The organism is Comamonas sp. CMM02 (assembly GCF_014851485.1).
GTDB lineage: Bacteria > Pseudomonadota > Gammaproteobacteria > Burkholderiales > Burkholderiaceae_C > Comamonas > Comamonas avium.
In genome coordinates this window covers 171,405-228,485 of the sequence record NZ_JACUZW010000004.1, presented here as the reverse complement: position 1 = coordinate 228,485, position 57,081 = coordinate 171,405, and the positions used below count along the sequence as shown (strand labels likewise).

Annotated in this window: 51 protein-coding genes (2 of these 51 running past the window's edge); 22 read left to right on the top strand and 29 right to left on the bottom strand. The window is 58.3% G+C overall.

Annotation, left to right across the window (positions count from 1 at the left end; all coding sequences use genetic code 11):
* On the top strand, positions 1–1,012 hold the 3' portion of the coding sequence (locus tag IB213_RS14620; RefSeq protein ID WP_191721997.1) for an acetyl-CoA hydrolase/transferase family protein. It extends 503 nt beyond the left edge of the window; 1,012 of the gene's 1,515 nt are visible here — the last part of the coding sequence; the start codon falls outside the window, past its left edge; it ends in the stop codon at positions 1,010–1,012.
* A gap of 138 nt (positions 1,013–1,150) precedes the next feature.
* On the opposite strand, the gene IB213_RS14615 is transcribed toward IB213_RS14620, so the two are convergent.
* The 4 genes from IB213_RS14615 to recQ form a co-directional block, all read right to left on the bottom strand.
* On the bottom strand, positions 1,151–1,294 hold the full coding sequence (locus tag IB213_RS14615; RefSeq protein WP_191721996.1) for a hypothetical protein: 144 nt from the start codon (positions 1,292–1,294) through the stop codon (positions 1,151–1,153).
* 166 nt (positions 1,295–1,460) lie between these two features.
* Positions 1,461–2,660 (bottom strand): threonine ammonia-lyase, encoded by a 1,200-nt coding sequence (locus tag IB213_RS14610; RefSeq protein ID WP_192407449.1) that lies wholly within the window; start codon positions 2,658–2,660, stop codon positions 1,461–1,463.
* Positions 2,661–2,805: 145 nt separating this feature from the next.
* Complete coding sequence (locus IB213_RS14605) at positions 2,806–4,476, bottom strand: isovaleryl-CoA dehydrogenase (protein ID WP_192407447.1); 1,671 nt, start codon at positions 4,474–4,476, stop codon at positions 2,806–2,808.
* A gap of 74 nt (positions 4,477–4,550) precedes the next feature.
* Entirely contained in the window at positions 4,551–6,416 is a 1,866-nt protein-coding gene (recQ, locus tag IB213_RS14600) for a DNA helicase RecQ (protein WP_191721993.1), read from the bottom strand.
* 233 nt (positions 6,417–6,649) lie between these two features.
* Here recQ and IB213_RS14595 point away from each other — a divergent pair, with 233 nt between their 5' ends.
* Both IB213_RS14595 and IB213_RS14590 read left to right on the top strand, forming a co-directional pair.
* Positions 6,650–7,198: an acyloxyacyl hydrolase gene (locus IB213_RS14595; RefSeq protein WP_225213973.1), complete on the top strand. Its 549-nt coding sequence runs from the start codon at positions 6,650–6,652 to the stop codon at positions 7,196–7,198.
* Between the two features lie 77 nt (positions 7,199–7,275).
* On the top strand, positions 7,276–7,701 hold the full coding sequence (locus IB213_RS14590) for a hotdog fold thioesterase (RefSeq protein WP_191721992.1): 426 nt from the start codon (positions 7,276–7,278) through the stop codon (positions 7,699–7,701).
* A gap of 74 nt (positions 7,702–7,775) precedes the next feature.
* Here the strand turns inward: IB213_RS14590 and IB213_RS14585 are convergent, their stop codons facing one another.
* Complete coding sequence (locus IB213_RS14585) at positions 7,776–8,528, bottom strand: aspartate/glutamate racemase family protein (protein ID WP_192407445.1); 753 nt, start codon at positions 8,526–8,528, stop codon at positions 7,776–7,778.
* Positions 8,529–8,530: 2 nt separating this feature from the next.
* Positions 8,531–9,412 carry an amino acid ABC transporter substrate-binding protein gene (locus IB213_RS14580; RefSeq protein ID WP_192407443.1) on the bottom strand — a complete coding sequence of 294 codons (882 nt, stop codon included), beginning with the start codon at positions 9,410–9,412 and terminating at the stop codon, positions 8,531–8,533.
* Between the two features lie 292 nt (positions 9,413–9,704).
* On the opposite strand from IB213_RS14580, the gene IB213_RS14575 reads away from it, so the two are divergent.
* Complete coding sequence (locus tag IB213_RS14575; RefSeq protein WP_192407441.1) at positions 9,705–10,925, top strand: D-amino acid dehydrogenase; 1,221 nt, start codon at positions 9,705–9,707, stop codon at positions 10,923–10,925.
* 17 nt (positions 10,926–10,942) lie between these two features.
* On the opposite strand, the gene IB213_RS14570 is transcribed toward IB213_RS14575, so the two are convergent.
* Together IB213_RS14570 and IB213_RS14565 are read right to left on the bottom strand one after the other, a co-directional pair.
* Complete coding sequence (locus IB213_RS14570) at positions 10,943–11,848, bottom strand: LysR substrate-binding domain-containing protein (protein WP_191721988.1); 906 nt, start codon at positions 11,846–11,848, stop codon at positions 10,943–10,945.
* Positions 11,849–12,040: 192 nt separating this feature from the next.
* Positions 12,041–12,610 (bottom strand): cob(I)yrinic acid a,c-diamide adenosyltransferase, encoded by a 570-nt coding sequence (locus IB213_RS14565; RefSeq protein ID WP_192407439.1) that lies wholly within the window; start codon positions 12,608–12,610, stop codon positions 12,041–12,043.
* 163 nt (positions 12,611–12,773) lie between these two features.
* Between IB213_RS14565 and IB213_RS14560 the strand changes: the two genes are divergently transcribed.
* Entirely contained in the window at positions 12,774–13,118 is a 345-nt protein-coding gene (locus IB213_RS14560; protein ID WP_191721986.1) for an EF-hand domain-containing protein, read from the top strand.
* Positions 13,119–13,247: 129 nt separating this feature from the next.
* Positions 13,248–14,660 carry an FAD-binding oxidoreductase gene (locus IB213_RS14555; RefSeq protein ID WP_192407437.1) on the top strand — a complete coding sequence of 471 codons (1,413 nt, stop codon included), beginning with the start codon at positions 13,248–13,250 and terminating at the stop codon, positions 14,658–14,660.
* Positions 14,661–14,812: 152 nt separating this feature from the next.
* On the opposite strand, the gene IB213_RS14550 is transcribed toward IB213_RS14555, so the two are convergent.
* Complete coding sequence (locus tag IB213_RS14550) at positions 14,813–16,084, bottom strand: MFS transporter (protein WP_192407630.1); 1,272 nt, start codon at positions 16,082–16,084, stop codon at positions 14,813–14,815.
* Between the two features lie 73 nt (positions 16,085–16,157).
* Here IB213_RS14550 and IB213_RS14545 point away from each other — a divergent pair, with 73 nt between their 5' ends.
* The gene (locus tag IB213_RS14545) at positions 16,158–17,069 is read left to right on the top strand and encodes a helix-turn-helix domain-containing protein (protein ID WP_192407435.1); all 912 of its coding nucleotides are present in this window, start codon (positions 16,158–16,160) and stop codon (positions 17,067–17,069) included.
* Here IB213_RS14545 and IB213_RS14540 read toward each other — a convergent pair.
* The gene (locus IB213_RS14540; protein WP_192407433.1) at positions 17,066–17,932 is read right to left on the bottom strand and encodes a class I SAM-dependent methyltransferase; all 867 of its coding nucleotides are present in this window, start codon (positions 17,930–17,932) and stop codon (positions 17,066–17,068) included. The genes IB213_RS14545 and IB213_RS14540 overlap by 4 nt on opposite strands.
* A 226-nt stretch (positions 17,933–18,158) precedes the next feature.
* Here IB213_RS14540 and IB213_RS14535 point away from each other — a divergent pair, with 226 nt between their 5' ends.
* Together IB213_RS14535 and IB213_RS14530 are read left to right on the top strand one after the other, a co-directional pair.
* On the top strand, positions 18,159–18,758 hold the full coding sequence (locus tag IB213_RS14535) for a tetratricopeptide repeat protein (RefSeq protein WP_192407431.1): 600 nt from the start codon (positions 18,159–18,161) through the stop codon (positions 18,756–18,758).
* Between the two features lie 56 nt (positions 18,759–18,814).
* Positions 18,815–19,639 carry a hypothetical protein gene (locus IB213_RS14530; RefSeq protein ID WP_191721980.1) on the top strand — a complete coding sequence of 275 codons (825 nt, stop codon included), beginning with the start codon at positions 18,815–18,817 and terminating at the stop codon, positions 19,637–19,639.
* 63 nt (positions 19,640–19,702) lie between these two features.
* Here the strand turns inward: IB213_RS14530 and IB213_RS14525 are convergent, their stop codons facing one another.
* The 5 genes from IB213_RS14525 to mnmG form a co-directional block, all read right to left on the bottom strand.
* Positions 19,703–20,617 (bottom strand): ParB/RepB/Spo0J family partition protein, encoded by a 915-nt coding sequence (locus tag IB213_RS14525; protein ID WP_192407429.1) that lies wholly within the window; start codon positions 20,615–20,617, stop codon positions 19,703–19,705.
* 4 nt (positions 20,618–20,621) lie between these two features.
* Positions 20,622–21,164 (bottom strand): alpha/beta hydrolase, encoded by a 543-nt coding sequence (locus IB213_RS14520; protein WP_192407427.1) that lies wholly within the window; start codon positions 21,162–21,164, stop codon positions 20,622–20,624.
* A 74-nt stretch (positions 21,165–21,238) separates the two neighbouring features.
* Entirely contained in the window at positions 21,239–22,009 is a 771-nt protein-coding gene (locus IB213_RS14515) for a ParA family protein (protein ID WP_191721977.1), read from the bottom strand.
* A 230-nt stretch (positions 22,010–22,239) separates the two neighbouring features.
* Positions 22,240–22,908, bottom strand: a complete 669-nt coding sequence (rsmG, locus tag IB213_RS14510; RefSeq protein ID WP_192407425.1) for a 16S rRNA (guanine(527)-N(7))-methyltransferase RsmG — start codon at positions 22,906–22,908, stop codon at positions 22,240–22,242.
* The gene (gene mnmG / locus IB213_RS14505; RefSeq protein ID WP_192407423.1) at positions 22,905–24,863 is read right to left on the bottom strand and encodes a tRNA uridine-5-carboxymethylaminomethyl(34) synthesis enzyme MnmG; all 1,959 of its coding nucleotides are present in this window, start codon (positions 24,861–24,863) and stop codon (positions 22,905–22,907) included. Before mnmG ends, rsmG begins: the two co-directional genes overlap by 4 nt.
* A 258-nt stretch (positions 24,864–25,121) precedes the next feature.
* Between mnmG and gstA the strand changes: the two genes are divergently transcribed.
* A complete protein-coding gene (gene gstA / locus IB213_RS14500; RefSeq protein WP_192407421.1) occupies positions 25,122–25,733 on the top strand; it encodes a glutathione transferase GstA in 612 nt (203 codons plus the stop codon).
* Between the two features lie 162 nt (positions 25,734–25,895).
* Here the strand turns inward: gstA and IB213_RS14495 are convergent, their stop codons facing one another.
* Positions 25,896–27,554, bottom strand: coding sequence for a methyl-accepting chemotaxis protein (locus IB213_RS14495; protein WP_192407419.1), 1,659 nt, complete (start codon positions 27,552–27,554; stop codon positions 25,896–25,898).
* 303 nt (positions 27,555–27,857) lie between these two features.
* Between IB213_RS14495 and IB213_RS14490 the strand changes: the two genes are divergently transcribed.
* Both IB213_RS14490 and IB213_RS14485 read left to right on the top strand, forming a co-directional pair.
* Positions 27,858–28,052: a heavy-metal-associated domain-containing protein gene (locus tag IB213_RS14490; RefSeq protein ID WP_192407417.1), complete on the top strand. Its 195-nt coding sequence runs from the start codon at positions 27,858–27,860 to the stop codon at positions 28,050–28,052.
* A gap of 135 nt (positions 28,053–28,187) precedes the next feature.
* On the top strand, positions 28,188–29,375 hold the full coding sequence (locus IB213_RS14485; protein ID WP_191721971.1) for an acetyl-CoA C-acyltransferase family protein: 1,188 nt from the start codon (positions 28,188–28,190) through the stop codon (positions 29,373–29,375).
* Between the two features lie 161 nt (positions 29,376–29,536).
* On the opposite strand, the gene IB213_RS14480 is transcribed toward IB213_RS14485, so the two are convergent.
* Positions 29,537–30,415: a TetR/AcrR family transcriptional regulator gene (locus tag IB213_RS14480; RefSeq protein ID WP_192407415.1), complete on the bottom strand. Its 879-nt coding sequence runs from the start codon at positions 30,413–30,415 to the stop codon at positions 29,537–29,539.
* A gap of 298 nt (positions 30,416–30,713) precedes the next feature.
* Between IB213_RS14480 and IB213_RS14475 the strand changes: the two genes are divergently transcribed.
* A complete protein-coding gene (locus IB213_RS14475) occupies positions 30,714–31,736 on the top strand; it encodes a sensor domain-containing diguanylate cyclase (protein WP_192407413.1) in 1,023 nt (340 codons plus the stop codon).
* Positions 31,737–31,830: 94 nt separating this feature from the next.
* Positions 31,831–33,051: a diguanylate cyclase gene (locus IB213_RS14470; protein ID WP_192407411.1), complete on the top strand. Its 1,221-nt coding sequence runs from the start codon at positions 31,831–31,833 to the stop codon at positions 33,049–33,051.
* Here the strand turns inward: IB213_RS14470 and IB213_RS14465 are convergent.
* The gene (locus IB213_RS14465; RefSeq protein ID WP_192407403.1) at positions 33,048–34,052 is read right to left on the bottom strand and encodes a recombination-associated protein RdgC; all 1,005 of its coding nucleotides are present in this window, start codon (positions 34,050–34,052) and stop codon (positions 33,048–33,050) included. The two genes, IB213_RS14470 and IB213_RS14465, sit on opposite strands and share 4 nt — an antisense overlap.
* A gap of 274 nt (positions 34,053–34,326) precedes the next feature.
* Here IB213_RS14465 and IB213_RS14460 point away from each other — a divergent pair, with 274 nt between their 5' ends.
* Entirely contained in the window at positions 34,327–34,893 is a 567-nt protein-coding gene (locus IB213_RS14460) for a Spy/CpxP family protein refolding chaperone (RefSeq protein ID WP_192407401.1), read from the top strand.
* Between the two features lie 1,943 nt (positions 34,894–36,836).
* On the opposite strand, the gene IB213_RS14455 is transcribed toward IB213_RS14460, so the two are convergent.
* The 4 genes from IB213_RS14455 to dinG form a co-directional block, all read right to left on the bottom strand.
* Positions 36,837–39,212, bottom strand: coding sequence for a membrane-bound PQQ-dependent dehydrogenase, glucose/quinate/shikimate family (locus IB213_RS14455; protein ID WP_192407399.1), 2,376 nt, complete (start codon positions 39,210–39,212; stop codon positions 36,837–36,839).
* 211 nt (positions 39,213–39,423) lie between these two features.
* On the bottom strand, positions 39,424–39,651 hold the full coding sequence (locus IB213_RS14450) for a hypothetical protein (RefSeq protein WP_192407397.1): 228 nt from the start codon (positions 39,649–39,651) through the stop codon (positions 39,424–39,426).
* 45 nt (positions 39,652–39,696) lie between these two features.
* The gene (locus tag IB213_RS14445; protein ID WP_192407395.1) at positions 39,697–40,050 is read right to left on the bottom strand and encodes a zinc ribbon domain-containing protein YjdM; all 354 of its coding nucleotides are present in this window, start codon (positions 40,048–40,050) and stop codon (positions 39,697–39,699) included.
* A gap of 134 nt (positions 40,051–40,184) precedes the next feature.
* On the bottom strand, positions 40,185–42,350 hold the full coding sequence (gene dinG, locus IB213_RS14440) for an ATP-dependent DNA helicase DinG (protein ID WP_192407393.1): 2,166 nt from the start codon (positions 42,348–42,350) through the stop codon (positions 40,185–40,187).
* Positions 42,351–43,250: 900 nt separating this feature from the next.
* Between dinG and IB213_RS14435 the strand changes: the two genes are divergently transcribed.
* Both IB213_RS14435 and IB213_RS14430 read left to right on the top strand, forming a co-directional pair.
* The gene (locus IB213_RS14435) at positions 43,251–44,099 is read left to right on the top strand and encodes an undecaprenyl-diphosphate phosphatase (protein WP_192407391.1); all 849 of its coding nucleotides are present in this window, start codon (positions 43,251–43,253) and stop codon (positions 44,097–44,099) included.
* A 56-nt stretch (positions 44,100–44,155) separates the two neighbouring features.
* Positions 44,156–45,472, top strand: coding sequence for a hemolysin family protein (locus tag IB213_RS14430; RefSeq protein WP_191721960.1), 1,317 nt, complete (start codon positions 44,156–44,158; stop codon positions 45,470–45,472).
* A 167-nt stretch (positions 45,473–45,639) separates the two neighbouring features.
* Here IB213_RS14430 and IB213_RS14425 read toward each other — a convergent pair whose 3' ends face one another.
* From IB213_RS14425 to IB213_RS14410, 4 genes are all read right to left on the bottom strand, one after another.
* Positions 45,640–46,497: a DUF3883 domain-containing protein gene (locus tag IB213_RS14425; RefSeq protein ID WP_225561137.1), complete on the bottom strand. Its 858-nt coding sequence runs from the start codon at positions 46,495–46,497 to the stop codon at positions 45,640–45,642.
* Between the two features lie 45 nt (positions 46,498–46,542).
* Positions 46,543–46,944, bottom strand: coding sequence for a YkgJ family cysteine cluster protein (locus IB213_RS14420; protein WP_192407389.1), 402 nt, complete (start codon positions 46,942–46,944; stop codon positions 46,543–46,545).
* A 342-nt stretch (positions 46,945–47,286) separates the two neighbouring features.
* The gene (locus IB213_RS14415; protein ID WP_191721958.1) at positions 47,287–47,814 is read right to left on the bottom strand and encodes a PepSY domain-containing protein; all 528 of its coding nucleotides are present in this window, start codon (positions 47,812–47,814) and stop codon (positions 47,287–47,289) included.
* A 185-nt stretch (positions 47,815–47,999) separates the two neighbouring features.
* A complete protein-coding gene (locus IB213_RS14410; RefSeq protein ID WP_192407387.1) occupies positions 48,000–49,385 on the bottom strand; it encodes a PLP-dependent aminotransferase family protein in 1,386 nt (461 codons plus the stop codon).
* A 179-nt stretch (positions 49,386–49,564) separates the two neighbouring features.
* Here IB213_RS14410 and IB213_RS14405 point away from each other — a divergent pair, with 179 nt between their 5' ends.
* A complete protein-coding gene (locus IB213_RS14405) occupies positions 49,565–49,795 on the top strand; it encodes a hypothetical protein (RefSeq protein WP_192407385.1) in 231 nt (76 codons plus the stop codon).
* A gap of 161 nt (positions 49,796–49,956) precedes the next feature.
* Here the strand turns inward: IB213_RS14405 and gyrB are convergent, their stop codons facing one another.
* From gyrB to dnaA, 3 genes are all read right to left on the bottom strand, one after another.
* Complete coding sequence (gyrB, locus tag IB213_RS14400) at positions 49,957–52,539, bottom strand: DNA topoisomerase (ATP-hydrolyzing) subunit B (protein ID WP_192407383.1); 2,583 nt, start codon at positions 52,537–52,539, stop codon at positions 49,957–49,959.
* 152 nt (positions 52,540–52,691) lie between these two features.
* Entirely contained in the window at positions 52,692–53,813 is a 1,122-nt protein-coding gene (gene dnaN, locus IB213_RS14395) for a DNA polymerase III subunit beta (protein ID WP_191721939.1), read from the bottom strand.
* A 130-nt stretch (positions 53,814–53,943) separates the two neighbouring features.
* A complete protein-coding gene (dnaA, locus tag IB213_RS14390) occupies positions 53,944–55,350 on the bottom strand; it encodes a chromosomal replication initiator protein DnaA (RefSeq protein WP_191721938.1) in 1,407 nt (468 codons plus the stop codon).
* 347 nt (positions 55,351–55,697) lie between these two features.
* Here dnaA and rpmH point away from each other — a divergent pair, with 347 nt between their 5' ends.
* The 4 genes from rpmH to yidC form a co-directional block, all read left to right on the top strand.
* Positions 55,698–55,832, top strand: a complete 135-nt coding sequence (gene rpmH / locus IB213_RS14385; RefSeq protein WP_042412105.1) for a 50S ribosomal protein L34 — start codon at positions 55,698–55,700, stop codon at positions 55,830–55,832.
* Between the two features lie 61 nt (positions 55,833–55,893).
* A complete protein-coding gene (locus tag IB213_RS14380) occupies positions 55,894–56,418 on the top strand; it encodes a ribonuclease P protein component (RefSeq protein ID WP_191721937.1) in 525 nt (174 codons plus the stop codon).
* Between the two features lie 4 nt (positions 56,419–56,422).
* Positions 56,423–56,695 carry a membrane protein insertion efficiency factor YidD gene (gene yidD, locus IB213_RS14375; protein WP_191721936.1) on the top strand — a complete coding sequence of 91 codons (273 nt, stop codon included), beginning with the start codon at positions 56,423–56,425 and terminating at the stop codon, positions 56,693–56,695.
* Positions 56,692–57,081, top strand: the 5' portion of a protein-coding gene (gene yidC, locus IB213_RS14370) for a membrane protein insertase YidC (protein WP_192407381.1). 1,332 nt of this gene lie beyond the right edge of the window; only the first 390 of its 1,722 coding nucleotides appear in the window; the start codon lies at positions 56,692–56,694; its stop codon lies off the right edge, out of view. Before yidD ends, yidC begins: the two co-directional genes overlap by 4 nt.

Sequence of the window (57,081 nt, the reverse complement as noted above, 5' to 3'; positions counted from 1 at the left end):
GGAAGTGAACACCAAGCCGCCCGCCAAGATGGAAGGCATGCACGACATCTACTACGGCACGGCCATTCCGCCGCGCCGCATGCCCATCAACATGACGCATGCCGACGACCGCATTGGCGAGCCTTACCTGAAGGTAGATCCGGCCAAGGTCATTGCGATTGTGGAAACGCACAAGGGCGACCGCGACAACGTGTTTGCCGCGCCCGACGCCAACTCCAACACCATTGCCTCTTCGATCATCGACTTCCTGGCGCACGAGATGAAGATGGGCCGCCTGCCCAAGGAAATGCTGCCGATTCAGTCGGGGGTGGGCAACGTCGCCAATGCCGTGCTGGCAGGCCTGCAGCACAGCCCGTTTGAAAACTTGCTGGGCTTTACCGAAGTGCTGCAAGACGGCATGCTGGAGTTGCTGCGCACCGGGAAAATGAGCAAGGCCTCTGCCACCTCCATTTCGCTGGGCGCTGCAGCCTGCAAGGACTTTGAGGACAACATCGACTTCTATCGCGAACGCATCATCTTGCGCCCGCAGGAAATCTCCAACCACCCCGAGCTGGTGCGCCGCCTGGGCATCATTGCGATGAATTCGATGATCGAAGCCGACATTTACGGCAACATCAACTCCACCCACGTCATGGGCACGGGCATGATGAACGGCATCGGAGGTTCGGGCGACTTTGCGCGCAACGGCTACCTGTCGTTCTTTGTGACACCTTCCGTAGCCAAGGACGGCAAGGTCAGCTGCATCGTGCCGATGTGCTCGCACGTTGACCACACGGAACACGACACGCAGATCATCGTCACCGAGCAAGGTCTGGCCGATTTGCGCGGCCTCTCGCCCAAGCAACGCGCCAAAGTCATCATCGACAAATGCGCCCATCCGGACTACCGCCCCATGCTGCACGACTACTTTGACCGTGCACGCAGTCAGGGTGCACAGCACACCCCTCACATCCTGACCGAGGCACTGAGCTGGCACCAGCGCTTTGTCGACACAGGCGACATGCGCGCTTGATGCTGCGGGCACGCTACGTGCCCTGATTGGCCGCCTTCGGTGGCTCAACGGTCACGAAAAAAGCCAACTGCTTTGCAGTTGGCTTTTTTATGGTTGAACTTTGCGCCGTTGAAAAAAACTTTTCGCTCAGCGCCCCCTTTAGGCCATCTTCACCGCAATAAAGGCCAGCAGAAACATCATGGCGGCCCCAACCAGAGGCAGCACCACAGGCATCACGTGCACTACGGCTTCCACAGCATCTTCGGGCGGCTGTGTCACAGCAGGATCGTGGGATTGATTCATCAACAAGACCTCCTTACAGCAAGCGGGTTACACAAAGACCGGGTGTCTCAGACACCACGGCTGGCAATTCATTCTAGGCAGCACGCTGCGTACTTCGCCACAGGCAAACCCTGAGACTGCTGTCAGACCAGCAGATGCCTGCAGCAGCACTTCAGGAACAGCCGCTTTACACGCGCACGGCTTCCATGCCCGCATCCCGCAGGGCTTTGAGCACCTGCTCAATGTGCTGCGTGTTGCGGGTTTGCAGGACAAAATCGATTTCAACATTTTGAGCCGCCAGCATGGTGAAGGCGCGCTGGTGGTGCACCTCTTCAATGTTGGCCCCCGCCTCAGCCACGGTGGCGGTGATCTTGGCCAGCACACCGGGTATATCGCGTGCGCTCACGCGGATGCGCGCCAGCCGCCCGGATCGCGCCATGCCGCGCTCGATGATGGCTGCCAGCAGCAGAGGATCGATATTGCCGCCCGAGAGCACCAGGCCCACCTTCTGGCCCTTAAATTTGTCTCGGTGGCGGATCAGGGCTGCCAGTCCTACAGCGCCAGCGCCTTCTACCAGCGTCTTTTCAATCTCCAGCAGCATGAGCACCGCCTGCTCAATATCCCCCTCATCCACCAGCAACAGCTCATCCACCCGTTCGCGCACCACTTGCTGGGTGATCTGCCCCGCAGTAGCGACTGCAATGCCTTCGGCAATGGTGGAAGTGCCCATGGGCAAATGGCTGCCGTGCACGGCATTGAGCATGGACGGGAAACGCTCGGTCTGCACCCCCACCACACGCATGCCGGGCTTGAGCGCCTTGGCTGCCGTGGCAATGCCGGCAATCAGGCCACCACCGCCAATGGCCACCACCAGGGTGTCCAGATCGGGTTGCTCGGCCAGCATTTCCATGGCCAGCGTGCCCTGTCCTGCTGCCACGGCTTCATCGTCAAACGGGTGAACAAAAATCAGGTTTTGTTCTTGCGCCAGTTGGTAAGCATGCTGGCGTGCGGCTTCCAGCGTGTCACCGTGCAGCACCACTTCTGCGCCAAATCCACGGGTGCGCTCTACCTTCACACCAGGCGTAAAACGCGGCATGACGATCACCGCACGCACGCCCATGCGCTGCGCGTGGTAGGCCAGCCCCTGGGCGTGGTTGCCCGCGCTCATGGCGATCACACCTCGGGCCTTTTCTTGCTCCGTCAGCAGCTGCAGCCGGTTGCAAGCACCACGCTCTTTGAACGAGGCCGTGAACTGCAGGTTTTCAAACTTTAAAAACACCTGTGCACCAACAATGTCGGACAGGGTTTGCGATGCCACGCAGGGCGTGTGCAACACGTGGTCGCGCAGGCGGGTGGCGGCGGCTTGGATATCGGAGTAGCTCAGCATGGTGTGCACATTCTGTCCCAATGTTTCAAAGCCCCAGCCCATGCCGCTGCAAAATTCTTTTCAGCTTCGCTGAGCGCCTTGCACTTTTGAATGCTGCATTTCCATGCCTGCCCCATGCGTATTGCTTGTTGTCTTGCGTGGGTTGCTACGTACTTTTCACTGTCGGCAGCGCACGCTCCAAAATGACCTGAATGTCTGCCGGTGGTACAGCAATGGCTCCGACCACCCAGCCTGAAGCCGTTGTGCCCAGCCGGGTGGCAATGAATGCACCGGCCACTTCCTGGGGCGCATGGCTGCGCAGCAAGCACGCCTGGGCCACCAGCACCAGTTGCTGTACGGTATGGCGCGCGTGGGCTTCTTGCAGCGCAGGAGGCTGGCGCAGCATCTGCGTCAAATCCTGCAAAGTTTTTTGCAGCAGCGGCGCTTGCGATGCTTGCTGGTGCAGGTCCTGCAAAAGCAGGGCCGCCGCTTCAGGCTCTTTGGCCATGGCACGCAGCACGTCCAGACACATGATGTTGCCCGAGCCCTCCCAGATGGAGTTGACGGGCGCTTCGCGCAGCAAGCGCGCCAGCACGCTGCTTTCTACATAGCCATTGCCACCCAGCACTTCCATGGCTTCGGCCGTGCATGCCACCGCACGCTTGCACACCCAGAACTTGGCCGCTGGCGTAAGGATGCGTTTCCACGCGCGTTGCAACGGATCACTTTCCAGCTCGAAGGCCTGTGCCAAACGCATGCCCAGCTGCATGGCCGCTTCACTCTCCAGTGCCAGATCTACCAGCACGCTGCACATCAAAGGCTGCTGCGCCAGAGCTTTGCCAAACGCCTGCCGCTGGCGCGCATAAGACAGTGCCTGCACGGTGGCCGTGCGCAAGATGGCTGCACTGCCCAGCACGCAGTTAAGCCGGGTCATGCTCGCCATTTCAATGATGGTCGCAATGCCACGCCCCTCTTCCCCCATGAGCACAGCGTAGGCGTCTTCAAACTCCACCTCACTGCTGGCATTGCTGCAGTTGCCCAGTTTTTCTTTGAGGCGCTGAATGCGCACCGCGTTGTGCGTGCCATCGGGCCGCCAGCGAGGGACCCAAAAGCAGGCATGACCACCTTCTTCGCCCACGCGGGCCACCACCAGATGTGCGTCACTGGTGGGCGCAGAAAAAAACCATTTGTGCCCACGCAGCAGGTACGCCGCACCACGCCCACCCGCTCCAATGGGCGTTGCCATGGTGGTGTTGGCGCGCACGTCAGAGCCGCCTTGTTTCTCGGTCATGCCCATCCCCAGCCAGACAGATTTTTTCCCCGCAATCGGGGCATCGGCTGCGTCATAGGAATGGCTGAACAACGGTGTTTGCAGCGCGTGCCACAACGCCGCTTCTCTGCGCAGCAGGGGAATGGCCGCGGTGGTCATCGTTGCCGGGCACAACGTGCCCTGCTCGACTTGTCCATGCAGATAAAAACCACCGGCCCAGGCACTCCAGCGGCCCGGCTGCTCGTTATCAAACGGCAGGCTGATCAGCCCCTGCGCTCGGTACATGGCCATCAGTGCATGCCACGCCGGGTGAAACTCCACAGCATCGATCACACGCCCGCGGGCATCAAAACGCTGCAAAGCTGGCCCATGCTGATTGGCCAAACGGGCCAGCTCCCAGGTATGCCGTGCACCCAGCTGCTGGGCATAAGATTGCAGTTGCGGCAGCCACGCCTGGGCACCTGCACGTTCTAAGGCTGCGCACAGCGCGGGATCAGCGTTGAGCAGGTTCACATCGATCAGCTCATCGACCTGATTGTGAACTTCGTGGGTGTCCCAAGGGTTCATCACACGCCTCCTTTGTAGAGCACGCTCAGTCTAGGAGAGGCTGAACCCTGCACCAACAGGGTCAACGCTAGCTGCTAGTTGCTCAGCCCGACAACGCGCAGCACTTCCTGTCCGTAGGCTTCGAGCTTTTTCGCGCCAATGCCGCTGATGCCTTGCAGGTCGTCCAGTGTTTGCGGGTTGCGCTCGGCAATCCCCACCAGGGTGGCGTCGTTGAAGATGACGTAAGCGGGCAAATCGTGCGCCTTGGCCACCTCGGAGCGCCAGGCCTTGAGGTTGATGAAGCGCACCTGTGCATCCGGCCCCAGATTGATGGCCGCCGCGCTGGTGGGTGATGTGCGCTTGCTGCTGCGCGTGCGTGTGGCAGCCACCGATTCACGCAGCAGTACCTGCATGCCTCCGCGCAGCACCACACGCGATTGCGGTGTGAGGGTGAGCGTGTCGAACACGTGGCCGCTGTTCTCACTGGTGACCTTGTGCAAGCCCAAGGCGCCGGTGGCCAGCAACTGGCGCATGACACCGCGCAACTGCTGTTCTGAATATTCCTTGCCAATGCCGAACGTCGAAATCTTGTCATGCAGATACTGCGTGACCTTGTCCGTCACCTTGCCGCGAAGCACATCCATGATGTGGCCTGCACCAAAAGTCAGCTGGCTCATTTCATGCACGCGAAAGATCGTGGACAGCAGCTTGCGCGCAGCGTCGGTGCCATCCCAGATGGCGGGCGGGTTCAGGCAGTTATCGCAATTGCCACAAGGCTGCGATGCTTCGCCAAAGTACTGCAGCAGGCGCTGGCGGCGGCAGTCCGTGGCCTCGGCCAGCGTCAGCAAGGCATCGAGCTTGCCGCGCAATGCGGCCTTGAATGCTTCATCGGCATTGCCTTCGTCAATCATGCGCCGCTGGTTGAGCACATCCGAGATGCCATAGGCCATCCATGCGTGTGCAGGCAGGCCATCGCGCCCGCCGCGGCCAGTTTCCTGGTAGTAGCCTTCGATGTTGCGCGGCATGTCCACATGTGCCACAAAGCGCACATCGGGCTTGTCGATGCCCATGCCAAACGCAATGGTGGCCACCACCACAATGCCGTCTTCACGCAAGAAGCGGTTTTGGTGCAGCTGGCGCGTCTCCGATGGCAGGCCCGCGTGGTAGGGCAAGGCGTTGATGCCGTTGTCCTGCAACGTCTGCGCCAGCTCCTCCACCCGGCGGCGCGAGAGGCAATAGACCACGCCAGCTTCGCCTTCATGGTCGTTCTTGATCAAGCGCACCAGCTGGTTGGTCACGTCTTTTTTCTCGACGATGGTGTAGCGAATGTTGGGCCGGTCAAAGCTGCTGACAAACTGCTCGGCCTGCTCCAGATGCAGACGCTCGACGATGTCAGCGCGTGTCAGGTCGTCTGCCGTCGCCGTCAGTGCAATGCGTGGAACGCCCGCGTAGCGTTCGTGCAGCACGCTCAGTGCTCGGTATTCGGGCCTGAAGTCGTGCCCCCACTGGCTGACGCAATGCGCTTCGTCAATCGCAAACAGGGCCAGCTGGCCCTGCGCGAACAAGTCATCCAGCAGGCCCAGAAAACGGGGGGTGACCAGGCGCTCGGGGGCCACATACAGCAGCGTCAGCTGCCCGCTTTGCATTTGCCATTCCACATCCTGCGCCTGCTGCCAGTCAAGTGAGGAATTGAGAAACGCGGCCTTGACGCCCGCCTCATGCAGGGCCCCCACCTGATCGTGCATGAGTGCAATCAGGGGCGAGACCACGATGGCCACGCCATGACCTTGCTGCTGGCGCACGATGGCCGGTATCTGGTAGCACAGGCTTTTGCCGCCGCCCGTTGGCATCAGCACCAGGGCATCGCCTCCGCCCGTCACATGCTCCACAATGGCTTGCTGCGGCCCACGAAAGGCGTCATAGCCAAAGGTATCTTTCAAAACGGAGTGAACGGCGGACACAGAGAGACCCAATCCAACAACAAAACAAACATCGAGGGCAGTCAGCCCGCCAGGCGCTTATTGTGCGCTGAGGTGCACTTTGCTGAGGGCAAACACATATTTATGGTTTTTCGGCCATGCTTTGTCGAATTCGGCTTGCAGAAAATTGGGTTGTGCGTGGCCAAGATTTAACTGTATTTCCATAAAACACAACGCTTCGCTTTGCCAGCTGAACGCACAAAGGAGAAATAGATATGGTCTACAAGTCTTTCATGATGGCTTCGGCGGGGTTGCTGTGGGCAGCCTCGGCACTGGCACAGACCGCCCCGGCCCCGACGATGTACGTGCAGGCAGGCGCTGGCGACCACCGCAGCGCAGCACTCACGGTGGGTGCCACCTTGCCCTGGCGCAACTGGTCATGGAATCTGGGCAGCGGCACCGTCAGAGGCCATTGGGATGCGTATGTGGGGGGCTGGTCTGGAAAAGATCCGTCGGATCACCGCTTTACCACGGCAGTGATCGGCATCGGGCCCAGCCTGCGCTGGCGCGGCGCGCAAGGCACATCGCCCTGGTTTTTTGAAGCGGGCACCGGCCTGATGGTTTCCAACAAATATTTCTACAACGGTGACGAACGCATGGGAACGCGCTGGAACTTTGCATCGCACCTGGGTCTGGGCCGCAACTTCGGCTCGGCTTCTCAGCATGAGCTGTCGCTGCGCGTTCAGCATGCCTCCAATGCGGGCATTAAAAAACCCAACCCTGGTATTAACTTTCTACAGCTGCGCTACGCCCGGGCGTTCTGAGAAACTGTCACGCAGTTAACAACAGCGCCACCGACAACGCCGCATGATGCGGCGTTGTCGCTTAGGAGAACATGTGTATGTCGATCTGGCTCAAACCCACCCAACTGGATGAAATCAACGCCCGCAGCGCCAATACGGCCGTGGCCCATCTGGGCATTGAAGTGACCGAGGTTGGCAACGACTTCCTAGTCGGGCGCGTACCGGTTGATCACCGCACCAAACAGCCTTTTGGTTTGCTGCACGGTGGTGTCAGCGTGGTGCTGGCAGAAACACTGGGGTCGATTGCGGCCTACCACGCCAGCCCTGAAGGGCATGCGGCCGTCGGCCTGGACATCAACGCCAACCACCTGCGTGCGGCACGCAGCGGCTGGGTGACTGGCACCGCACGCCCGGTGCACATCGGAAAAACCACCCATGTCTGGCAAATCGACATGGTCGACGACAGCGGAAAGCTCACCTGCGTGTCTCGCATCACCATGGCCATTCTTGCTCCCAAAGACTGACGCAGCGGCTGCGCTGCGCCACTGAAAAAAAGCTTCGCATGCGAAGCTTTTTTTATGGATGGCGCCAGCCTTTGCTAGCGCTCATAGGCCTGCCTGGCCAGGGCCTGGGCCAGTATCCAGGCGGGGTCAATCAGCTGCACACCCTGGGCTTGCGTCGCCTGGGGCAATGCCAGTGGAATTTCGGTGCACCCCATGATCACGGGCACATCGCCATAGCGTGCGCGCATGGTGGACAGTACGTCGCCAAAACACTGCGTCGCCAGTGCCAAGTCTGCACATTTCACCCCGTCATAAATGCCTTGCATCAGCCGTGCAATGCCCTCAGCGTCGGGCACCAGCGGGGCAATGCCGCAAGCGCTCAGGGCCTGGTCATACAGGCCTGTCTGGTACGTGCCTGCCGTTGCCAGCACCATGGCTTGCTGGGCCCCTTGTGCCTGCAGATGCCGCGCCGTCTCCTGGGCAATGTGCAGCACCTGCAACTGCGGAAACTGGGCCTGCAGCTGCCCATGCCAGACATGGGCCGTGTTGCAGGCCACCGCCACACTGCCAACGCCCAGCGCAGCCAGACGCCCCATGCCTTGCAGCATGTGCAGGGCAGGCCCGGCTGGGCCTTGCGGGTCTGTGCGCAGAGCCTGCGTGCGGTCAGGTATGGGCATTTGCACCAGCCAGTGTTCAGGGAATGCCTGATCACGCACCGCATGCCCATGTGTGTGCAGATACGTGGTGCACGCCTGCACAAACAGGCGTACGAAGTCGGCTCCGGCAGCAGGCCCCATCCCCCCCAAAATACCAACGCTGCGTACGGGGAACCCGCTACCAGAAGCCATTTTTAGAACGCAGCCTTGTCGCTCAGCTCCACCAGGTTCTTCTTGAGCGCATCGCTCATGGGCAGGCCCAGTGCAGAGTTGGTGGGAGGAATCGGCTTCATGAACCATTTGTCGTACATGGCGGTGAACTTGCCCGACTTCATCAAGTCGCCAATCACGCCATCGACCAGGGTTTTGAACTTGGGGTCGTCTTTGCGCAGCATGCAGGCATAGGGCTCCACCTGCAGCGCATCGGCCACCACTTCGTAAGCTGCTGGATTTTTGGCGTTGGCAATCAGGCCGAACAGCAAAATGTCGTCCATGCCAAAGGCCACGGCGCGGTCGTTTTCCACCAGCAAGAAGGCATCGGCATGGTCTTTGGGCATGACCACTTCCATGCCCCATTTGTTTTCAGCGTTGGCCTTGCGCAGCACCTGCAAGTTGGTGGTGCCTGAGGTCACAGCCACGGTCTTGCCGTTGAGGTCGCTGTAGTTTTTGATGCCCGAGGTTTTCTTCACCAGCAAGCGGGTGCCGGTATAGAAATGGTTGATGGCAAAGTCCACATCTTTGGCGCGTGTGGTGTTGTTGGTGGTGGAGCCGCACTCCATGTCAATCGTGCCGTTGACCAGCAAGGGAATGCGGTTTTGCGAAGTCACCGCCTGCCAGTTGACCTTCAGATCCTTCTTGCCTGTGGCCTGCTTGACCGCTTCCACAATGGCATTGCTGATATCGACGGTGATACCCACTGGTTTACCGCCATCCAGATAGCTAAAAGGAATGGACGATTCACGGTAGGCCACGGTGATCTGACCACGCTCACTGATTTTGGCCAGGGTATCGGCATGCGCTGTGGCGAGACAAGCCAGACCCATGCTGGCGCAAAGCAAAGTGGTACGAAATTTCATGCAATTTCCCTTGTGATGGCTACGAATTGATAGGCCAGTGTAGGAACGACACTGCTGCGTGTGTGATGCCATTTGCACGCCAACCCATGCCCACAAATTATGGATATGGAAGGGTTTTCACCATGCAGGTGCAGCTATGGCTCATCACAGTGCCCGGCGCACAAATCCGGGCATCTCTGGCCAAGCGATTGCCATCCAACTCATAACATCAGGGCATACCCTAGATCGCAAACGCCATGCCCTGCCCTATCTGCCTGGGCCTACAGTTTGGCCAGCAAGGGAGAAACGAAAAATGCATGTGTGTATCGTGGGCGCCGGCATCACCGGCTTGGCAACAGCGTATGTTTTGCAGCAGGCGGGCTACCGCGTCACCGTGGTCGATCGCGGCGCGGCGCCTGCGGCAGGCGCCAGCGGCGGCAATGGTGCGCAGTTGAGCTTTGCCTACGTGCAACCGCTGGCAGACCCGGGCATCTGGAAGATGCTGCCCAAGCTGCTGACCGAGAAAGATTCGCCCCTGCGCTTTCGTCTGAAGGCCGATCCCGCACAGTGGCGCTGGGGCCTCGATTTTTTACAGGCATGCAACAGCGCCACTTCGCAGGCCAGCACGCAGTCTTTACTCAGTCTGGCGGCAGAAAGCCGCGTGGCTTTTGAGCAGATGCTGCAACAGGAGTCGCTGGATTGCGACCACAAAACTCCGGGCAAACTGGTGCTCTACCCCACGCAGGAAGCGCTAGATACCGCAGCCCAGCAAGTGGCCCTGCAAGCCCGCATGGGTGGTGCCACGCAGCACATCATGAATGCCGCCCAGGTGGCCCGTATTGAGCCCGCACTTGGCAGCTATGCCCCGCGCATGGCCGGTGCGGTCTACACCCCCAGCGAAAGCGTGGTGGACTGCCGCGTGCTGTGCGAGCAATTAGCCACCCTTTTGCAGCAGCGCGGCGCAGACATTCGCTTTGACACCACGGTGCACGGTTTTGACGTGCAGGGGGGCAGCATTCATGCGCTGCGCACCGCCACAGGCGTCTTGCAGGCCGATCACTTTGTGCTGGCCAGCGGCTGGGACAGCGCACAGCACGCCCGCCAGCTGGGCCTGCGCATTCCGGTCTATCCGCTCAAGGGGTACAGCATCACGATGGATACGGCGCAACAAGCCCACGCAGCACCGCTGGTCAGCGTGACGGACACCACGCGCAAGGTGGTGTTTGCGCGCATTGGAGAGCGCCTGCGTGTTGCGGGCATGGTGGAAATTGTGGGCGCCGACACCACGTTGCACACCGACCGCATTGCCAGCCTGCAGCAATCGACGCGTGAAGTGTTTCCACAGCTCAACCAGACGGCAGATGTGCAGCCATGGACGGGCATGCGCCCCGCTACCCCCACGGGCTTGCCCATCACCGGCCGCCAGCGCGGCGGGCCCGGCAACCTGTGGCTGCAAACCGGACATGGTGCACTGGGGCTGACGCTGGCCTTTGGCTCTGCCCAGCGTTTACTGCAGCAAATGCAGACAGCGTAAACAGCTGCCTGCCAGTTTTAACTGCCCAGAATTTCTTTCAGCGCCTTGCGCATTTCCTGCGTCATGGCGCGCGCCAGCACAGAGCTGGGCCGCTGGGCCAGATGCAGCGCATTCACGCTCACCGTGATGCGCGGCAGCAGCGGCACCACGTGTACCTTGCGCAGATCTGCGGCAGAGGCCGTGCAGCCATCCACAATGGCGGCCCCCAGGCCGTACTCCGCCATTGACAAGGCCGCGTGGTAGGTCTGCACCGTCACCACCGGAGACAGGCCCACACCATGCTCACGGCAGGCCTGGTTGATGCGCATGCCCAGCGGGTCTTTCACATCCAGCGCCACCAGCGGCACATCAATCAAATCCTCCAGCGTCATGCCCTTGGTGTGGATGCGTGATGGCGGCAGCAGCCCCTTGGGCAGCACGCAGTGCATATCGACCTCGGCCAGCGTTTCGTGTTCCAGCGCGGGCTGACCAACAGAGCTGATGACAAAGCCCACATCTGCCTCCTGCAGCAGCAAGGCAGAGACCACCTGCGGCGTATGCAGCGCCTGCACGTTCACTTGCACCTGCGGGTACTTTTGCCGAAAACGCGCCACCGCGTGCGGCAGCACTTCGCGGCTGAGCGCAAACACGCTCAGTACCAGCAGTTTGTCGCTGGCATGGCCGTGGCGCAAATTGGCTGCCAGACGCTGCACCTCGTCGAGCTGCTCGTACAGCCGCTCCACCAGCGGAAAGAGCGCCATGGCTTCATTGGTGGGCGTCAGGCGGCCGCGCACACGCTCAAACAGTGGAAAGCCCAGTTGCAGCTCCGCATGCTGCAGCGTGCGGCTGACGGCCGGCTGCGTCACGTTGGTCAAACGCGCAGCGGCGCTGACGCTGCCGGTCTGCATCACCGCATGAAACACCTCAATGTGCCGTAAGCGCATAACCGTCCAACTCCTTGCAAAGGCCGTGTGTTCTACCCGGGACTTGCAGCAACATGCATGCCCGTATCACAAAAAAAGAGCATGCAGCGCTTTCCAAGCAATGATTTCAGATGTTAAACACCGTGAAACCAATTGTTTATGAGCGTTGCTCGCTCTTTTTTTAGCGTTTCTACCAATGCCCAGCTGACTGTTTCACGCACCCTCTTGCAGCTTGGCCAGGCGATCGCTTTTCCAGTACACATCATCGCCACCGTCCACGCGGTTGAGCACACGGGCCAGCACAAACATCAGGTCTGACAGGCGATTGAGGTACTGGCGCGGCGCGGCACGCATGGTCTCCACCTCTTGCAGCGCCACCACACTGCGCTCTGCGCGGCGTGCTACGGTGCGGCAGACGTGCGCCTGCGACGCCGCACGCGTGCCAGCGGGCAAGATGAACTCCAGCAGGCGCGGCAACTGCGCGTTGTAGTGGGCCAGCGCTTCATCCAGGCGCAGCAGTGCATCGTCCTTGAGCAGTTCATAGCCGGGGATGGAAATTTCCCCTCCCAGGTTGAACAGCTCATGCTGCACATCCACCAGCACCGCGCGCACGCCATCGGGCAGTGCCTCGCACAGCAGCAAGCCGATGTGCGAGTTCAGCTCATCCACATCACCCATGGCGTGGGGGCGCGCGCTGCTTTTGGAAACGCGGGTGTTATCGCCCAGCCCCGTGCTGCCGTCATCCCCGGTGCGGGTGGCGATTTGTGAAAGGCGATTACCCATAAGAACTCCTGGTTGCGCACGCAAGCAACACGTGCAAAACGGGCATTGTGCGTTACATGATGCTGGCAGATGTTGGTGCGGGAAACAGCCGGCAAAAAGCGTGGACATCAGCCCTTGCATGCCTTGCAATGGAGCCATGTTGAATACGACAAGGACTCTTGCCATGAACACTACCGCACGCAAACCCCACACCTTTGACATGCGCAGCCTGCTGCTGTTTGCCAGCTTGACGGTGGGTGGTACCTCTGCGGTTTTGGCTCAGACGCCGAATACGCCCTCCTCGCAGGCCCCCGCCAAAACAGCACCTGCACCCGTTGCTCCCGCTGTGCAGCCCATCACCCCTTCTGAAGCATTCATGCGCTCCGACCTGAACCGCGATGGGCTGTTGTCGCGCGAGGAAGCAGAAAACCTGCCCAGCGTTGCCGCCCAGTTTGAACAATGGGACCGTGACGGCAATGGCAGCCTGTCGATGGAAGAATTCTTGCTGGGCGTTCAAAAACACAAGTAAGCGCCCTGCTGCAGCGGCGATGCCAGATGCCGGTGTCACCGCTGCGCGGCGAATGCAGCGCCCCCTATTTACGGGGGCCACAACGGGGCCTGAGGTGGTATTCTTTTTGGCTGCATTTGGAGCCCTACGATGAACGCACCCACCACCTCGCAGCAGTTGCTGCCCCGCGCCATTTCCCCTGAATTTCTGCAAGCGCTGACTGCCCGTTTTGGCACGCAGTGCTCTGTTGCGCAGGCCGTGCGCGAGCAGCATGGCCGCGACGAAGGCTCCATCCAGGCCCCCCCGCCTGCGGCTGTTGTCTACGCGCACAGCACCCAGGATGTGGCCGATACCGTCAAGCTGGCCGCACAGCACAACGTGCCCGTGATTGCGTATGGCGCAGGCTCGTCGCTCGAAGGGCATTTGCTGGCCGTGCAAGGCGGTATCAGCCTGGATGTCAGCCGCATGAACCAGGTGCTGCGCATCAACGCCGAAGACATGACGGTGACTGTGCAGCCCGGCATTTTGCGCAAGCAGCTGAACGAAGCCATCAAAGACCAGGGCCTGTTTTTCCCCATCGACCCCGGCGCTGACGCCTCCATTGGCGGCATGGCCGCTACACGCGCCAGCGGCACCAACGCCGTGCGCTACGGCACCATGCGCGAGACCGTGCTGGCGCTAGAGGTGGTGACTGCCAGCGGCGAAATCATTCGCACCGGCAACCGTGCCAAAAAGAGCGCTGCCGGCTACGACCTGACACGCCTGATGGTGGGCAGCGAAGGCACGCTGGGCATCTTCACCGAGATCACGCTGCGCCTGTTCCCGCTGCCCGAGGCTGTGAGTGCCGCCGTGTGCTCATTTGCCAGCATTGCTGATGCCGTACACACCGTGATTCAGACCATCCAGATGGGCGTGCCGATTGCGCGTGTCGAGCTGGTTGACGCTGCCACCGTGGCCATGGTCAACAAGCACAGCAACCTCACGCTGCGCGAAGAACCCATGCTGCTGATGGAGTTTCACGGCAGTCCCAACGGCGTGAAAGAGCAGGCCGAACTGGTGCAGGACATTGCGGCCGAATTCAACGCCCAGGGCTTTGAATGGGCTGACACCCCCGAAGAGCGCACACGCCTGTTCACCGCCCGCCACAACGCGTACTTTGCCGGCATTCAAAGCCGCCCGGGCTGCCGCGCCATCACGACCGACACCTGCGTGCCCATCAGCCGTCTGGCGGACTGCTTGCTCGAATCAATCGATGAAGTGAACGCCAGTGGCATTCCGTACTTTTTAGTCGGCCACGTGGGCGACGGCAACTTCCACTTTGGCTACCTGATCGATCCCGATGATGCCGATGAACGCGCCCGCGCTGAAGCGCTGAATCACCGCCTGGTGCACCGCGCCATCGCCATGGAAGGCACTTGCACGGGTGAGCACGGCATTGGTATTCACAAGCAGGATTTCTTGGTCCAGGAGTGCGGCGAGGGCGCGATTGCCATGATGCGCGCCATCAAGCAGGCACTGGACCCGCAGAACATCTTGAACCCGGGCAAAGTCTTTGCTCTATAAAAAACAAAGCTATAAGCGCTTGCTATTGCTTGTTTTCAAAGTGTTTTATATCTTAAAACAAGCATGGACAGGCGTTGGTAGCTCCTGAAAACAAAAAGGCCGCATTCGCGGCCTTTTTTCGGTGGGTCGATTGCCCTCCTTTATGACCGCACTCAGGCAGCAGCGCCCACCGCTATGCGCTTTTGGTGCAGCTGCACGCCCACCGCACTGGCAGCCAGCACACTCACCGCCAAGGCCAGCGCCGCGCCAAAAAATACCTGGCTGTGCATCTGCTGGTCCATCATCCAGCCAAAGATGGGGGCGGCCACGGCAAACCCCGTATCCAGGCCCGAATACACGGTGCCATACACGCGCCCAGTGGCACCTGAAGGAGTGGCTCGCTTGATCAGCATGTCACGCGAAGGGCCTGCCAAACCGTGACCAAAACCTGCGGCAGAGGCCAGGATCAAAGCCGCGGTACCGGGCAGCCAGCCCGTGCCCACAATGGCCAGACAGGCAGCGGCAATCAGCAGGAAAGTGGCAATGATTTTTTCCAGCCGCTGCACGCGCTGCGCCAGAAAGCCGCCACCGACCATGCCCAGCGCACCGCACAGCATGAAGCCAGTGACCACCAGCGCCGTCTGCGTCAGCGGCAGGTCATACATCAGGTGCAAAGCGGTGCTGGCGTAGTTCTGAATGGCGCTCAGCGCCACGGTGCTGAAGAAAAAGAAAGCAAAGCACATCCACACCGCAGGCAGCTTCAAATACGCAAACGGGCTTTCTGCAGAGGTGGCCGCCGCAGCATGTGCTTTGGTGTTGGCACCCGCCGCGTCAAACGCTTTGTCATCCAGCCAGCGGCGGTTGAGCCACATGGTGAGCAAGACTGTGGCGGCAAACACCGCACCACACACGCAGGCAATGCGCCAGGAACCCGTCCACGTGGTGATGCCCAGCATGAACACCGGCGCCATGGCCCAGCCAAGGTTGCCGGAGATACCGTGCACCGAAAACGCATGGCCAATGTTCTTGGCCGTTACGCGTTTGTTCAAGATGGTGAAATCCACCGGGTGAAACGGTGCATTGCCCAGCCCCGCAAAGAACGATGCAGCCAGCAGCATGGCGTAGTTCTGTGCCACCGCAGCCAGCAAGCCAGCGACGACAAAGCTGCTCAGTGCGGCAAACAGCACGCGCTGCGCGCCCACTTTGTCCACCAGAAAACCTGCCAGCATCTGCCCGGTGCCCGAGACAATGAAGAACAGCGACACCATCACACCCAGTTGCGAGTAGCTGGTGTCGAATTCCGCAATCAGCCACGGAAACAGCGGCGGCAGCAGCAGGTGAAAAAAGTGGGAAGAACCGTGGGCCAGGCCCACCAGGCCAATGGTGCGCGCATCACGGCGCTCAGGGGCAGCAGAAGCAATCACAGAAGCAGTCATGCTGCGCATCTTAGGCAGCGACGTTGCGGCAGGTATGCGATAGTCGGCCAAAAGCTATTGCAAATCTGCCAATTCGCATGCCATGCCCAAACCCATCGCTTTGCCTGCCGTTGCACCAGGCATAAATCCACACCGCAACGCACGCACGCTGGAGCAAATTCCCATCCTGGATCCGCTGCTCTACCAGCCGCATGCGCAGCGCCCTGTGCGCTCCAAAATGCGCGAGCTGGACAAAGACACCCTGATCATGCCCCACACACACCCGTGGGCGCAGCTGGCCCTTTCCACGGGCGGCGTGATACGACTTTCACTGGCCAACGCCACCTACATCGTGCCGCCCCACCGCGCCGTGTGGGTGCCGCCCGGCGTTCAGCATGCCGTGACCATGGTGGAGACTGCACGCCTGTATACCTTGTACTTTTTGCCTGACACGCATGGTGGCGGGGCCCAGGCACGCTGGATGAACGACCCCGTCTGGCAAGAGTGCCGCGTCATGGAAGCTTCTGCGCTGCTGCGTGCACTGGTCGTGGAGATGGACATTGGCAGCGACACCTCGCTGCCCCTGACACCGACCCAGCAAGAGCGCGAACTGCACCTGAGCGCCCTGGTCTGCGACGAGCTGCGCCGCGCGCCCGTAATCCATCTGGGCATCCGGCTGCCCAAAGACAAGCGCCTGAAAAACCTCTGCGAGGCCGTACTGGCAGATCCCACACGCCACGAAACGCTGGAGCAATGGATTCTGGACACCGGGGCCAGTCTGCGCACCGTGGCCCGGCTTTTTCGCAGTGAACTGGGCTGCACTTTCACCCAGTGGCGCCAGCAAGTCGTGCTGGCGCACGCGGTGGCACTGGCTGCACAGCAGTTGCCCATTGCGCACATCGCGGCTGAGCTGGGCTACACGCACAGCGCATTCAGCGCCCTGGTGCGCCGCACTGTAGGCATGACGGCGGCCACCTTTTTAGGGCAGCAGCAGTCTGCGCCCACAGCGCCCTAGTGCCTGTGCAGATTGCCGCCGGGGCGGCCTTTGCGGGGGTACAGACTCTGGCCTTGCACCACAATGCCCTGCGGGCGCACAGGCAGCATGCCCGCGATTTCGTCGCTCAGCACACTGTCGTAGTCCACCTCGGCCAAAGGGGCCTGATAGGCATAGACTTCACGGCCATCTTCCAGTTCGGCAACGTAGACCGGAGCCACGTCGGGGATGGGAAAGTTCAAGCTCACCAGCCACGAGCCATGGCGCATTTCACCCAATGATTTGACCGCAGCACGGCTCATGCTCTCCGGGCGCTGAAACAGATAGACCAGATCAAAATCACCCCAGCTGCTTTGCCACAAATCACCCCTGCGCACCACCGCCCATGGGCAGCGCAGTGCACTCAGCCAGCGCAGCGGCCAGCTCCACTCCACACCATAAATACGCGCCTGCGGCCAGGCGCTGCGCAAGGCTTTCAGACCATCGCCCGCCCCGCAACCGGCATCCAGCACGTGCGCACCCTCAGCCAGTGCAATGTGTGCAGCCAAGCCGTCCAGAGCGCCTTTGGGTGTCGGAAATACCGGCGCATCGCGCCAGGCATTGATGGGGTACACCAGCAGCAGAAGCGCCAGCGGCAGCAGCCACAGCCACGCGGGAAAGCTGCCTGCTGCCAGCACCATCCATGACAGAGGAAAGCCCAAGGCAATCATCACGCGGCGCCACCATGTGCCCCCCCACAGGCTGGTTGCCAGAGCGCAGGTACAGGCAACGCACAGCGCCCCCCACCATGGCAACCAGACCTGGCCCACGGCAAAGCTGGCCCAGGCAAGGCCCCAGGCCAGTAATGCGGGGATTGGCCATATCAGCTTGTTCAGAAAATGCATGCCGCGATATTGCCCGAAAGATCAATGCCACAGCACCTGCAGGCAGCAACCCGCGACCATGCACCACGCACCACGCACCACGCACATTAATTACCCTATGACTTCTCACAAAGAATAGTAGAAATCTTTCGATAAGCTTCTAAAAGAAACAAAGTTTCCTTTTCGCAAGAAAAACCACAAAATTACGCCATTTACATAAATGAGAGAAAGAGGGGGGGGGAGAGCTATGTCCAAATTTTTTGGATGGTATGTACTGCCTGCGTTCATCTTGGCAGGCTGCGCAGCACAGCCACCGGCAGAGCAATTGTCTCGCCAAGAAACCGTTCGCGTCTGCACGGGCAGCCAGTGTGTGGACCAGCATCGCAACACCGTGACTGCCCTCAGTCCGCCCTCCGACCCAGAGGCGGAACGCAGGCTCGCAGCCTTGAGTCAGCTGGCAGAGAAAAATCCCAAAGCAGCCTATGACCTGGCACTGCGTTTTCTGCGCGGCGACGGCGTAGAGCGCAACAGCTTCCAAGCCATAGAGTGGCTGCGCAGCGCTGGCGATCAGGGTCTGGTCGACGCGCAATTTGCACTGGGCCGCCTGTATCTGCTCGGCTTTGAGGAAATGGGCTCAGACCCCGCCGAGGCTGAAGCGTGGCTCTCGCGCGCAGCGGCCAAAGGCCATAAAGAGGCCCTGCGCCTGCTGCCCCAGGCCCAGGCCGCCAAGAAAAATGAACACGAGCAGTACCAGGTCCGCGAGGCGGATCGCAAATCATGGGGCGCCTGGTACACCACAGCACCGTATTACTGGCACTGGAGAGGCTCCAGCTGGTACTTGCATTGAGCTGTGTCGCACCCCGTTTTGTTATCCGTTTTTATTGACTGAAAGAGACCTCATCCATGTCCAAGAAGACTTTGACTTTGCTGGCAGCTGCCAGCACCCTGGTTCTGACTGCCTGCGTGACCCCCGGTGGTGGCCAGATCACCACAGGCAATGCAGCCACAGCCGCCACAGGTGCTGCAGGCGGTGCCGCAAGCGTCAACGCCAATGCATCTCTGGAACGCTGCGATGCACCCCTGGGCACGCTGGCCGTTGACGACGGCCGCGGCAAGGAATGGTTTGCCAGCTTTGGGCAGGCCACACAGGTGACCAATATCGAGCCCCTGATCCGTCTGGCGGTCCAGCAGTCCAACTGCTTTGTGATCACCTCCATTGGCAACAGCCGCACGGAAGGCAAGCTTTCTGCCATCACGAACAAGCAACGCAATTCCGGCGAATTCCGTGCCGGCTCGCGCCAGCAAAAGGGGCAGCGCGTTGCCGCCGATTACTACCTGGAACCCGCCATCATCATCAGCAACGAATCGGTGGGTGGTCTGGCAGCAGGTCTGGGCGGCTTGTTCGGTGGTGTAGCGGGCGCACTGGCAGGCAACCTGCAAAGCAAGCAGTCGGTGGTCACCATGACCATGTTTGACATCCGCTCCGGTGTGCAGCTGTCCATCTCCGAAGGCAATGCCACAGCCACCAACTATGGCGCAGCACTGGGGGCGTTTGGTGGTGGCGCAGCAGCCGGTCTGGGCGGGTTCTCGCGCACCCCAGAAGGCAAGGCAACTGTTGCCGCCTTTATGGATGCCTACAACAACATGGTGGTGTCTCTGCGCAACTACAAGGCCCAGGAAGTCAAGGGTGGCCTTGGCCGCGGCGGTCAGCTGAAAGTGGGCAAGTAAACAGCGCTGACAGGCAACAAAAAAGGGCTTCCTCGGAAGCCCTTTTTGCATGGTGCGCAGATCTTAGCCACGCAGTTTTTCGATCAGGCCATTGAGCTCTTCCAGCGAGCCAAACTGGATGGCCAGCTCCCCCATGTCCTGCAGCTTGCCGTGGCGTTTGACGCGCTTTTTCACACGCACCTCCACCTGCGCCATCAACAGGTCAGAAAGCTCTTCTTCCACGCGCTGCACATCGCGCGATTTGGCTACTTTTTTGCCCTTGGCTGCCGCCGTACCGTCGTTGCTTTCCGCAATTTTTTTGACCAGCCCCTCGGCCTCTCGCACCGACAGCTTCTTGCCTGCGATCTGGTTGCCTGCGCTGATCTGCTCTGCCTTGTCCAAAGCCAGCAGAGCGCGGGCGTGGCCCATGTCGATGTCACCGGCCATCAGCATGGTCTGCACCGGTTCTGCCAGATTCAGCAAACGCAGCAAGTTGGATGCAGCAGAACGCGAACGACCAACGGACTGAGCCGCCTGCTCGTGCGTGTAATTGAACTCTTTGACCAACCGTGCCAGACCTTGCGCTTCTTCCAGCGGGTTGAGGTCTTCGCGCTGAATGTTTTCAATCAGCGCCATGGCGGCGGCGGCTTCGTCCGGCACATCACGAACCAGCACGGGCACGCTGTCTAAACCTGCAATTTTTGAGGCGCGAAAGCGGCGCTCCCCCGCGATGATTTCATACCTGCCGGCATGCTCGCCCTTGAGCAGTTTGCGCACCAAAATTGGCTGCATGATGCCCTGCGCTTTGATGCTCTCGGCCAGTTCATACAGCGCACCCTCATCCATGCGCGTACGTGGCTGGTACTGGCCTGCCACCATCTCGGTGACCGGCAAGCTGCTGGGCACATCCGTGGATGCGGCAGCCAGTGCATCTTCTACTTTGGGCCCCAGCAACGCTTCCAAACCACGTCCTAGGCCTTTGGGTTTCTTGGTCACCATGGTCTTAATCTTTCATCAGTGATTGCAGCAAAGCATGGCCATCGGTCCAATCGCCCAGCCCGCTGTCGGTATTGATATGACCTGCACAGCCCAGGTCCACAAATTGCGATCCCCAGGCCTGTGCCATCTGCTGCGTGCGCGCCGGTGTGCAATACGGGTCATTTTGGCTGCCCACCAGCACGCTGGGAAATGGCAGGCGCTGCAGCATCAGCGGTGACCAGCCGGGCAACAGATTGCGAATGTGCGCTTGTTCCACATCTGCCGGGGCAACCAGCAAAGCAGCCTGCACGCGGGTTTTGGCCACAGGGGAATGCGCTGCCCACCATGCGGTCAATATGCAGCCCAGACTGTGTGCCACCAGCACCACGGGCTGGGCACTGTCAATCACCGTGTCTTGCAGGCGCGCAGACCAGTCTCCGCGCAGCGGGCGCTGCCAGTCATGCTGCTGCACACGCTCGTAGCCATGCAGCGCTTCCCAGCGGCTTTGCCAGTGGCCGGCATCAGAGTTTTGCCAGCCAGGCAGCAGCAATACACGGGGAGAATTCACAGAATCAGTCACTTGCTTTTTCGTAGCTGTTAACGCTTGTTGTATCTGTCTCAGAGGGCGTTTGCCGTGAAGGCTTATTTCTTGTCAATGCGTTTGACCATCTCTTTGGCAAAGTCAATAAACGCTTTGCTGCCCTTGGCGGAAGGGTCAAACACCACGCCGGGCACGCCGTAGCTGGGGGCTTCAGCCAGGCGTACGTTACGGGGAATCACGGTGTCGAACACTTTGTCGCCAAAGTGGGCCTTGAGCTGGTCACTCACCTGCTGCTGCAGGGTGGTGCGCGGGTCAAACATCACGCGCAGCAAGCCAATGATCTTCAGCTCTTTGTTCATGTTGGCGTGCACCTGCTTGATGGTGTTGACCAGATCGGTCAGGCCTTCCAGCGCAAAGTACTCGCACTGCATGGGCACGATCACGCCATGGGCCGAACACAAGCCATTGAGCGTGAGCATGGACAAGCTTGGCGGGCAATCAATCAGCACAAAATCAAAGTCGTTTTTGACCGCATCCAGCGCCGTCTTGAGGCGCTCATTGCGGCGCTCCAGCGCCACCAGTTCAATCTCTGCACCACTCAATTCACGGTTGGCACCAAGCACGTGATAGCCGCACTTTTCAGACAGCACGGCGGCTTCCTGAATAGAGGCAGACTCCAGCAGCACGTCGTACACACTCAGCTCTAAAGCACGCTTGTCAATGCCAGAACCCATGGTGGCGTTGCCCTGTGGATCCAGGTCCACCAGCAATACCCGCTGGCCTACCTTGGCCAAGCCGGCGGCCAGATTCACTGCTGTTGTTGTTTTGCCGACGCCACCCTTTTGGTTGGCTATACAGAAAATTTGGGCCATGAGAAAAAGCTGGTGAAGGGCGCCATGCGCTCTTTATGAAACACCCTTTGTGCTGCAAAGCATTGCTACACAAAGGAAAAAGGCCCAGCGCGTAAGCTTTGGCCTTTCAATGCGGCACACAGGGCATGCCGTGTATCTTGCCAACGCCACCCCCGCATTGAAAACTCTGTTTCGCAAAACAAGGTTTCACGAAAACCCGAGTTTATGCCAGGAGTGCGTTCAGTGGCGGTTCAAAGTGTGTCGGCGACGGGTTTCGCCCACACGATGCAGCGCTCCGCATCCAGCCCAGGAACGTTCAAAGGTTCCACGTGAAACACATGCACGTTGTTACCCAGTGCATCTATTTCATCTTGTGGGTGCTTGCCCTTCATGGCAAACCAGATGCCATCAGCCGCAATCGCCGCACGCGACCAGGTAGTGAAATCCACCAATGATGCAAAGGCACGGCAACTGACAATGTCATAGGGACCATGGAGCGTTTCCACGCGCGCGTGAATGCCTTTGAGGTTGGGCAGCTTCAGCGCCACTGCCGATTGCTGCAAGAAGGCAGCCTTCTTGCCCACGGTGTCTACACAGTGGATATCCACCTCGGGGCAGCACACTGCAAACACCACACCAGGCAGACCACCGCCAGAGCCAACGTCCAGCTGCATCACACGCTTGCCTGCAGGCTTGCTCAGAGCAGCCACATGGCGGCGCAGCGCAGGCACTGCCGCCAGACTGTCTAGCATGTGCAGCGACATCATCTCTTGCGGGTCACGCACCGACGTCAGGTTGTAGACTTTGTTCCACTTTTGCAGCAGATCCAGAAAGTCCATCAGCTTATCGAGCTGCTCTATCGACAGGTTCAGCGACAGCTTTGCTGCGCCCTGCTCCAGCTGCCTGCGCAATTCGCTCATGCCGACTCCTTCAACGGTGCAAAGTCTTTGAAGCCGCCTTTTTTCAGGTGGATCAGCAGCAGAGAAACCGCAGCCGGGGTGACCCCGGAAATGCGCGATGCCTGGCCCAGTGTTTCGGGCCGGTGCTTTTGCAGTTTTTGGCGCACCTCAATCGACAAGGCTGCCACCTGCATGTAATCCAGCTCGGCGGGCAGCTTCAGTGTTTCATAGTGAGCGGCACGTTCGACCTCGTCTTTTTGACGATCAATGTAGCCCGAGTACTTGGCTGCAATTTCAACCTGCTCGATCACCGCTGCGTGCAGGTCTCCCAGTGTTTCACGTGAAACTTCGGCGGACTGGTACTTGCCTTCGCTCATCTGAGCCAAGGCGGGGTAAGACACGCCGGGACGACGGAGCAAGTCAAACAGGCTGTACTCATGCTCAATGCTCTTGCCCAGCACACGCTCTGCTTCTGCTGCGGGCAGGCTGCGGGGGTTCACCCACGTGGCCTTCAGGCGTTCTGTTTCACGTGAAACAGCGTCACGTTTGCGATTGAACATTTCCCACTGTGCATCACCTACTACACCGAGCTTTCGACCAATTTCTGTCAAGCGCATGTCGGCGTTGTCTTCACGCAGCTGCAGGCGGAACTCTGCACGGCTGGTGAACATGCGGTAAGGCTCTGTCACGCCTTGCGTGGTCAGGTCATCCACCAGCACGCCCAGGTAAGCCTCATCGCGGCGGGGCAACCAGGCATCCATCTCGCGCGCTTGCAAGCCAGCGTTGATGCCGGCGAACATGCCCTGGGCCGCGGCCTCTTCGTACCCCGTCGTGCCATTGATCTGGCCGGCAAAGAACAGTCCGTTGATCTGGCGGGTTTCAAAGCTGGACTTCAGACCACGTGGGTCAAAGTAGTCGTATTCAATGGCGTAGCCGGGGCGCAAGATGTGCGCGTTCTCCAGCCCCTTCATGGAGCGCACCAGCGCATACTGAATATCGAAAGGCAGAGAGGTCGAGATACCGTTGGGGTAAAACTCGTGCGTGGTCAGCCCTTCTGGCTCCAGAAAGATCTGGTGGCTGTCTTTGTCTGCAAAGCGGTTGATCTTGTCTTCCACGCTGGGGCAGTAGCGCGGGCCCACGCCTTCAATCTTGCCGGTGAACATGGGGCTGCGGTCAAAACCGCTGCGAATGATCTCGTGCGTGCGCTCGTTGGTATGCGTGACCCAGCATGGCATTTGTCGTGGGTGCATGTCTGCGTGACCACGGTAGCTGAACACTGGCACATGGCCTTCATTCATGCCACCGGGCATGCCATCGCCTGGCTGCTCGGTGCACTGGCTGAAGTCGATCGAGCGGCCGTCGATACGCGGAGGAGTTCCGGTCTTCAGGCGGCCCTGGGGCAGTTTCAGCTCTTTCAGACGCGCAGACAGTGAAACGGCTGGCGGATCGCCCGCACGGCCTGCGGCGTAGTTGTCCAGGCCCACGTGGATCTTGCCGTCCAGGAAGGTTCCAGCCGTCAACACCACGGTCTTGGATCTGAACTGGATGCCTACCTGCGTAACGGCGCCGACCACGCGATCGCCCTCCACCATCAGATCGTCCACCGCCTGCTGGAACAGCCACAGATTGGGCTGGTTTTCCAGCATCTCGCGGATGGCCGCCTTGTACAGGATGCGGTCTGCCTGCGCACGGGTAGCGCGCACAGCCGGGCCTTTGGAGCTGTTCAGAATGCGAAACTGGATACCGCCAACATCGGTGGCCAGCGCCATGGCACCGCCCATGGCGTCCACTTCCTTGACCAGGTGGCCTTTGCCAATGCCACCAATGGAAGGGTTGCACGACATCTGACCCAAGGTCTCAATGTTGTGCGTCAAAAGCAAAGTTTTGCAGCCCATACGGGCTGCGGCCAGCGCCGCTTCGGTGCCAGCGTGACCGCCGCCGACGACGATCACATCAAATTCTTGGGGGTACAGCATGGTTTTCTCCGTCGCAGGCGGCGTGGTGGTTCACCCGCCCTTCGCAACCGTTGCAGGCGTGCGCTTGATGCAGCCCGCGCGCCACCAAAAACTTTCAGGCGCAGGCAAACCCCCAATTTTCCCATCCTTTGCCTATCTTGTCTTGGCGCTGCACGCCACCGCGTCTGAGGTACGGCTTCTTGGCACTATTGCACCGCGCATAAGGCGTAGCATGGCCTTGGCCTTATCGCCCAGCATTGCAAGAAAGGTTTGAGAAACATGAAGCTTTATTTCAGCCCAGGTGCCTGCTCTTTGTCGCCCCATATCGTTGCCGAGGAGGCCGGCATTGCCTGCGAATACATTCTGACCAGCACCAAAAGCCACCAGTTGCCAGATGGCACAGATTTCTACACCATCAATCCACTGGGCTATGTACCTTTTCTGGTGCTCGATGATGGCCAGAGCCTGCGTGAAGGCCCGGTGATCGTGCAATACCTGGCAGACCGGGCACCCGAGAAAAAGCTCTTGCCTGCCGTGGGCACGATGGAGCGATATCGCGTTCTGGAATGGCTCAACTTTATTGGCACCGAGCTGCACAAAAGCTTTGGCCCACTGTTCAGGCCCAGCACCCCCGAGGCATACAAGCCCACGGTGCGCCAAGCGCTGCGTGGCCGCTTTGAATGGGTAGAGCAGCAGTTGGCAGGCAAGGATTACCTGATGGGCAGCCAGTTCACTGTGGCCGATGCCTACCTGTTCACGATCACTAACTGGGGAAAAGTGGTGGGCCTGGATCTGTCTGACCTGCCAAACCTGCAGGCTTACCAGCAACGCGTCTCTTCCCGCCCCGCCGTTCAAGCTGCACTGCGCGCCGAAGGCCTGCTCAAGCCCTAAACACACCCCGCTGCTTTGCCGCATGCAAAAAGGGCTTCCCTACGGAAGCCCTTTTTTAATGGTTAGCCAATAATGATAGCTATCAGCGCTTTACTACATTGATTTTCAATGCTCTAGATATCTGAAAATAAGTACAAACAAGCGCTAGTAGCTATCTTTTATTTAGCTCAACAGTGCCTGCGCAGGTTTTCGCAGTGCCTGAGGCTGAGCCACGCCAGAAAAACCTGTGTGGGGCTGTGCATAGCCTGCACTGGCCTGGTGGTCGAGTTTGAACTGCTGCACCACGCCCGCCAGACGCTCTGCTTGCTCCTTGAGCGATTCGGCCGCAGCCGCAGACTCTTCTACCAGGGCGGCGTTTTGCTGCGTCATGCGGTCAATGTCTCCCACGGCCTGGTTGACCTGCGAAATACCACCCGACTGCTCGTTGGCTGCAGCGGTGATCTCGCCAATGATGTCGCCCACACGCTGAATACTGCCAACGACTTCCTGCATGGTTTTGCCCGCAGATTCCACGTGTTTCACACCGCCATCGACCGCATTCACGCTGCTTTGAATCAACCGCTTGATATCGCTGGCAGCTTCGGCACTGCGCCGTGCAAGCAAGCGCACTTCACCGGCCACCACGGCAAAGCCCCGGCCTTGTTCACCGGCGCGGGCCGCTTCCACTGCGGCATTCAGCGCCAGGATGTTGGTCTGAAAAGCAATCGAGTCAATCAAACCAATGATGTCGCCAATCTTGCGGCTCGATGAGGCAATCTCATGCATGCTCTGCACCGCCTGCGCGACAACGGTTCCGCCCTGCGCCGCCGTTTGCGAGGCCGATGCAGACAGTTGATTGGCTGTCTGCGCGGACGACGCCGTTTGCTGTACGGTGGATGTCAGTTGCAGCAGCGACGCGACAGTTTGCTGCAGGTTGCTGGCGGTTTGCTCAGTGCGCGCCGACAGGTCACCGTTGCCCGTGGCAATTTCCTGGCTTGCGGTTGCGATGTTGCCGCTGGCATCACGCACACGCCCCACCATGCCGTTGAGGTTGGTCTGCATGGTCTTGAGTGCATTTTGCAGATCAGAGACCTCATCTTTACCCACGACATCCAGCTTTTCGGTCAGGTCGCCCTGGGCAATGGCATCTGCCAGCCGTTTCGCGTCTTGCAGCGGGCGGCAAATGGACACCATGTTCAGCAGGGTCAGCGGAGCGACCACTGCCGTGGTAATGATCAGCGCCAAGATGAACAGCCACTGCGTTTGTGAAGCCACCTGAACACCACGCGCCTGCGCCTCCTGTGCCTGCGTCTGCAAAAGCTGCTCCAGCGATTGCAACTGTTTTTCTGCCTCAACAAACTCGGCACTGGCACGCCGCCCTACGCGCTGCGCCACCGTGGCACTGTCGTACCCGCCTGCGAGCAGCTGACGAGCCACAGGCACAAACAGCTCCTGGTATTGGTCCAGGTGCTTGAGCAGGGTTTGAATCACCTGCACATCTTGCTGCGGCGCAGCTTTGGCAAATTCCTCGCCTGCAGCACGCACCGCCTGCAAGCTGGCCTGCCAGTCTGTATGGGTCTTTTGGAGCTGCTCGGGCTGCTCGTACTGAATCACCATGTCTTTTTCCAGAGAACGCACCAATGCCAAGCTGGTTTGCACCTTGGTCATCAGGCCCACCTGCTGAAAAGGTCCGTTCAGAAAACTCTGGTTCAGGTCATGCAGGCGAAACATGCCAAACATGCCTGCCCCACCCAAAAGGCCCAGCAACACCAGCACCACGGCAATGGCACCCAACATGCGCACCTTGATCGTGAACATCCGCATCAGCGCAAACAGATCCATGATCTGAGTTCCTCTCTATCGCTCACACTTAAAAAGACGCAAAGCCCTGGTATCGCCACCAAGGCTTCTTGTTCACCGTCTTTCCCAGGTGCAGAGCTGAGCACACAGGCAACAGGAACAGTCTGGCAAGTTTGCCAGACAAGTCTGACAAACAAGCCTAAAGAAAACCCCTTCTTGGGGCTACTTCTCGGGACTCGAAGCTGCTATGACTAAGCAGGTGCGCCACCGACCCGGCGTTACACGTGAAACACATGTGCGTTGCGCGGTACATTTAGCGGCATCTCGAACCATTGAAAGCCAACCATGGAACATGTTTTTCAAGTGCAGGGAATGACTTGCGGCCACTGCGAACGCGCTGTCCAGCAAGCCATCAGCCAGGTAGATGCACAAGCCCAGACCACCATCGACAGAACCACGGGGCAGGTGGTGGTGCTCAGCGAGAGCCCGCGTGCAGCGCTGGCCAGTGCTATTACCGAAGAAGGCTACACCGTCGCCTGAACCCAGCAGCCGTGGCCGCCACTGTGCAGGTGGCAGCGGCTGCACGTTGTCTCTGTCACACGCACGATTGGCAGTTGGTTGCTGCAAACGCACAATGGCTGTCAGCTTTGCCTAAACAACCATTGGAGACAACGCATGAGCACCCGTGAAATTTTTGTCGTCAGCGCTGCACGTACCGCCATTGGCACTTTTGGTGGTGCTCTCAAAGATGTAGCCAACACCCAGCTGGCCACCACAGCCGTCAAGGCTGCGATAGAGCGGGCCGGAATCTCCCCCGATGTCGTGGGCCACGTGGTCATGGGCAATGTCATTCCCACAGATACCAAAGATGCCTACCTGGCTCGCGTGGCAGCCATTGATGCCGGCTGCCCCATCGAGACGCCCGCCTTCAACGTGAACCGCCTGTGTGGCTCTGGCCTGCAAGCCATTGTGTCTGCAGCCCAATCCATTGCGCTGGGTGACTGTGATGTGGCCATTGGCGGGGGTTCTGAATCCATGAGCCGTGGCCCCTACTTCGACACCGCATCGCGCTGGGGTGCACGCATGGGCGATGCCAAGAGCGTGGATTACATGCTGGGCATCTTGCATGACCCCTGGCAAAAAATGCACATGGGCATCACGGCAGAGAACGTGGCCGATCGCTACAAAATCAGCCGCCAGATGCAAGACGAGCTGGCCGTACTCAGCCAAACCCGCGCAGCAGCAGCCATTGCCGCAGGCTACTTCAAAGAGCAAATCGTTCCCGTGGAAATCGCCTCGCGCAAAGGCACCATCGTCTTTGACACGGATGAGCACGTGCGTGGCAGCACCACTGTTGATACCCTGGCCGCCATGAAACCGGCCTTCAAGAAAGAAGGCGGCAGCGTCACTGCGGGCAATGCCTCAGGCATCAACGACGGCGCAGCCGCAGTCACCTTGGTGGCCGGTGACCGTGTTCAGGCCCTGGGGGTGAAACCTCTGGCGCGTCTGGTGGGCTATGCGCACGCTGGCGTTGACCCCGCCTACATGGGCATTGGCCCTGTCCCCGCAACACAAAAGGTGCTGGCGCGCACAGGTCTGAAGATTCAGGACATGGATGTGATTGAGGCCAACGAAGCCTTCGCAGCCCAGGCCTGCGCGGTCATTCAGGAGCTGGGGCTGGACCCCGCCAAGGTCAACCCCAATGGCTCTGGCATCTCGCTGGGCCACCCCGTGGGAGCGACTGGCGCCATCATTACCACCAAGGCGATTTATGAGCTGCACCGCACAGGTGGCCGCTACGCACTGGTAACCATGTGCATCGGTGGTGGCCAGGGGATTGCCGCCATTTTTGAACGCGTATAAGGCCTGCGCAGGCAACGTCAGGGCTAGCAATCTTTGGGGTTGCTGGCCCTTTTTTTATCTGCGTTGCCCGCGCTTTTATTCCTGGATGCGTCTGTCCATCCATCTTGGCGGACTGTGGCGCGGCGCAAAGTCACGCACATTTTTTGCATCCAAGATTCGCATCAGAAAAGATTGATCTGTGCCGTTGTCTGCATGGACTTCGCACGCGGTTTCAGCGCCGGCTTGACCTTCCTGACTTCAGCCGGATCGGGGCGCTCCATGATCCGCTGCACTGCACCAGCCAGCGGCACTTGGGCAACGGCAGGGGCAGAGCACTCCTGGCTGGGCAGCATTGAAATTTGAGCAGCAGCAAGAGACGAAGGCTGCACAGCAGGTGCAGCCAGAGCCGCCTGGCCCTGTGCCACCACTGGCCGCTTGCGCCCTGCCTGTCGATCACTGCGTGGCTGCTCGGTCGATGGCGCAGGCTCCTCCTTGCGAGATTGCAGAGGCCGGTGCTGCGCACAAAGCAGCGCAATCAAGCTGTTGACATGGGCCTTGGGCAAACTCAGCACCACGCCTTCCAGTGCTCGCAGCCATACCGCCACTTGCGTGGCCGACGCAGCCACAGATGCCAGTCCTTTTTCCAGAATGCTGCGCTGCTGCTGCATGTGCTGGGCAGATGCAGCGGGTAGCTCCCACTCATCAATGCGCACCATGCACCATCCAAAATCTGTTGAGAGCACCCGCGCGTAGGCTTTCAGAGCGGCTTCCAGACCTGCCTCTCCTGCCGATTGCAGGGCTTCACGCACTCCTTCAATCGCTTGCTGAAAACCGGCCAGCGCACAGGCCTGGACCAGCTCCGATTTGCTGCGCACGTAGTAGTACAGCGTCGGTTTGGTAATGCCCAGCTGTGCGGCCATCTGATCCAGCGAGGCCGATGCAAATCCCTGCTGCTTAAACAGCCGGGCTGCAGTGACAAGCAACGCATCTCGCTTGTTGCGGCGCTGGGCCACACGCTGAACAGGGGTTCCCCAGGGGGAAGGTGCAGCAAGGAGGTCCATTGCTTGTGAAGAAATTACTGTCAAAACTCAAAACCGATAGCAAACACTCAAGGCATTCTAAGGAATAGAGCATGGCCTCGTGTTTTATCGATCACTTGAATCGCTCACACAAAAACAATCAAACCAACCCAGCGGAAAGCACCCAAACATTCAGCAACACTGGCATCACAAAGTAGACAAACTCTGCCTTCATAACCCCGCAAAGCGGCCTATGCTTTCAGTGTTGCCATGCACCTGAAAACCTCACAAGAACGCCTGTGCCACAGCGTTTTTCATTCTTCTTTCCCACTGCCTGACCATGGATAACCTGCTGACTAGCCTTTCTCAATCTTTAAAGCTTGCCAAAAGCCAAGAAGATTTGGTCCGTCCACTGCTTGAAATGCTCGGGCAGGTAACGCGGCTGGAATCCACCTACCTGACCACCATCGACTTCGAGCAAGCGCTGCAGCATGTGCTGTATGCCCGCAATACGCAGCAAATGCAGATTCCTGAGGGGCTGAGCGTTCCATGGAACGACACGCTGTGTCAGCGCGCTTTGGCAGAAGGGCGCATGTGTACCAGCAATGTGCAGGAGCACTGGGGTGATTCGCAGGCCGCACAGGCGCTGGGCATACGCACCTATGTCAGTGCCCCGGTGCGCATGTCTGATGGCAGCGTCTATGGCACCTTGTGTGCCGCCAGTGCCAGCGATGCCACGCTCCCCTCTGAAACAGAAGTGGTGCTGCAGCTGTTTGCCCAACTGATCGGCCACCATGTAGAGAGAGAGCAATTGCTGGAGCTGCTGAAAGAGCGCAACTCAATGCTGACGCATTTGGCATTGACTGACTCGCTCACCCAGTTGCCCAACCGTACGGCCTTGATCAATGAGCTGCAGCGCCTGCTGGCACGCGCACAGCGCAGTGGCGAGTCTGTGCTGGTGGCTTTCGTAGATCTTGACGGCTTCAAGCAAATCAACGATGAACATGGCCACGCCGCTGGCGACCGGCTGCTGTGCCAGCTGGCACAGCGCCTGCAGCACAGCCTGCGCGGCGGCGACATGGTGGCACGCATGGGTGGTGATGAGTTTGTGGTGGTCACCCCAGGTCCTGCCCCTTTTGATGAAGGGCTCAAACACGCGCTCACCGCCTTAGAAACGCGCCTGCGACAAGCCTCTGCATGCGAGATCACGCTCGATGATGGACAGCCGCTGCACTACCCGGGAGCCAGCGTGGGTCTGGTCCATGTTTCGGGCTTTACCAGTGTCGATGAGGCCTTTCATCAGGCCGATATGGCCATGTATGCCGACAAAGAGCGCCGTCGAGCACTGGGCATTGCCCCCTGACTAAAAAGCGGATACAGCCTACAAGCTGAGGCATGTTTTGCCGTTGAGATACATGAAGACACATTTCTTGTCTCTTGTTATCTAAGGCATCGCCATGACTCCCCTGCTCCCAGACTTTTTTACGGCCTATGGCATGGCCTGCCTGTCTGCTTTCACGGTGGTGTGGGTCATGTGGGCCTTGGGCCGCCAGTACTGGCAACAAGGCATGGCTTTGACGCTGGCAAGCACACTGCTCAGTGCGCTTGCCTACGGGCTGCTTGCCCTGCATACCAGATGGAACCTGATCGCACTGCTGGTGGCCTCTCAAGCGCTTTTGAGCATGGCCATTGGCGTGTTCACTGTGGCCATCCAGCGCTTCAGGCAAAGCAGCGACAGGGGCCGCGATGCCACCACCGTACTGCTACCTACAGGAGTGTCGCTGTTGCTGGCAGCATGGCCGCTGCCTCAGGACCTAACGCGCTTTCACCAGCTGCATGCAGCAATGGTTGCGCTGCAGCTGGTTTTCGCCGTGGTGGTGCTGCTGCGCATACGCACAAGCACGCCCGGCAGGGGCTGGATTCTGGTTACAGGCGCAGTGCTGGTACACATGCTCGCGATCTTGCCCGTGGAGCTTTTCAGAACCACCGCGCTCTTTGACGACGCCGCCAGTACCTCGCCAGCAAACACGCTGCTGCTATGGGCGCTGTGCCTGGGGGTGCTGCTTCAGTTGAGTGTTCGCAGCATTGGTTTTTTGATCATGCTGCGGGATCGGGAGACCGTGATGGAGCAAAGCAAAGCCCAGCTTGACCCACTCACCCAACTGCCCAACCGTGCAGCTTTGGTGCAGATCCTGCAACACGCCATTGAAGCGGCTGCGCAGCAGGGGCAGGCACTGTCCATCATGGTTCTGGACATCGACCACTTCAAAAGCGTCAATGACAGCTATGGGCACCTGGTGGGTGACTACGTCATTCAAAGCATTGCGCGCACTGTCATGCAGCACCGTCGCACCAGCGATTTTGCCGCCCGCTACGGCGGTGAAGAGTTTGTGGTCGTATTGCCCAATACGCACGCCCGTGAGGCGTTCCATCTGGCTGAGCGCCTGTGCCAGGCAGTGCGCAAATCTCCCATGCCATTGCCCAACGGCAAGCTGCTGCACACCACCATCAGCGTGGGAGTGTATGCAGGCACACCCACGCATGGCAGCTCATGGGAGCGACTGGTCGGCGCGGCTGATGAAGCCATGTACGTGGCCAAGCGCAATGGCCGTGACCGCGTAGCCATGTCGGCCACTGTGCATACCATGCAGTCGCACACAGCGGCCGCCATGCCTTAGAACGGTGCGTCTTGCGGGTCTGTGTCTTGCGGAGCAAGGGCCGGGCCTGTCACAGCACCTTTGCCTGCCACTCGCACCGCCAGAGTTTCTGCACCCGGTGCGGGCTGGCCAATCTCGGTGCGTCCTTCACCGCCCAAGGCTTCAATCAAGTCTGGAATCAGCTTGGACAGCTCGCCCGTCGCAATGGCCACATCGGTGTCAAAACCACCTTCATCACCGGCTTGATCCAGAACCGTATCAGTGAATGCAATTTTCTTGATTTGCAGGCTGTCGGTCAGCAAAAAGCTCACGCGGTCGTCCCACGTCATGGCCAGCTTGGTTGGCAATTTGCCATGCTCCACATGCTGCTTGACTTCATCAATATCCAGCGGGTGGCGGGCATAACGCACCACCGCCTTGGATTCGTCAGCCGCCTTCAACTCACACTCACGGTCAATGCTAAAGCCTGCAGGAGCTTCCTGCGTCAACAGCCAATGGGCCATGGCAGCCTGGGCACTGGTTTGTGTGTCCAGCAAGGCCACGCCAAAGCCCTTGAGCCCTTCTACCAGCAGCGTGACCACTTCGTCAGCCTTGCCCTGAGCGCCGGTATCGAGCACCAAAAACTTGGCTTGCGGATCGATCCACACCCACAGGCTGCTTTGCTTGGTGAAAGCCATGGGCAGCAAATCGAGCTTGGCCTCGTCTTTGAGGTCTCGCTTTTCTTTCTTGCCGGGCTTGCGGCCAAACTCTTTTTCAATCGCGTCAGCCTTCTCCTGCACCTTGCGATTGAGCACGCTGGCGGGCAGCATTTTGGACTCGCTCATAAAGCGCAGGATCCACTGCCCACCAACGCTTTCAGCCAGCAAGCCGTGCTCCTCACCACGTGGCGGCACCCAGCCTGCCGATTGTTCCTGCGTTGCGCCGCAAGCCATGAAAGGCGTCTTTTGCAGAGCCTCTTGCACCTGCTCCAGTGAGCCTTCCCATTGCGCCGCCATGCGGTACACGATCATGTTTTTGAACACGCAGCCACCTCTTCCTGATTCATTCAAACAAAACCAAGACAGGCCCAGCACGGGCGGGCCTGTCTTATCAATTTATGAGCTATTGGCAGTTACACCATATGTGCTCGTGAGCAAAAAAACGCTTGAGCCTTCATACCGTGCCACATGCAGCTTTGTATTACTTTACACAGCAGCAGCAAAGCCTCACGTGTGCCTTACATAGTGCCCTCAAACTTGCATCCAAGGACACAGCAAACGCTTGTCTCACCGCAACACCGCTTGAAAGGAACTTGTGATGAAACGCTTCCAACGTACTTTGACCGCCACTGTCGCCGCTGCTGCCTTGGCAGGCACGTTTGCCCTCAGCGCCAACGCCCAGACTGCACAGCCTGCCGTATCTGCCCCTGCCCATTCCGCAGTCCAGCACAGTCCACGCCACACGGCACCCGACTTTGCCAAGTTTCATGCAGAACGCACAGAGCGCATGAAAACACTTTTGCAGATCCAGCCTAACCAACAGGCAGCCTGGGACAAATATGCCAAGGCAATCACCCCTGAGCCTCGCACCAAGGCCCATGGCGAGCGAGCCGATCTGCGCAAGCTGACAACACCCGAGCGGCTCGATCTGGCGCAAAAGCTGCGCAAGGAACGCTCCGCCAAAGCCGAACAGCGCGATCAAGCCACGCGCAGTTTCTACAGCAGCCTCAACCCCAGCCAGCAAAAAGCTTTTGATGAGCTGACAGCACGCCACCCAGGCAAGCACCACGCAGGCTCTGGCGCAAAGCGCATGGATGGCAAACGTGGTCACCATGGCCATGGCCCCGCCGGTCATGCACCAGTGACCGCTTCACCGGCTGCATAAAACCTTCGGGCGTTTTGCACAAGCAGGCTTCGGCCTGCTTTTTTTGTGGCTGAAAAAAATCTTTCATTGTGCACAGCCCTGCTGTCTCGCCCACAGCCCTGTGCGCATTGATGCCGTAGACACCGCATAGCGGGCGGGCACTGCAATGGCTGAAACCTATTGAGGAATGCAACAGCCGATGGCCGTCACTTTCAATGTGGGTGTTCACCCACATTGGGTACATCCAAAAACAAAAATAAAAACAACAACTTAACCATCCAATTCAGCACGCCATGTAACCGAGGGTTTACCCGGTAACTGGGTTACATCGCCGCGTTGCTCACTTTTTTGTAACGCAGTTACCTGCATTGAAGTCGTGCAGAAAGAACGGCATGCAAGGCAATTTTTGCCTGTGCATAACTTTGTGTGGAAAAAAAGAGCAACTACCTACTTATCCACACCAAGGTGACATGTGCTGAAGTTGTACCCAAAAGCGTGACCGTTCATCCCGCCTTGCAGCACATACTTTGAAATTTTGTAACGTCTTGATCTGAAAAAGCGTTTTCACGATATCCACAGAAGCAAGCCATCCTTACTATTACTACTAATTAAAAATAGAAAACATAAAGAATAACAACCGCGCGAAAAAATTCGCGCAAATGAAGCCTCTATCCAGGATCTGTTCCGTTTTTCAATGGCCTCTTTGTATTCCCGCAGGGTTTCGGGATGTTCACAGGATGGCTCTTCTGAGGAAAAATGCTGCTTTAAAAGTTATTCACATCAAATTTGATAGCTTAAAACGCTTATTTCATAGTAGCTAAGCGCATAAAACTAAGTTACATCAGAGTGAAGCAGTACTTGTGGATAGATCACTGAAGAAAACATAGATATCCACAAAAATTCAAAAAATTTGGAAGTTATCCCTGTTTGCACGACAACAGCAACAGGGTCTGGCCCACATGATTTGGCCGTAGGCAAGTAGTTGATATCAGGTCTGAATGTGAAGTTATCCACAAAAAATGTAGAGACCTACTACTACCTACTATTCTTATAAAAAATTTAAAAGAACAAGTCACCTCAAACTCAAAATCCAAAGCAGTAAACAGATGAGGTGCACTTCAAGGGCTTGTCAGACTTGGAAAAAAGAGTTCATTGATCTGAAAATCCAAGAGCCTTGGTAGCAGCCAGGTTGAAAATTTGTTTTCAGCTGCCCAGCAGCCAGAGCGTGAACAGTTTCTCCGGCATGAAAACTTATGCACAGCTTGTTATGCACAGCAGTGGACAGTGTTTTTGCCAGCGTAGAGACGTGCCAAAGAGCCATTCAAAAATATTCAATGATCACTGCGGTGCTTGTGTGAAAAGCACCATGTGCGTTCACAACACGTTCGATCTGATTTCCGGCGTTCAAGGGGATGGGCTCTACGCTCTGGACGTTTGCAGCTATCGAATCAGGACAGATCGCAGAAAGCAATTTTTTTGAAGCTGCAGGCAAGCAAGAAGAAATCTCTCAGTTCAGTAACCGTTCAGTGATCGGTGCCTGGGCAGTACCGGAACCAGCTCAAGCCTGGTCTCAGCTTGACAGGCCTGTCTGCAGCAGCAGAGCAAGCCTGTACGTGCCTGTTAAGGGGTGCGGCACCCTACCCCCCATGTCCTGCTGGTGCAGGCCTGTCAGGCGCTTGTGGCCTTGTCCTGTCTGCCTGTTGCAGACAAGGCAGCGGTCATGCGGATGTTTTCAACGCAGGACTGCAGGAGCAATGAGGGCCTGCGCACTGACTGGCCATGCAGCTGCCAACGATTGACTGGCTGTCTATGCCGAGGACTGGGGGTACCGTACAGAGGCATGGCCTGTGTGCAGGGATGGCCGAAAAAAAGCCCAAAAAAAGGCCTCTTCAAATACTCCCTTAAGAGGTTGAAGAGGCCTTGCTTGCAGGGCTGAGTGCATCAGCCCTGTTCATGCAGCGTGTTTACTTCTTGAGTTTGTAGGCGATCACGTAATCACCCGCCTTGGTGCCAATGGAGCCGTGACCACCGGCCACCAGCACCACCACCTGCTCACCCTGGCTGTTCAGGTAAGTCATGGGAGTGGCTTGGCCACCTGCAGGCAGACGGGCATTCCACAGCACATCACCCGTGGCAACGTCATAGGCGCGGAAGTTGTTGTCCACTGCAGCTCCCAGGAAGGCAACGCCTGAAGCCGTCATCAGGGGGCCACCGATACCGGGAACACCTACCTTGATGGGCAGAGGGATGGGTGACAGGTCGCGGATGGTGCCGTTGCGGTACTGGTAGGCAATCTTACCGGTACGCAAATCTGCTGCTGCCACGGTTCCCCATGGAGGAGTCTGGCAAGGCACGCCCATGGGCGACAGGAAGGGGTGCATCTTGACAGCGTAGCCAGCGCCTTCGTTGGCGTTGATACCTTGCTCGCCCAGATTCATCACAGTGTCACCCTTGAGCTGGTCGCGGGGGATCAGTGTCGAGACGAAAGCCAGGTAGGTCGGCATGCCAAACATCACCTGGCGCTGTGGATCCACCGCCACGGAGCCCCAGTTGAAGGTGCCAAAGTTGCCGGGATACACCAGTGTGCCTTGCAGTGAAGGTGCGGTGTAGCGGCCTTCGTAGCGCAGTTTCTTGAACTGAATACGGCACATCATCTGGTCGATCAAGCTGGCACCCCACATGTCTGACTCCGTCAGCTTGGGAGGCTCAAAGCTCAAAGCCGACACAGGCTGTGTGGGCACGGTGTGTTCGCCGGGCACGTCGGTACCCTGAGGTGCAGGACGCTCGGTGACCGCATGAATGGGCGTACCGTCACGGCGGTCCAGCACATAGACATCACCTTGCTTGGTGGGCAGCACCAGTGAAGGTGTACGGCCCTGGGGCAGATCCAGGTCCAGCAGCACGGGCTGCGATCCCAGGTCCATGTCCCACAGGTCGTGGTGCACGGTTTGCTTGTACCAGCGCAGCTTGCCGGTCTTTAAGTCCAGCGCCACGATGGCGGCGGTGTACTTTTCTTCGTCAGCGTTGCGGTATTGACCCAGCTGGTCAGGAACGCGGTTGCCCATGGGCACGTAGACCATGCCCAGTTCGGTGTCGGCAGAGAACACCGTCCAGCTGTTGGGCGAAGATGCCTTGTAGACCTGGTTGGGGTTGGCTGGATCAAAAGGCTCGGTGGCCTCAGGGTTGCCAGAATCCCAGTTCCACAGCAGCTTGCCGGTGTGTACGTCGTACGCACGAATCACGCCCGAGGGGGATTCCACGGCGTAGTTGTCGTTGACCGATGCGCCAATGATCAGCGTATCGCCCGCAATCACGGGTGGCGATGTGGGGTTCAGATAACCGGGCTGCTTGTTGGGCATGTTGTGCGTCAGATCGATCGCACCCTTGTCACCGAAGTCTTCGCACAACTTGCCGGTTTCGGCATCCAGCGCATAGAGCTTGGCGTTGGAAGATGGCAGGAAGATGCGGTGCTTGCACTGTGCTGCACTGGCTGTCGCAGTCGTCGATGCCACTGCAGTTGCAGCAGAAGTAGCGGGCGCATCTGCATGGAAAGCAACGCCGCGGCAGGTCTGGTGCTGGCGGTTAGATTCCATGCCCGCTTGCGGATCAAAGCGCCATTTTTCGGCACCTGTATCAGCATCCAGAGCAATGGCCAGGCTGTGCGGGGTGCACAGGTACAGGCTGTCGCCGATTTTCAGTGGCGTGGCCTGGTAGGTGGTTTCACCCACGTCGCCCGGGCCCTTCATGTCGCCTGTGCGGATCTGCCAGGCTACATCCAGCTGGTTCACGTTGTCAGGCGTGATCTGTGTGAGCTTGGAAAAGCGCTGGCCGTGGTGTGATCCCGCGTAAGCGGTCCAGTCGCCTTCAGCGGCTGGGGTATCGCCGGTTTTGGCATCGGGATTGACCACTTCCATTGACAGCTTGCCGGCCGTCTCATGGAGGTGAAAAGGAATGCCGATGAAGGCGATTACAGCCGAGAGGATCGACGCTGCCAGCACAGGCATGCCCGCAGCGAAAGGCGCTGTGCCCGCAGCAGCACTGCGGCGCGAAGCAGGAATCGCCATGATGAAACCAATGATGGCAGGCAGGCCCAGACGGGTTGCCAGTGGCCACCAGTGCAGTCCTGACTCCCACAGTGACCAGGCCAGCAGCACCAGCAGCCAGATGGCGTATACCGGTGTAGCCCAGCGCTTGCGCTTGAGAACACCGAACGCCGCGATCAATACGACCACGCCGCTCAACAGGTAGAAAGGACTGCCACCCAAGGCAAGCAGGTAGCTGCCGCCGAAAGTCAGTGGCAGGCCAAGAATGGCCAGAAGCAAGAGTGTCAATGCACGCATGGCAGCAGCTCCTGAGGTATCAGTTGGATCACGCTTGTCATGATTTTTTGATGTATGGTTTTTTAGGGAGAAAAAAAACCGACGGCGCCGGTACTCACCAGTGTCTTGTGCACAGGGGTGAGCACAAGTCAGAGAAAGTAGCGGTTGGCCGTCGGGGGCGTCATCGTATGTCGCGCAGCGAATGCGTGCTGGCGAGAGTTAGCGCTAACGTTTATTTTTGGAAAGCACCAGCCATTTTTGTTGTGAAAAATATGGCGATAAGTACAGGAAACTTATTTGCCTTCAGTAAGTTAGAGCGTTTTTGACGAACTGCCACCTTCACAAAAAACCATGATTTGCGAATGGGTGCCGCCCTGAGCGCGGGGGCGTTCAAACAGCCTGCACAGCGAGGGTCTGGCGCTGAAGGCTTTGGATGCAGTGCCTTGGTGGCGAAGGGCATCTGCGCTGATGCACCTTCGCAAAATCAGCACAAATGGCTGCGGCTTTACGCCTTTTTCAGAAACTCAGATTTCAGAATGAAAGGGCCTTGGTCGGTCTTGCAGTCCACGTCGTGGTCGCCGTTGTCATAGACCAGACGAATGCCTTTGATCTTGCTGCCCTTCTTGATGACGGTGGACGATCCCTTAACCTTCAAATCCTTTACCAGCAACACCGTGTCTCCGTCGGTCAAAGGGGTGCCATTGGCATCTTTGATGACGCGGGGGCCATCATCTTCGTCGCTAGCTGCAGCTTGTTCTGACCACTCATGGGCACAGTCAGGGCAGATGAACAGCGCTGCGTCAGGATAGGTATTGTCTTGGCCGCATTGGGGGCAGGATGGGAAAGTCGTGGTGCTCAAGAGATGTCTTTCATTCAATGGAGTTTTAAAAAATGAGCTGTTAGCGCTTTAGCAGTCTATGTTTCAATATGAAATCACATTGAAAACTAGTATTGTTAAGCCTTGGTAGCTCCTTTTATTGTGATGTTGCACGTTCATGCCATGCGTTTTTCCAGCGTGAACGGTGGCAGGCCTTTAAGCAACTGTGCTCCGTAGCTGGTAGCCACCAGACGCCGATCGTAGCAATAGACGTGGGCCTGGTCTTCTTCGGTACGAATAGCGCGCCCTACCCATTGCGCCAGTCGAATGGCTGTGGCGGGCACCACCAGCTCGTTGAACGGGTTGCGCCCGCTGCTGCGCAGCCATTCAGCGCGTGACTCACCCACTGGGTCATCGGGCGGCGAAAACGGCAGCTTGGTGATGAACAGCGATTCACACAGCGCACCGGGCAAATCCAGTCCTTCACCAAACGACTGCATGCCAAAGATGATGGAAGGCAAGCCCTGCTCTACCCGCGCACGGTGATCGGCCAGCAACATGGAACGCGGCATGGCCGTTTGCACCAGCACGTAATTGCGCATGGCGCTGGGCAGCGCATCCACAGCCTGGCGCATCTGATCACGCGAGGTAAACAGCACCAGCGCACCGGCTTGCACGCGGCTCAAGTCATTGAGCAGTCGCTCCACCATCTCACGGGTAAACGCAGCGGCTTCGCGCGGGTCGGCCTGCGTCTGGTGGGCAACCAAAGTGCCCTGGGCGGCATAGTCAAACGGGCTGGCTACTTCCAGCGTCTGCACTGCTGCATCGCCATGCAGCCCGGCCTCTCGCAAGAAGAAATCAAAGCCGCCACAACTGGTCAGCGTGGCGCTGGTCAGCACCGCGCCGCGCACCTGGCTCCACAAGTGGTGGCGCAGCGTGGCACCGGGCAAGATGGGGCTGGCGTGGCCTTTGACCACGATGTAGTCGCCATCTATTTCCAGCGTGAACCATTTGGCATTGGGCACGCTCTGGGAGCCGTCTTCACGGGTTTCTGGCTGCTGGCTGAGCAACTGGGCGGTGTCGTGCACGGCTTCCAGCCGCGGGGCCAGCGTGCCCACCTGGGCATACAGTGCAGACAGGCGCTGCGCCTCATCGGGCTTGTCTTTGATCTCAGCTTTCAGCGCCTTGGCAATGGCGCGCAACACATCCAGAAAGCCGCTGGCGTTGTGCATGACTTGCGCCAAAGGCTCCAGCAAGGGGTCTGGCAAATCACCACGCGGCACGCGCACTCGCGCAGGGCCCCAGCTGTCTTTCTGGCCTTTGAGCTGTTCGCCATACAGCGACATGACCAGACGTGCCAGCTCAGTCAGGTGCTCACGCAGCCCGCTGCTGTAACCGGCAATGTCGGCAATCTCATCGACCTCCATCAACTGGCCTACACGCAATGCACGGCTGGCCAGCTTGTCGATCCATGTCAGCCGGCTCATGTCCATATCACACGCAAATTGTGACAACGCGGTTTGCGGCAAATGGTGGGCTTCGTCCAGGATGAGCAGGCTGTTGTCCAGCTCTGGCAGCAAGCGTGCTCCCAGACTGGAAAGCAGTAAATCATGATTGGCCACAATGACTTGCGCGGCCACCATCTCTTTGCGGCGTTCGTAATACGTGCAGTTGTCAAAGGCCGGGCAATGGCGCCCCGTGCAAGAGCTGCCTTCGGCGGCCAGCGGTGCCCATGCCTCGGCTTCCGGCGGCGGGGTGAGGCTGTCGCGGTCGCCATTCCACTGGCCAGTGGCCAGCGCGTCAGCCATCGATGTGTAGAACTGCATGCGCGCCTCGGTCTCTGCCTTGGGGCGTGTTTTGCGCTGTTCTGTGGCTTCTTCGGCGAACAGGTCATCCACTTCGTCGCTGTTTTCTCCCGAGCTGGCCAGACGCTCCAGCTTCAGCTTGCAGACAAAGCGGCCTCGGCCCTTGGCCAGTGCAAATTTGAAAGGCGTGGGCAGTTGCTGCGCCAGCGCGGGCAGATCCTTGTTGACCAGCTGCTCTTGCAAAGCCACGGTGGCCGTAGAAATCAGCACGCGTGTGCCCCGTGCCAAAGCCATGGCAATGGCAGGCGCTGCATATGCCAGTGACTTGCCTACGCCGGTTCCAGCCTGAATGACCGCGATGGCGCGCTGCGGGTCTGCAGCGCCCTCTTCCACCTTGCCCAGCTGCGCATTGGAGAGCGTCTGCGCGATCTGGGCGGCCATTTTTCGCTGTCCCTCACGGACACGAAAACCGGGGATGGATGCGACCACGGAATCAAAGGAATCCAAGGCCTGCGTGGCCCATTTTTTTTGACTCATTGTGAGGTTTTGAACGAGAAAGCTGTGCTGCAGGGTGTGAAAAATTATTTTCAATACAAGTCAAACGCATGCATTTCATCTTTTTATTTATTTCTTGGATGACTGGCATGCGTAAATTCGCTGAAAATTTAAGCAATGTTCCATCGCTTTTCTGAGTGAACGGCAACAAATTCAAGCAGATCTACGCTGTGGAAAAATCATTATAGATTGTGGATGAGTGAGGTGGTTTGCCAAGGGAATCACTGCATGCATATGCCTTAAAACTTCCAGATAAGCATGTGGAAAAGCAAAGAATAAAGAAGGTGAGAGTGTTGAAAAAATCTTTTCAATCATCACTCACTTACTCACAAGGCAGTGAAACAAGAACATTGTGGATAAGTAGCATCTGAGCAATGCAGATGCCCCCGAAAGCTATCCACAATTTTTCGAAGAAAGTTATCCACATGCTGTGTGCAAAGTTGGCAGAAAAGACCAGCCATCTTCAGCTCTAAGGCATGCATTCAAGCCAGATTTCACTCAGAATCTAGTCGTATCAAAAGATATTTTTTTGCAAAACACTTGACCGTCATGGCAGAAAAAATGCTTGAAAAAAGTGTTTTAAAGCATTTCTTGATCCATGAAATGTATTTTTTATTATTTTAAAAGTGCTTGAACACTAGATTTATATAAAAAAACATGAACATAAATTCGATGAGCAGCGATGCATCAAGAAAACGGATCGTCCGGCTGCTGTGCGCCCCTTGAAGGCTGGGTCTGCTCTGGCTGCATCCGCCTTGCATTCCATTGGCATGTGTGGATGCGCGCGCGTCAGCGCCTGTAGCGCCACCCTGGCGGCAGTGTTTAAGAAGCGCTGGCGCTACACTGCTGGACTGCTTTTTTGATGGTTTACCCACTTACGCTATGCATGCCACCTTTGGATGGCTGGACGCGATCATTCTTGGATTGGTCCAAGGCTTGACCGAGTTTTTGCCTATTTCTTCCAGCGCTCACCTGCGCATTCTTGGCCCCCTGCTTCCTGGTGGTGCAGATCCAGGGGCTGCTTTTACAGCCATCACCCAGCTGGGCACAGAGCTGGCGGTGCTGATTTACTTTCGCAAAGATGTGATGCGCATGCTGCTTGCATGGTTTGCCAGCCTGCCTTTGATTGGCAGCCGCAAGAGCGGCGAGGCCTTGGACACGGATGCCAAGCTGGCGTGGCTTGTTATTTTGGGCACCATCCCTATCTGTGTGCTGGGCCTGCTCTTGCGCGACTGGATTGAAACCTCATTCAGAACGCTGGCGGTGACAGCCACCATGCTGATCGTCTTTGGCCTGCTGCTGGGCTGGGCGGAAAAGCGCGGCACACAAACCCGCCAAATTGGCCATCTGGGCTGGAAAGATGGCGTCTTGCTGGGCCTGGCACAGGCCATGGCACTGGTTCCGGGCGTCTCGCGCTCAGGTGGCACGATTACTGCTGCCCTTTTGCTGGGTATGACCCGCGAGGCTGCGGCACGCTTTTCGTTCCTGCTGGCCATTCCTGCAGTGCTGATGTCGGGCTTTTACATGCTGCTTTTCAAGCGTGAACCCATGACCACTGAGCAGTGGGGCATGACGCTTGCTGCCACCGTGATTGCCTTCGTGGTGGGCTATGCAGTCATTGTCTGGTTCATGCGCCTGATCTCGAGCAAGGGCTTCGGATTCTTTGTGATCTACCGCGTTCTGCTGGGGGTTGCAATTTTGCTGGGCCTGTACTTTGGTTTTATCCAGTAATCTCTAACTGTTATTGTTTGCAATAGAGCGACGTTGAAAGGACGCTCAACACCATCATGGAAATTCCTATACTTATCGCCCTCATCATCTTGAACGGCGTCTTTGCCATGTCCGAAATCGCGCTGGTGACAGCACGCAGGGCACGGCTTCAAAAGCTGATAGATGAGGGCGATACTGCTGCTGCTGCCGCGCTGCAGCTGGGCGAAAACCCCACACGTTTTCTCTCGACCATTCAAATTGGTATCACCTCTATCGGTGTGCTGAACGGTATTTTTGGTGAAGCCGCTCTGGCCCAGCCTTTATCCATGTGGATGGTTGAACAAGGCATGGCGCTCAAATACGCCAGCACCCTGTCCACTGCCATTGTGGTGGTGCTGATCACTTATGTATCGATTGTGGTTGGCGAGCTGGTGCCCAAGCGTCTGGGCCAGACCAACCCAGAAAGCATTGCCCGCCTGGTGGCCAAGCCCATCAATTTGCTGGCCAAAATCACCAAGCCATTTGTCATTTTGCTGACCTCGTCCACCCACGGCTTGCTCAAGCTGCTGGGGGTGCGTGAGAGCAACGATTCCACCGTGACGGAAGATGAAATTCATGCCGTGCTGGCTGAGGGCACCACATCGGGTGCGATTGAGCAAAACGAGCACACCATGATTCGCAACCTGTTCCGTCTGGACGATCGCCAGATCTCCTCACTCATGGTGCCGCGCTCTGATGTGGTGTGCCTGGACGTGAACCTGCCGTTTGCAGAAAACATGGCGATTGTGGAGTCGCACGACCACGCACGCTATCCCGTGATTGATGGCAGTTTTGAAAACCTGCTGGGCGTGATCAATTCGCGCCAGTGGCTGGCCAATGCCCTTAAGGGCCAGCGGGAACTGCTCGAATCCAAGGACCTGATCCAAAAGCCGATCTACATTCCGGAAACCATCACCGGCATGGAACTGCTGGAGAGCTTCAAGCTGTCTGGTGCGCCCATGGCCTTTGTGATTGATGAATACGGCGAAATGCAGGGCATTGTCACGGTGCGCGATCTGACCGAAGCCATCACTGGCGAATTCGTGACCGAAGACCCCAGCGATGCATGGGCCGTGCAGCGCACGGATGGTTCCTGGCTGCTCGATGGCCACATCCCGATCGTTGAACTCAAAGACCGCCTGGGCCTTAGGTCGGTGCCGGAAGAAGAAAAGGGCCGCTACCAAACCTTGAGCGGCATGATGATGCTGCTGACCGGCAAACTGCCAGCAGAAACAGACAAAGTGGTCTGGGAAAACTGGGAGTTTGAGGTGGTAGACATGGATGGCAAGATCATTGACAAGATCCAGGCCACCAAGCTGGATAACCCCCAGGTTGAACTGTCTGGCGAGTCATAAACCGCTGAGAATTCCTTGTCAAAAAAAGCAGCCTTACGGCTGCTTTTTTTATGGGCTGCTTAGCCCGAAACACATGCCTTGCTACGCCGTGTCTTTGCCTTGCCGGCGCTTTGCATCTGCACGGCCTATGGTGCAAAACGGTGATTGGATGGTGGTGTGATTGGCTTTTAAAAACAAGCGCGAAATGTCACTGGATCGAGCTGGCAGTGCTCGGTAATGGCACCTTTCAAGGTGAACAGCCTAGGCTGCTGTCTAAACTCAAAGATACGGTACAGGTGAAAGCGCTCAGCGGCTTGCTGCGACACATCCAGCTCATTGCGCGTGACAAAAAACGGTGTGTCTTTGGCAAAGCGGGTGGTTTTTACTTCAATCATTTGCTCATTGCCTTGGGCATCAAAAGAGCGAATGTCAAAGCCCAGCCCATCGCCCAGCGTTTGTGAGACATGTTCAACACGCAGTGCCAAACCGGGCAAGCCTTGCTGTTGCAAGCGCCATTGCTCGTAAGCCAAAGCAAACTGCTCTCCCGCCAGACCCAGCGACTGATTGCGCGCTTCCTGTGCCAGGTAGTCACGTTTGACGGGGCTGCGCACGGCATATTGCGCAAGTGCTTCGCTGACTTGATGGGTTTTAGAAGGCGGCGTTTGAAGTGCTTGTTCGAACTTGGGTGCCATCGGTTCTGCTGCTGGTTGCTCAACCGCAGCTTGCACAATGGCCGATAACTGCGGGTACAGCGGAATTTGCCGCTCTACCTCTTGCATCAAACTTTTTTGAAAGTTGATGCGGCGCTTGTAGCCATTGATGCTGGGGTAATGCAGCAACTGCAAAACAGCGCTGATGTTGCAGTATTTGAACTCAATCGAAGCGTGTGATCTTTCCCCTGCCAATGCGTCGAACAGCAACTGTCTGCATGCTGATTTGTTGTAGCGCTGGCCTGCCAGCTCTTGAACCAGCATGTCCAGATAACTGCGAACCGTGGCCTGTACTTCGGTGGGGTTCCAGGGGGTATGTGGGGTGTGCAAAGGCATGGCGATATCTTGCCAGGCCTGCCTTGTCATTCCAAGTTGTAACCATCAACGCATGCGCTGGTCACCATAGGCGCACCAGCCCGGTTTTGGGCCTTTTTTGGGGTGCAGGCGGCACGTTTCGGGGCGCTTGTCATACACAGTGCAGCGGCGTGTCTGCGCATCCAGAAAGCTGCAGTCACCACTGGCACGACGGGCCATGGTGAAGATGTTGTGCCGGGGGTTGTAGTGGTCAATCAATCTGGCTTTGAGCAATCGCCTGGCAATCAGTTTGGGCTCGACGTTGTCTACCTCAAAGGGATCGACCAGCCCCAGACGTACCAAGTCGGTCAATTGCACTTCCAGTGGCATGGTGCAGCAGTTGGCGCCACAGGTGTCGCACATGCCGGGTTTGTATTTGCTCCAGGTTTCGAGGCGGTCAACGTCCACGATGCGGATGGCGGATTTCATGGCGCGGGCACTGCAGCCTGGCTGCTTTGAGAAGAAAAAGGAGCGTATTGCGCTTGCTAGGTAACGCTTTCAAATAGAAAACTATCTGAAAACGATGATTTGTAAGCGCTAAAAGCTATTGTTTTAAAGGTGTTTGCAAGAATGAACAAAACGGTCGGACGCCAGCGCTTGCAATGGCGAGTGCTATGACAAGCGCAATCGCAATCGCCCGTGCTGGGCCACCTTTATGCATGCTTGCGGGCCGCACTATAGCCCGCCGCACCCAGACGTTTGTAGCGACGTAAAAAAGCCTGTGCACCGGGCACAGGCTTGTACAGCGGCCTGAAGGGTCAGGCAGAGTCTTTAGTCGGGTTTGGCGCGCAAAATTTTGCCGCTGATGGCATCCACTTTGATTGCCATGACGGTGTGGTCAGCCTTGAGCACATCGACCTCATAGCTGACGTTGCCCCAGTGGTTGTCCAGCTCGGCTTTGACAGGCTTGCCCGGCGTGTGTGCGGTGGCCGCCTGAATGGCCTGCACGATGCTGATTTTGGCGGTTTTGGCGCGTTCTGCATCGCGGCGCTTGGCCTTGCCGTCGTTTTCATGCATGCGGGCCTGGCCGGTCACGCCGTCCACCCACACTTCTACGCTTTCGCCTTGCGCTGTCAGTACCTGGGCTTCGTAGCGCACGCCAGCGCCATCGCCGTCGTCCAGATCAATCTCAATAACGGTGCCTGGCACGGCTTGTGTGGTGTTGGCAATGGCTTGCTCCAGGTTGACTTTCAACGGAGCGGTCAGAGCCTGCCATTGCGCGGGGGTATCTGCATGGGCGCTCAGGCCAAGAGACAGGGCGAGCAAGGCGGCGGAAGTGGTCGTACGAAGATGGAACATGGTGCTTTGCGTGCTGGAGCACGTATCCGTGAAGAGGGGTTAACCATAGCGCATGCCGGGGGCCATGGTGGTGGGTGTTTTCTGTATCTGTTGTCCGAATGTCATGCAACATGGGGATCGGCTGCAGAACATTGCAGCGTGCAAAAGCTATGTGCGCCACAAAGAGAGAGCAGCAATGACCGCATTCAGCTCGATGGAGCGGCGCTGAATGACTCTGGTCGCCGCGCCAGCAGGTGAGACAGCCGTTGCAGGCCCGCCCGTAAGCGTGCACGGTCCTTGATGCTGCCCAGAGAGATCCGGATGGCATTTACGGATGCGCTGCCCGTGGCGAATGCCTGCGCCGGCGTGACGGCTATGCCCTCGCTTTCGGCGGCATGCGCCAGCTGTGCACAGCTCCAATACCCAGGCAACTCCAGCCAGACATGCAGGCCGTCTCCAGCGCCGCTGTAGCGCCCCGCCAGAATATCTCTGGCCATCCGGTGGCGCAGACGTGCCTCCTTGCGTACGCCTTCCATCAATTGGGCAGCCGAGCCATCCAAAATCCACTGCGTGGTCAGCGCAGCCGTCAGAGGCGCAACCATCAGCGCAAATGAGCGCAGCGCGACCAGAAAACGCTCACGTTCATGCCGATTACGGATGAGCACGAAGGCAACACGCAAGCCGGGCGTCAGGCATTTGGACAGGGTGGAGATGTAGACCACCTGCTGCGGTGCAAACGTGGCAATCGGTGGAGGTGGCGCATCGGCAAGGAGCCAGTAGGGGTCATCCTCAACAATGCGTACATTGCAGCGCTTGGCGGTGCTGGCAAGTGCCTTGCGCCGGCTTTTTGCCATGGTAATGGCAGTCGGGTTTTGCAGCGTCGGGTTCAGATAGACCAGCCCCGGTTTGTGCTGGCGGCATGCCTGCTCCAGCATCTCAGGCAGCATGCCCTGCTCGTCCGCAGGCACTGCAATGATGCGCCGGCCAAATTGGCTCGCTGCGGCAAGCAAGCCGGGGTAACTGAGTGGTTCTGCCAGGATCACGTCTCCAGGCTGCGTCAGCGCAAGCATCAATGCGGCAATCGCCGCTTGCGCACCCGGGCAGACAACAAGCTCTTCTGGATCCAGATGCCCAAACATCGGCTCCAGCCATTGGGCTGCAGCCTTGCGGTCTGAATCGCTGCCCCCACTCAGGTGGTAAGCCATCAGCAATTCAGTATCTGCCCTCATCAAAACCTGAGACAGGCCTTGCTTGAGCATGTCGTCAAAGTCCACGCCATCCGGCGGAGGTGGGGTGTTCATACTCAGATCAAGGATGGGGTTCAGCTCGACTTTGGGTGCCGCGACATAAGTGCCGCGTGCCCCGCGTCCCTCCAGCAGATGGCGGCGCCTGGCTTCATCGTATGCGCGCGTGATGGTTGTCAGGTCAACGCCCAGCTGTGCGGCCAGCTGGCGCTGCGGTGGCAGGCGGTCGCCCGGGGCCAAAGATCCGTTGGCCACTGCTGCCTGCAACGCATCTGCGATCTGTAAAAAACGTGTTCCGCCCTGCACGGCTAATCGTGGCAACCAGATGGGCAAATTGTCATCTTGCATGGTTTTTAAGGGCGATGTTTCGTCTCGATGTATGGAAATTGCTTTTAAGTACCATGTCCCGGAACGTGCAGCAACCTCATCCGTGTATGGCAGCCGCTGACGTTTGCGCTCCTCTGATCTGTGGGAGGTTGCGCTCCTTGCGATAGACAGTGTTAAGTCATAGGCTGGAAATTTTCAAAATGATCGATTGGGTCCCCGTAGTCTTCGTTACGTTCAAAGTCCTCATGTTCGGCACGTGCATGTTCTTTGCCATCAAGTGGCACTACGACCAAGGCAAGAAGGGCGCTGACAGGCGCGTGCTGCTGCGCAAGAGCGCCATGGTGGTCGCCATCTTCTTGGTCGCGCTGCTGCTCGTAGGGCTCTTCACCTTTGGCCTTGCCAACATGCTCGGTATGGACTTGAACCTGTGATGATGGCCATCGGCCTTGTGCCGCAGTTGCAGTCCAAAAAATATTATTTAGCGATAAGTTCTGACTGAGTGATTTCAAAATAAAAAAGCCCGGCATTGCCGGGCTTTTCTTGTTCGCAACGATTGAGAGCCGTTGCAGGACTTATGAGAACCTAAACCAGGTCAGACGTCAATATTGCCTGCACGCAGCGCGTTGGCTTCGATGAAGTTGCGGCGGGGCTCCACCTCGTCGCCCATCAGCATGGTGAACACGCGGTCGGCCTCAATGGCGTCGCCGATCTGCACTTGCAGCAGGCTGCGTACGTTCGGGTCCATGGTGGTTTCCCACAGCTGGGCCGGGTTCATTTCGCCCAAGCCCTTGTAGCGCTGACGGCCCGTGGTGCGTTCGGCTTCAGAGATCAGCCAGCGCATGGCCTGGCGGAAATCTGCCACTTTCTCGGTCTTGGCCTTGTCGCCTTCACCGCGGGTGACCTTGGCACCCTCAGACAGCAAGCCGTTGAAGTGCTGGGCTTCGTCGGCCAAAGCGGCGTAGTCGCTGCTGCGCACAAAGTCTTGCGTCAGGATGGAGCTCTTGATGTTGCCGTGGTGGTGGCGGCTGATACGCAGGATGGGGTTTTCCGTTTGCGGATCGATCTCGGCGGTCACTGCGGCAGGAATGCCGGTGGTGGTCAACTCGCGCAGTTTGGCCTCCAGCACGGGGGCGCAGGCCTGGGCTTCTTGCAGTGTGTCGAGCTTGATTTGCACGCCGTCAGCGATGGCGCGCAGGGCTTCTGCGTCCATGAAGTTGGACAGGCGCTCAATCACGTTTTCGGCAGCCAGGTGCATATTGGCCAGCTTGGACAGATCTTCGCCTTCCAGCACGCGGGCGTTGGCACCGCCGGTGGAAACAGAGGCGTTGTTCAGCGCAATTTTCAGCAGGTACTTGTTCAGCGCGGGGCCGTCCTTCAAATACAGCTCTTCCTTGCCGTTCTTGACTTTGTACAGCGGTGGCTGCGCAATGTAGATGTGGCCGCGCTCGACCAGCTCAGGCATCTGGCGGTAAAAGAAGGTGAGCAGCAGCGTACGGATGTGCGCACCGTCCACGTCCGCGTCGGTCATGATGATGATGCGGTGGTAGCGCAGCTTGTCGGGGTTGTAGTCGTCAGAGTTGCTCTTGCCCGAATCAGCGCTCACCTTGCCAATGCCGGTGCCCAGGGCGGTAATCAGGGTGATGATTTCCTGGCTGGACAGCAGCTTTTCGTAGCGGGCTTTTTCCACGTTCAGAATCTTGCCGCGCAGGGGCAGGATGGCCTGGAATTTACGGTCACGGCCCTGCTTGGCAGAGCCGCCGGCGGAGTCACCCTCGACAATGTAGATTTCGCACAGCGCCGGGTCTTTTTCCTGGCAGTCGGCCAGTTTGCCGGGCAGGCCCATGCCATCGAGCACGCCCTTGCGGCGTGTCATTTCGCGGGCCTTGCGGGCGGCTTCGCGGGCGCGGGCCGCTTCAATGATCTTGCCGCACAGCAGCTTGGCGTCGTTGGGGTTTTCTTCCAGGTAGTCCGACAGCAGCTTGCCTACGATGTCTTCCACGGGCGCGCGCACTTCAGAGCTGACCAGCTTGTCCTTGGTCTGGCTGGAGAACTTGGGCTCTGGCACTTTCACGCTCAGCACGCAGCACAGGCCTTCGCGCATGTCATCGCCCGAGACTTCAACCTTGGCCTTCTTGGCCAGCTCGTTTTGGTCGATGTACTTGCCAATCACACGCGTCATTGCGGCGCGCAGACCGGTCAGGTGGGTGCCGCCATCGCGCTGGGGGATGTTGTTGGTAAAGCACAGCACTTGCTCGTTGTAGCCGTCGTTCCACTGCATGGCCACTTCCACACCAATTTCGGTGCCGGGAATGCCGCCATAAGTTTCTGCAGGGCGCGAGCCTTCGGCGTAGAACGCGGTGGGGTGCAGCACTTTCTTGTTGGCGTTGATAAAGCCAACAAAACCGCGCACGCCGCCAGCACCTGAGAAGTCGTCTTCCTTGCCGTCGCGCTCGTCTTTGAGGCGAATGCGCACGCCGTTGTTCAGGAACGAGAGTTCACGCAGGCGTTTGGCCAGAATTTCATAACGGAACTCGAAGTTTTCCTTGAAGATTTCCTGGTCAGGCAGAAAGTGCACCTTGGTGCCGCGCTTGTCAGAGTCGCCAATGACACGCATGGGCGAGATTTCAAAACCGTCCACCACTTCGATCAGGCGGTTTTGCACAAAGCCGCGCGAGAAATCAATCTCATGGACCTTGCCATCGCGGCGCACCGTCAGCTTCAGCCAGATGGACAGTGCGTTCACGCAGGACACGCCCACGCCGTGCAGACCGCCAGAGACCTTGTAGCTGTTTTGGTTGAACTTGCCGCCAGCGTGCAGCTCGGTCAGGGCGATTTCAGCGGCCGAGCGCTTGGGCTCGTGCTTGTCGTCCATCTTCACGCCCGTGGGAATGCCGCGGCCGTTGTCAATGACAGACAGTGATCCATCGGCGTGGATGGTGACCAGGATGTCATCGCAGTGACCTGCCAGGGCCTCGTCGATGGAGTTGTCCACCACCTCGAACACCAGGTGGTGCAGGCCGGTGCCGTCTGACGTGTCACCAATGTACATGCCGGGGCGTTTGCGCACGGCTTCCAGGCCTTCCAAAATCTGGATCGAACCTTCGCCATAGCCTGTGTCTGCGGGGGCGCTTACAGCGGGAATGGTCTGGTTTTCTGGCTTGTTCTCGTCGGTCATGAAGGTGCCTTGCTGCTGCAAATACAAGAGCTTTTAACGCTTGTATTGCCTGGGATATACCAATAAATCACTTTGAAAAGGGCTGCCAGATTGCGCTGGCAGCTCCCTTTTTAGCCGCAATCGGCCAGTTGGTTGGCGGGTGTGCCAGCGCCTTAAATGCGCATGGGCATGACGACGTACTTGAAGTTGTCGTTGCCGGGAATGCTGACCAGTGCAGAGCTGTTGCCGTCGGCCAGCTCAATCTTGACCATGTCTTGCGACATATTGGCCAGCACGTCCAGCAAGTACGTTACGTTGAAGCCGATGTCGATGGCGTCACCGCCGTAGTCGATGTCGAGTTCGTCCACTGCCTCTTCCTGGTCGGCGTTGTTCGATGCCACGCGCAAAGTACCAGGCTCGATCGTCAGGCGCACGCCCTTGAATTTGTCGCTGGTCATGATGGCCGTGCGCTGCAAACTGGCCAGCAGTGGTGCGCGGCCCAGCGTGACGCTGTTGCCGTGGTTGCGAGGAATGACGCGGTTGTAGTCAGGGAACTTGCCCTCGACCAGCTTGGTCACAAATTCCATGCCGGCAAAGGTGAACTTGGCCTGGTTGTTGGCAAACTGCATCTCGATGCGCGGCGAGTTCTCGCCGCCCACATCGCTGAGCAGGCGCTGCAGCTCCAGCACGGTCTTGCGCGGCAAGATCACTTCTTGCTTGTCGCCCACATCCACGTCCAGCTCCGAGCTGGCAAACGCCAGACGGTGGCCGTCGGTGGCGACCAGGCTCAGGGTGTTGCCTTCGGCAACAAACAAGATGCCGTTGAGGTAGTAGCGAATGTCTTGCACAGCCATGGCAAACGAGACCTGGCCCATCAGGTCTTTTAGCACCTTTTGCGGCACGCTGAAGGCGGGGCCAAAGTTGGCGGCCTCTTGCACCAGCGGGAAGTCTTCTGCGGGCAGCGACTGCATGGTGAAGCGGCTTTTGCCACCTTTTAAGATCATCTTGCTTTGCTGTGACTCCAGCGACACGGTCTGGTCGCCAGGCATGGTCTTCAAGATATCGATCAGCTTGCGGGCACCGATGGTGGTGGAGAAGTCGCCCGTGTCACCGCCCAGCTCGGCAGTGGTGCGGATCTGGATTTCCAGGTCACTGGTGGTGAACTGCAAGGCGTTACCGGTCTTTTTGACCAGTACGTTCGCCAAAATGGGCAAGGTGTGACGGCGCTCAACGATGCCGGACACCGATTGCAGGACCGCGAGAACTTTGTCTTGTGTGGCTTTCAGGACGATCATGTCAACCTCTATGTTTCAGTAGCGGGTCTCTTTAGGAATGAGTGGCGGCGCATCTTCTCACGCCCCCTCGTGCCACTCAAACCCCCTCATTTTGCTCCGCAAGGCTGGAGCCGGGCGAGGGGAAAATCCATCAGCCTTTGAGCGTTTGCTCCAGCACATGCAATTGCTGATTCAGCTCGGTCAGTTGCTGGCGCTCCGCCGCAATCTTGCGTACAGCGTGCAGCACCGTGGTGTGATCGCGGCCACCAAAAAGCTCGCCAATCTCTGGCAGGCTCTTTTGGGTCAGCTCCTTGGCCAGATACATGGCGATCTGGCGCGGACGGGCAATCGACGCTGGGCGCTTTTTGCTGTACATGTCCGCCACTTTGATCTTGTAGTAGTCGGCCACGGTTTTCTGGATGTTCTCCACGCTGATCTGCCGGTTTTGAATGCTCAGCAGATCGCGCAGCGCTTCACGCGCCAGCTGGATGGAGACTTCCTTTTGGTTAAAGCGCGAGTAAGCCAAAATCTTGCGCAGCGCGCCTTCCAGCTCACGCACGTTGGAGCGCACGTTCTTGGCCACGAAGAAAGCAACTTCTTCGGGCATCTCGGCGTTTTCGGCGCGGGCCTTGTTGATCAGGATGGCCACGCGCATTTCCAGCTCGGGCGGCTCAATCGCTACGGTCAGGCCAGAGTCAAAACGCGAAACCAGGCGCTCGTGGATGTTGGTCAGACCCTTGGGGTAGGTGTCTGAGGTCATCACGATGTGGCTCTTTTTGGCCAGCAAGGCCTCAAAGGCGTTAAAGAACTCTTCTTGCGTACGGTCTTTGTTGGCAAAGAACTGGACGTCGTCAATCAGCAAAAGATCGAGCGAGTGATAGCGTTCTTTGAACTCATCAAACGTGCGGCGCTGGTAGGCCTTGACCACATCTGAAACAAATTGTTCAGCGTGGATGTAAAGAATCTTGGCGTCAGGCTTGTCTTTGAGCAGCTGGTTACCCACAGCATGTACCAAGTGGGTTTTACCCAGGCCCACTCCGCCATAAATGAACAGCGGGTTGTACAGATGACCGGGCGAGCCTGCCACGTGCATGGCCGCCGAGCGGGCCATGCGGTTGGCTGTGCCTTCTACCAGCGTTTCAAACGTCAGGGCAGAGTTCAAACGGTTGCGAAAGGCAGGCGCAGACGCCTCTTCGGCACTGGCGCTGACGGGCAGCAGCGTGGGCGCATCTGAAGGGGAGCTGCGTTCTGCCTGATAAGGGCGAACGTAAGTGCGGGTAACGCTTTCTCTGTGAGCAAGCGCCAACTCCAGGGTGACTGGTTGGCCGTACAAATCTTCCAGCAGCCCCGAAATGCGGGCGGCGTACTGGGCGCGAATCCAATCGAGCTTGAAGCGGTTGGCCACATAGACCGTCACCTTGGAAAAATCTTCGGCCACGACGGCGGTCAAAGGCTTGATCCAGGTGTTGAACTGTTGTTCGGGCAGGTCTTGGCTGAGCTGCTCAACGCATGCCAGCCACAGGCCTAGGCCAGCGTCGTTGGAGGGTTCCTCTGTCATTTCAATGGGAGCACTTTTTGTGGATAGGAGGAACGGTTTCGGGGCTGTGATTGTAGCTTTTCAAACGGTTATCCACAAATACATCACGCTTTTCCTGCGTGCGATTCATGGGGCTTATTCTTGGCCATGTTTAGAGGGTCATTGCAAGAGATGCACAACACTGAGATAATTTCGGGTTTCCCTGAATGTGTTCAGGGTGATAAGCCCCGCGTGAAGCTTTTATTTGCGGGCATCGGCCATGTGGCAGGTGCGTTTTGCAGGCATGCTTGGCCGGGGGGAAATTGGGTACTGCACATCCATGAGGGATGTCAGGCCAGTAAGAAACTGAACTTTCTCAAGGAACGAACATGAAGCGTACATACCAACCCTCCAAGACCAAGCGCGCTCGCACCCACGGTTTCCTGGTGCGCATGAAGACCAAGGGCGGCCGTGCCGTCATCAACGCTCGCCGCGCCAAGGGCCGTAAGCGTCTGGCCGTCTAAGGTCAGCTCGCTTGGCCGACTGCCTGACACCATTCCCTGTGCATAGCCAGGGCTTGCTGTGATGCAACGGCTGCAAACGCGCCCCCAATTTCAGGCGACGATGTCCGGGGGAACCATTTCCCGGACGGCACACTTTGCTTTGCACCGCTTGGTGCTCAGTGAAGTGGATGTTGCCAAGGACGCTGAGCCAACAGGGCCCGGTGCTACGCTCTCAGAGCCAGCACCGCAGGCCCTGTTTGTCGTGCCCGGGTGCAAAGTGCCTCAGGTGTGGATGGGCCCTTTGGTGCCCAAGCGCTGGGCCAAGCGCTCAGTGACGCGCCACAGCATCAAGCGGCAAATTTATGCCGTTGCCAGTGAGTTTGATGCCCAGCTGCAGTCTTTGCCGCCAGCGGCTTACGTGGTGCGCTTGCGCGCCGGGTTTGACCGCAAACAATTCATCAGTGCCACGTCAGAGCCCCTCAAGCAGGCGGTGCGCGCGGAGCTGATGCAGCTGTTGACCCACGCCACGCGGCGCAAGAGCCCGAAACCAGTGGCGCAAGCCAACACCTCGCAGCCCCAAGATGTGGCTGTCGAGGGGGCAGGATAAGCCCATGGTGAAGGCGCTGCTCATGGCATTAGTTCGTGGCTATCGCCTCACTTTGAGCCCATGGCTGGGCTCGGCTTGCCGTTTTGAACCGACCTGTTCGGCCTACTCTTTGAAGGCTTTAGAGCAGCACGGTGCAGCGGCTGGCACTTATTTGACACTGCGGCGACTGGTACGTTGCCAACCGTGGTGTGATGGCGGGCATGATCCCGTGCCTGACAAAGCGCCCAAGCTGTTTACCGGTTTGACCTCATCTTCCTCACCAAAGAAGTCTTCATGAACGACATTCGCCGCACCATTTTGTGGGTGATATTTGGCTTTTCCATGGTTTTGCTGTGGGACCAATGGCAAATCCACAATGGCAAACAAGCCACGTTCTTCCCTTCGGCGCCCAAAGCCACGGCCACTGCGCCTGCCGAGAGCAAGCCTGCGGATGTGCCTGATGCCCTGACCGCCACTGCCGATGTGCTGGCCAGCAATGTGCCGGGCGTTGCAGATGCAGCCCCCGTGGCACAGGAAAAAGTGACTGTTACCACCGATGTGATGCGCCTGACCTTTGATGGCCAAGGCGGTGCACTGGTGCATGCAGAGCTGCTCAAGTACGGCAGCGACGCAGACAAGTCCCAGCCATTCGTGCTGTTTGACGACAGCACACAGCGTGTGTAC

What these genes read in the sequence shown, in the direction of transcription:
- IB213_RS14460 (WP_192407401.1), top strand. Translation starts at nt 34,327, where the DNA reads ATGAAACGCTTCCAACGTACTTTGACCGCCACTGTCGCCGCTGCTGCC.
- IB213_RS14560 (WP_191721986.1), top strand. Translation starts at nt 12,774, where the DNA reads ATGAACACTACCGCACGCAAACCCCACACCTTTGACATGCGCAGCCTG.
- IB213_RS14485 (WP_191721971.1), top strand. Translation starts at nt 28,188, where the DNA reads ATGAGCACCCGTGAAATTTTTGTCGTCAGCGCTGCACGTACCGCCATT.
- gstA (WP_192407421.1), top strand. Translation starts at nt 25,122, where the DNA reads ATGAAGCTTTATTTCAGCCCAGGTGCCTGCTCTTTGTCGCCCCATATC.
- IB213_RS14570 (WP_191721988.1), bottom strand. Translation starts at nt 11,848, where the DNA reads ATGCGCTTACGGCACATTGAGGTGTTTCATGCGGTGATGCAGACCGGC.
- IB213_RS14475 (WP_192407413.1), top strand. Translation starts at nt 30,714, where the DNA reads ATGGATAACCTGCTGACTAGCCTTTCTCAATCTTTAAAGCTTGCCAAA.
- IB213_RS14575 (WP_192407441.1), top strand. Translation starts at nt 9,705, where the DNA reads ATGCATGTGTGTATCGTGGGCGCCGGCATCACCGGCTTGGCAACAGCG.
- IB213_RS14470 (WP_192407411.1), top strand. Translation starts at nt 31,831, where the DNA reads ATGACTCCCCTGCTCCCAGACTTTTTTACGGCCTATGGCATGGCCTGC.
- IB213_RS14455 (WP_192407399.1), bottom strand. Translation starts at nt 39,212, where the DNA reads ATGCGTGCATTGACACTCTTGCTTCTGGCCATTCTTGGCCTGCCACTG.
- IB213_RS14590 (WP_191721992.1), top strand. Translation starts at nt 7,276, where the DNA reads ATGTCGATCTGGCTCAAACCCACCCAACTGGATGAAATCAACGCCCGC.
- mnmG (WP_192407423.1), bottom strand. Translation starts at nt 24,863, where the DNA reads ATGCTGTACCCCCAAGAATTTGATGTGATCGTCGTCGGCGGCGGTCAC.
- IB213_RS14585 (WP_192407445.1), bottom strand. Translation starts at nt 8,528, where the DNA reads ATGGCTTCTGGTAGCGGGTTCCCCGTACGCAGCGTTGGTATTTTGGGG.
- IB213_RS14540 (WP_192407433.1), bottom strand. Translation starts at nt 17,932, where the DNA reads ATGCATTTTCTGAACAAGCTGATATGGCCAATCCCCGCATTACTGGCC.
- IB213_RS14550 (WP_192407630.1), bottom strand. Translation starts at nt 16,084, where the DNA reads ATGCGCAGCATGACTGCTTCTGTGATTGCTTCTGCTGCCCCTGAGCGC.
- IB213_RS14435 (WP_192407391.1), top strand. Translation starts at nt 43,251, where the DNA reads ATGCATGCCACCTTTGGATGGCTGGACGCGATCATTCTTGGATTGGTC.
- IB213_RS14415 (WP_191721958.1), bottom strand. Translation starts at nt 47,814, where the DNA reads ATGTTCCATCTTCGTACGACCACTTCCGCCGCCTTGCTCGCCCTGTCT.
- yidD (WP_191721936.1), top strand. Translation starts at nt 56,423, where the DNA reads ATGGTGAAGGCGCTGCTCATGGCATTAGTTCGTGGCTATCGCCTCACT.
- IB213_RS14405 (WP_192407385.1), top strand. Translation starts at nt 49,565, where the DNA reads ATGATCGATTGGGTCCCCGTAGTCTTCGTTACGTTCAAAGTCCTCATG.
- IB213_RS14610 (WP_192407449.1), bottom strand. Translation starts at nt 2,660, where the DNA reads ATGCTGAGCTACTCCGATATCCAAGCCGCCGCCACCCGCCTGCGCGAC.
- dinG (WP_192407393.1), bottom strand. Translation starts at nt 42,350, where the DNA reads ATGAGTCAAAAAAAATGGGCCACGCAGGCCTTGGATTCCTTTGATTCC.
- IB213_RS14380 (WP_191721937.1), top strand. Translation starts at nt 55,894, where the DNA reads ATGCAACGGCTGCAAACGCGCCCCCAATTTCAGGCGACGATGTCCGGG.
- IB213_RS14545 (WP_192407435.1), top strand. Translation starts at nt 16,158, where the DNA reads ATGCCCAAACCCATCGCTTTGCCTGCCGTTGCACCAGGCATAAATCCA.
- IB213_RS14580 (WP_192407443.1), bottom strand. Translation starts at nt 9,412, where the DNA reads ATGAAATTTCGTACCACTTTGCTTTGCGCCAGCATGGGTCTGGCTTGT.
- dnaA (WP_191721938.1), bottom strand. Translation starts at nt 55,350, where the DNA reads ATGACAGAGGAACCCTCCAACGACGCTGGCCTAGGCCTGTGGCTGGCA.
- IB213_RS14595 (WP_225213973.1), top strand. Translation starts at nt 6,650, where the DNA reads ATGGTCTACAAGTCTTTCATGATGGCTTCGGCGGGGTTGCTGTGGGCA.
- dnaN (WP_191721939.1), bottom strand. Translation starts at nt 53,813, where the DNA reads ATGATCGTCCTGAAAGCCACACAAGACAAAGTTCTCGCGGTCCTGCAA.
- IB213_RS14450 (WP_192407397.1), bottom strand. Translation starts at nt 39,651, where the DNA reads ATGCCCTTCGCCACCAAGGCACTGCATCCAAAGCCTTCAGCGCCAGAC.
- IB213_RS14420 (WP_192407389.1), bottom strand. Translation starts at nt 46,944, where the DNA reads ATGAAATCCGCCATCCGCATCGTGGACGTTGACCGCCTCGAAACCTGG.
- rpmH (WP_042412105.1), top strand. Translation starts at nt 55,698, where the DNA reads ATGAAGCGTACATACCAACCCTCCAAGACCAAGCGCGCTCGCACCCAC.
- IB213_RS14495 (WP_192407419.1), bottom strand. Translation starts at nt 27,554, where the DNA reads ATGGATCTGTTTGCGCTGATGCGGATGTTCACGATCAAGGTGCGCATG.
- IB213_RS14490 (WP_192407417.1), top strand. Translation starts at nt 27,858, where the DNA reads ATGGAACATGTTTTTCAAGTGCAGGGAATGACTTGCGGCCACTGCGAA.
- IB213_RS14410 (WP_192407387.1), bottom strand. Translation starts at nt 49,385, where the DNA reads ATGCAAGATGACAATTTGCCCATCTGGTTGCCACGATTAGCCGTGCAG.
- rsmG (WP_192407425.1), bottom strand. Translation starts at nt 22,908, where the DNA reads ATGAGCGAATTGCGCAGGCAGCTGGAGCAGGGCGCAGCAAAGCTGTCG.
- IB213_RS14425 (WP_225561137.1), bottom strand. Translation starts at nt 46,497, where the DNA reads ATGCCTTTGCACACCCCACATACCCCCTGGAACCCCACCGAAGTACAG.
- IB213_RS14525 (WP_192407429.1), bottom strand. Translation starts at nt 20,617, where the DNA reads ATGGTGACCAAGAAACCCAAAGGCCTAGGACGTGGTTTGGAAGCGTTG.
- IB213_RS14530 (WP_191721980.1), top strand. Translation starts at nt 18,815, where the DNA reads ATGTCCAAGAAGACTTTGACTTTGCTGGCAGCTGCCAGCACCCTGGTT.
- IB213_RS14565 (WP_192407439.1), bottom strand. Translation starts at nt 12,610, where the DNA reads ATGGGTAATCGCCTTTCACAAATCGCCACCCGCACCGGGGATGACGGC.
- IB213_RS14480 (WP_192407415.1), bottom strand. Translation starts at nt 30,415, where the DNA reads ATGGACCTCCTTGCTGCACCTTCCCCCTGGGGAACCCCTGTTCAGCGT.
- gyrB (WP_192407383.1), bottom strand. Translation starts at nt 52,539, where the DNA reads ATGACCGACGAGAACAAGCCAGAAAACCAGACCATTCCCGCTGTAAGC.
- IB213_RS14535 (WP_192407431.1), top strand. Translation starts at nt 18,159, where the DNA reads ATGTCCAAATTTTTTGGATGGTATGTACTGCCTGCGTTCATCTTGGCA.
- IB213_RS14515 (WP_191721977.1), bottom strand. Translation starts at nt 22,009, where the DNA reads ATGGCCCAAATTTTCTGTATAGCCAACCAAAAGGGTGGCGTCGGCAAA.
- IB213_RS14605 (WP_192407447.1), bottom strand. Translation starts at nt 4,476, where the DNA reads ATGAACCCTTGGGACACCCACGAAGTTCACAATCAGGTCGATGAGCTG.
- IB213_RS14430 (WP_191721960.1), top strand. Translation starts at nt 44,156, where the DNA reads ATGGAAATTCCTATACTTATCGCCCTCATCATCTTGAACGGCGTCTTT.
- IB213_RS14555 (WP_192407437.1), top strand. Translation starts at nt 13,248, where the DNA reads ATGAACGCACCCACCACCTCGCAGCAGTTGCTGCCCCGCGCCATTTCC.
- IB213_RS14615 (WP_191721996.1), bottom strand. Translation starts at nt 1,294, where the DNA reads ATGAATCAATCCCACGATCCTGCTGTGACACAGCCGCCCGAAGATGCT.